The sequence below is a fragment of the Streptomyces sp. NBC_00631 genome (assembly GCF_045206895.1).
In the GTDB taxonomy this organism is placed as follows: domain Bacteria; phylum Actinomycetota; class Actinomycetes; order Streptomycetales; family Streptomycetaceae; genus Streptomyces.
This window is the reverse complement of the sequence record NZ_CP107734.1, coordinates 1,947,406-2,002,970: the sequence shown is the minus strand read 5'-3', so window position 1 is coordinate 2,002,970 and position 55,565 is coordinate 1,947,406. Positions and strand designations below refer to the sequence as shown.

The window sequence follows — 55,565 nt, the reverse complement described above, 5'->3', positions numbered from 1 at the left end:
CGCGCAGACCGCAAGCGATCGGCCGTGACGTCCACCGGTCGCGACAGCTCCGCCCCGGCCCACCGCCCCCAGCGGCCGGCTCCCAAGTCCTGAACCACCGTCAGGCATCCCCGCACCTCCGCATCGGCCCGCGCCTTCGCCGCGCCCACACGACGCCGCCCGGGCGGCAACAGCGCCCGCACCACCCACCGCTCCCGAGGGAACGACCACACCACCCTCTGCCGACCAGGCACCGCCATGCCCAGTGCCGGAACGCGGCCGAGGGCGCGCTCCAGCCGTCCCCGAGCCGCCACCTCCGCTTCCGACCGTGGGCCCCCGCCCGACGCGACAAGGCCGACCGGCAACGCCGACCGACGCCGCGAACCCGCGACGCGAACCGAGGACGGCAACCGACGACGCCAACCGGCAACGGCAACAGCAACCGACGTAGCCAGCCCCGGAACCCCACCCGACGAACCCACCCCGACAACACCAACCCGATACGTCCAGAAGGGCGCTGATCACCCATGATCCGTAGCAGAGCCTCCCGCACCGTGGTCGTCGCGACCGCCGTGGTCATCTCGCTCGCCGCCGCCGGCTGCTCCAAGAACGCGGGGGGCTCCAGCTCCGCCGGCTCGTCGAGCTCCGCCAGCTCCGGCTCGGCCCCGGTCAGCCTGGCCGGTTCGGTCACCTTCAACCAGACGAACCTCGCCAAGCTCGACGCGGCGCTGAAGTCCGCGCTGGCCGGCAAGGACCTGTCCAAGGTCGACATCGCCATGGTCGTGAACGTGGCCGCCGACTACTGGAAGGCCGGCCAGGTCGGCTTCCTCAAGGGCTGCTCCGACCTCGGCATCTCGAAGAGCAAGTGCACCTACTTCGCCCCGCCGAACGGCAAGCTGACCGAGCAGAACTCGGAGCTGGAGACCCTGCGTTCGCAGGGTGTCACCGGCTACTCGATCTCGGCGATCGACCCGACCTCGGCCGCGGGGACCATCCACACCGACGTCCAGAAGGGCATCAGCGTCCTGGCGATCGACTCGCCGCTGCCGGGCACCGACGCCGCCTCGCTCTACCTGGGCACCCCGAACTACACCGCCGGCTTCCAGGCGGGCACCGCGATGAAGCAGGTGCTCGGCGGCAAGGGCAAGGTGGCGATCCTGGTCGGCTCGCTCACCGCGTCGAACGCCACCCAGCGCATCCAGGGCTTCGAGGACGCGCTCAAGGGCACCCAGATCACGGTCGCCCAGAAGGTCAACGACAACCTCCAGGCCAGCACCGCCACCTCCGACGCGGAGACCATCCTCGCCAACAACCCCGACGTCAACGGCCTGTACGGCGTCTACTCCTACGACGGCCCCGCGCTGGCGCAGGCGGTGACCTCGGCGGGCAAGACGGCTTCGGTGCACATCGTCTCCGACGACTCCGACGCCCAGACCCTGAAGTTCATCCAGTCCGGTGTGATCTCCGGCACCGTCGTGCAGATGCCCTACCAGCAGGGCTACACCGGCGCGTACATCCTGGCCGCCGAGAAGGTGCTCGGCAAGGACAAGACGATGGCGCTCGTCAAGCCGTACCTGGAGAAGGACGGTTCGACCCTGAGCTCCGGCGTGGGCCTGGTCACCAAGTCCGACCTGAGCGCGTACCAGTCCCTCGAATCGCAGCTCGGGATCGGCTGAGCATGACGGCCACGAAGAACGCCCCGAGCCGCGCGGTCACCGCGCGGCTGCGGGGGGTGCACAAGTCCTACGGACCGGTGCGCGTCCTCGACCTGCCCGAACTCGACCTGTACGCCGGTGAAGTGGTCGGTGTGGTCGGCGAGAACGGCGCCGGGAAGTCCACGCTGATGGGCACGCTCGCCGGATCGGTCCACCGGGACGGCGGCGAGATCCTGATCGACGGCGAGCCGCTCGTCGCGGGGTCGACCGAGGCGGCCGGCCAGCTCGGTATCGCCATGGTCTCGCAGGAGTTCCCGCTGGTCGGCCAGCTCTCGGTGGCGGAGAACCTGCTGCTGGGCCGCCGCCCCCGCGAGTCCAAGCGCCGGTTCCTGGTGGACGGCGCCGCGCAGCGGGCCGAGGCGAAGGCGATGCTGGCGGAGATCGGCCTGTCCGCCGAGACGATCCCGGTGGGCCGGGAGGTACGCACCCTTCCGGTACCGACCCGGCAGATGATCGAGATCGCCAAGGCCTGGGGCCGCGAGCCCAAGCTGCTGATCCTGGACGAGCCGACCTCCTCACTCGGTCCGGTCGAGGCCGAGATGGTGCTCGGCCTGGCCCGGCAGCTGGCCGAACGCGGCGGCACGGTGCTGTTCATCGGGCACCGTCTCGACGAGGTCCGGGACATCAGCGACCGCGTCCTGGTGCTGCGCAACGGCAGACTGGTGGCCGACCTCGAACCGGCCGAGGCCACCGAGGAACGGCTGATCCGGGAGATGGTCGGCGGCGAGGTCGCCCAGGGCGAACCGAAGGCACCACCGGCGACGAGCCCCGTCCTGCTGCAGGTCGAGGGCCTGACCGCGGACGGTCTCGGACCGGTCGACCTCCAGGTGCGCGAGGGCGAGATCCTGGGCGTGGCAGGACTGATGGGTTCGGGCCGCAGCCGCCTGGTCCACACGATCGCGGGCGCGCAGCCCTCCACCGGCGGCCGGATGCGGCTGGGCGGCGAGGACTACCACCCGAAGGGCGCGGGCGACGGAGTGGCGGCCGGGATCGCGCTGATCCCCGAGGACCGCAAGGAACAGTCGCTGGTCCTCTTCGCGTCGATCCGCTCCAACGTCGTCGTCTCGGTCCTCAGGCGGATCAGCAGCCGGGGCCTGCTCGGCCCGGGCCGGGAACGCGCCGAGGCACGGAAGATCACCGAGAACGTCAACGTGCGGATGCAGTCGGTCGAGCAGCCGATCGGCTCGCTGTCCGGCGGCAACCAGCAACGCGCCATCTTCGGGCGGGCGTTCGCCGCCGAGCCGCGTCTGCTGCTGCTCGACGAGCCCACGCGCGGTGTGGACGTGGGCGCGAAGGCGGAGATCTACCAGCTGATCGACCGGGCGGCCCAGGAGGGCATGGGCGTCGTGGTCGCCTCCTCCGAGCTGGAGGAACTGCTGTGGATCTGCCACCGCATCGCGGTGATGAACCACGGAAAGGTCGCCACGGTCATCGACCGGGCCGACGCCTCCAAGGAACGGATCATGACGGCCGCGGCCGGAACAGCGCCGGGCGGCCCTGAAGAGCCCGCTCGGGAAACGCCCGATCAGGAACACCTCACGAACGGAGCCACAGCATGAGCGCGCAGAGCACGCTCGCCCCCGAGGAGGCCGCGCCGAAGCAGCGCCCGGCCGTGTCGAACCTCGCCCGCAAGCTGGCCGCCTCCCCGGAGGCCGGCGTCATCATCGCCTGTGTGCTGGTGTTCGTCGGGATCGCCGCCAACGCCGACACCTACACGGCGGTGGGCAACCTCCAGGTGATGGGCCGCGACCTGTCCCAGGTCGGCATCCTGGCGATCGGCGAGTCGCTGGTCATCCTGACCGGTGGCATCGACCTGTCGGTGGGCGCGCTGGCCGGGCTGGCGGGCATCCTGGCCGCCTGGTTCAACGTCAACGAGGGCATGCCGGCGCCCCTCGCCATCCTGTTCACCCTGGTGATCTGCGGCCTGGTCGGTCTCTGGCACGGTGTCATGGTCACCCGTCTCAACGTGCCGCCCTTCGTGATCACCCTGGTCACCTACACGGTGGCGCAGGGCACCGCGCTCGCGATCACCAGCGGTTCGCCCATCAACAACCTGGACCCGATGTTCAGCAACCTGAGCCAGTACTACATCGGCGAAGTCCCGGTCCCCGCACTGTTCTTCGTCGGCGCCGCCGCCGTCGCCTGGTTCGTGCTGGAACGCACCTACGTGGGCCGCCAGATCTACGCGGTCGGCGGCAACAAGGAGGCCGCCCGGCTCGCCGGCATCCCGACCGCCCGCCGGATCACCTCCACCTACGTCGCCAGTGCCGCCCTGGCCGGTCTGGTCGGCGTCCTGGTGATCGGCCGCATGAACGTGGCCGACCCGTCCGTCGGCGCCGGCTGGGAACTGACCGCGATCGCCGCCGCGGTGGTCGGCGGGATGTCGCTCTCCGGCGGCGAGGGCCGGATCGCCGGCATCGCGGCCGGTGCGATCCTGCTGGAGTTCATCACCAACGGCCTGCTCGCACTCAAGGTCAGCCCGTACGACCAGCAGGTGGTGCAGGGAGGGGTCCTCGGCGTCGCCATCCTGCTGGACCGGGCGCGCGCCCGCTACTTCGGCAGGAGCCGCAGCTGAGGGTCCGTCGCGACCGCTGACCACGGCGTGGGAGGCCGTGTCGGCGTCGACAAGTGATCGAACAACGGTCGGCATATCGAACACTGCTGTGTGGAGGAGACTGATGGAGAACGCCGGAGACGAGACAGCCGGGAACCCGGAACCCTGTGTCGTGGGTGTCGACTTCGGGACGCTGTCCGGGCGGGCCGTGGTGGTCCGGGTGCGTGACGGCGCGGAGTTGGGGGCGGCCGAGCACGAGTACCGGCATGCCGTCCTCGACCGGGAGCTGCCGGACGGCACCCGGTTGCCTCCGGAGTGGGCTTTGCAGGTGCCGTCGGACTACGTCGACGTCCTGCGGCACGCGGTGCCGGCGGCGCTCGCGGCCGCCGGTGTGGCGGCCGGGCAGGTGATCGGTATCGGTACGGATTTCACCGCGTGCACGGTGCTGCCGGTGCTGGCGGACGGTACGCCGTTGTGTGAACTGCCTGAGTACGCGGGCCGTCCGCACGCCTATGTCAAGTTGTGGAAGCACCATGCCGCGCAGGGCCAGGCCGACCGGATCAACGCGCTGGCCGCGGAGCGGAAGGAGCCGTGGCTGGAGCGGTACGGGGGCAAGATCTCCTCGGAGTGGGAGTTCGCCAAGGCGCTGCAGCTTCTGGAGGAGGATCCGGAGGTCTACCGGCGCATGGAGCGCTGGGTGGAGGCGGCGGACTGGATCGTGTGGCGGCTGTGCGGGACGTACGTCCGCAACGCCTGCACCGCCGGCTACAAGGGCCAGTTGCAGGACGGCGTCCATCCCTCCCCTGCGTACCTGGCCGCGCTGAACCCCGGTTTCGCCGGCTTCGTGACGGAGAAGCTGGACCAGCCGATCGGCCGGCTCGGTGACCTGGCCGGGACACTGACGGCGGAGGCGGCGGCCTGGACGGGGCTGGCGGAGGGCATCGCGGTGTGTGTGGGCAATGTCGACGCCCATGTCACGGCGCCGGCCGCGGCGGCGGTGGAGCCGGGGCAGATGGTCGCCATCATGGGCACCTCCACCTGTCATGTCATGAGCTCCGACCAGCACGGCACGGTCCCGGGCATGTGCGGGGTGGTCGACGGCGGCATCCTGCCGGGGCTGTGGGGTTACGAGGCCGGGCAGAGCGGTGTGGGGGACATCTTCGGCTGGTTCGTGCGGACCGGTTTCCCGGCGTCGTACGCCGAGCGGGCGGCGGCGGCCGGGCAGGGTCCGCACGAGTACCTGACCGCTCTCGCGGCCGGGCAGAAGGTGGGCGAGCACGGTCTGGTCGCTTTGGACTGGCACAGCGGCAACCGCTCCGTGCTGGTCGACCACGACCTCAGCGGCGTTGTGGTGGGCCAGACCCTCTCCACGCGTCCCGAGGACGTCTACCGGGCGCTGCTGGAGGCGACCGCGTTCGGTACCCGCACCATCATCGAGGCGTTCGAAGCGTCCGGGGTGCCGGTCACGGAGCTCGTCATCGCGGGCGGTCTGACCAAGAACGCGCTGCTGATGCAGATCTACGCCGACGTCACCCGCCGTCCTCTGGGCGTCATCGGCTCCGCGCAGGGTCCGGCTCTGGGTGCGGCGATGCACGCCGCGGTCGCGGCCGGGGCGTACCCGGACATCCAGGCCGCCGCCCGGTCCATGGGCAAGGCCGACCGGGGCGTCTACCAGCCCGACCCCGAGCGGGCCGCGGCCTACGACCGCCTGTATGCCGAATACCGGTTGCTGCACGACTACTTCGGCCGCGGCACCAACGACGTCATGCACCGCCTGCGCCGCATCCGTGCCGAGGCGTCGGCCTGAGCGCCCTGTCTTCCCGCCCCCAGCAGTTCCATGTGAAAGGAACCCCCGTGATGAGCGCCCCCGAAAAGCTGTCCGCCGGCCAGGAGATCTGGTTCCTCACCGGCAGTCAGGGTCTGTACGGCGACGACGTGCTGCAGCAGGTAGCCCACCAGTCCCGGACGATCGCCGAAAGACTCGACTCGGCCGAGCCGATCCCGCTGCGGATCGTCTGGAAGCCCGTCCTCACCGACGCCGAGTCGATCCGCCGGCTGTGCCAGGAAGCCACGGCCTCCGACGCCTGCGTCGGCGTGATCGTGTGGATGCACACCTTCTCCCCGGCGAAGATGTGGATAGCCGGACTGAGCGCGCTGGACCGGCCGGTGCTGCACCTGCACACCCAGTACAACCTGTCGCTGCCGTGGTCGAGCATCGACATGGACTTCATGAACCTCAACCAGGCCGCCCACGGCGACCGCGAGTTCGCCCACATCGAGTCCCGGCTCGGCATCGAACGCAAGATCGTCGCCGGGCATGCCACCGATCCGCGCGTGATCCGCAGGGTCGCCGCCTGGGCACGGGCCGCCGCCGGCCGGCACGCGGCACGCACCCTGCGCCTGGCCCGCTTCGGCGACAACATGCGCGACGTGGCCGTGACCGAGGGCGACAAGGTCGAGGCCCAGCTGCGGTTCGGCTTCTCCGTGAACACCTACGGGGTCAACGACCTGGTCGCCGTCGTCGACGCCGTCGAGGACAAGGCCGCCGCCGAACTCGCCGCCGAATACGTCGACGCCTACGACATCGTCCCGGCCCTGCGCCCGGGCGGCATCCGCCACGACTCGCTGCTCTACGCCGCCCGCCAGGAACTGGGCCTGCGCGCCTTCCTCACCGAGGGCGGCTTCACCGCCTTCACCACCAACTTCGAGGACCTCGGCGGCCTGCGCCAACTGCCCGGCCTGGCCGTCCAGCGCCTCATGGCCGACGGCTACGGCTTCGGCGGCGAGGGCGACTGGAAGACCTCCGCGCTGCTGCGCACGATGAAGGTCATGGGCGCCGGACTGTCCGGCGGCACCAGCTTCATGGAGGACTACACCTACCACCTCGGTCCCGGCGAGCCCCGGATCCTCGGCGCCCACATGCTGGAGGTCTGCCCCTCCATCGCCGCCGGCCGCCCCCGCTGCGAGATCCACCCCCTGTCCATCGGCGGCCGCGAGGACCCGGTCCGCCTCGTCTTCGACGCCGCCGAGGGCCCCGCCGTGGTCGTCGGCCTGTCCGACCTCGGCGACCGCTTCCGCCTCACCGCCAACGAGGTCGATGTCGTCGCCCTCAGCCAGCCCCTGCCCCAGCTCCCCGTGGCCCGCGCGGTGTGGAAGCCCCGCCCCTCGCTCGCGGAGTCGGCGGAGAGCTGGCTGCTGGCGGGTGCCCCGCACCACACCGTGCTCAGCTCCGCCGTCGACATCGAGACCCTCACCGACTACGCCGCGATGACCGGCGTCGAACTGCTCACGATCGACGAGAACACCACCACCGAGCAGTTCGCCAAGGAGATCCGCTGGAACGCCGCCTACCACCGCCTCGCCCAGGCCCTGTGAACGAAGGAGACACGATGCCCACAGCGATCCGGGCGGGCCTGCGCCAAGAGGTACTGGAGGCCAACCTCGCCATCCCCCAGGTCGGCCTGGCCACCCTGACCTGGGGAAACGTCAGCGGAGTCGACCGCGAGGCCGGGGTGTTCGTCATCAAGCCCTCCGGCGTCCCCTACGAGGACCTCGCCCTGGACCACCTGGTGACCGTCCGCCTCGCCGACGGCGAAGTCGTCGACGGCGACCTGCGACCCTCCACCGACACCGAGACCCACCGCTGCCTCTACCTCGCCTTCCCCTCCATCGGCGGCGTCACCCACACCCACTCCACCCATGCCGTCGCCTTCGCCCAGGCCCGCCGCGACATACCCGTCCTCGGCACCACCCACGCCGACACCTTCAACGGCCCCGTCCCCGTCACCCCCGACCTGACCGCCGAACAGTGCGCGAAGGACTACGAGTACAACACCGGCCGCGTCATCGTCGACCTGCTCGCGGAAGACGACCGGCGGGCCGTCGAGGTCCCCGCCGCCCTCGTCGCCAACCACGGCCCCTTCACCTGGGGCAGCTCGGCCCGCAAGTCCCTCGAACACGCCATCATCTGCGAGGCCGTCGCCGACATCGCCCTCCACACCCTGGCACTCTCCCCGACCGCCCCACCCCCACCGCACCTCCTGAACCGCCACTACACCCGCAAACACGGCCCCGACGCCTACTACGGCAACCCGGACGTGACACCAGCCACCAGATGACCGGCGTACTTCGCTGCCGGGCCGGTCGGGCTGTACCCGGGGGTGCGGCCCGACCCGTCTGTTCCCACCTCTTTCCCTGAGGGCCCGGGGCGCCGCGTCCGTCGAACCCCGCCGGCGGTTTCGGTCCCGTGTGGCCGGGGCACCCGTGCCACGCCCGGAACGGGCCTGTCCCGGCCTCCAGGCGTCCCCCCTGTCCGGCGGGCGCGCGATTGGACCTGCCGGTCACCGAGTGGCAGCGCCGTCGCGTGGAACTCGTACGAGCGTCCCCCCGGGGCAGCCGAGGCGGGCCAGGGAGACGGCACGTGCAGCGAGGAGGCCGAGCCATGACCGACAGCGGCGCCGACGCGACCCACGGGACGCGGCCGGACCCCAGGCACCAGAACCAGCTGTACGGTCCGCAGCCGGACGTGGCGGGCGCGGCCGGCTACCCGGACAGCCCGCCGCGCATGGGTTTCTTCACCGACACCACCGTGTGCATCGGCTGCAAGGCGTGCGAGGTGGCCTGCAAGGAGTGGAACGCGGTCCCCGAGGACGGCCTGGAACTCACCGGCATGTCCTACGACAACTCGCAGGGGCTCGGCGCCGACACCTGGCGTCATGTCGCCTTCATAGAGCAGCGCAAACCGCTGGGCGTCCAGGAACCGGGGGTCTCGCACGACGACGTCGACGTGTTCGCCGCCGCCCAGACCCTCGGCACCTCTCCCGCCTCTCCCGGACCGGGCGCCACGGCACCGGCCGCGGACACCGCACCGGCGGGCGCGCCGACCGGGGAGATCTCCCCGGTCCGACCCGACGGACGCACCGAACTGCGCTGGCTGATGGCCTCGGACGTGTGCAAGCACTGCACCCACGCGGCCTGCCTCGACGTGTGCCCCACCGGATCGCTGTTCCGCACCGAGTTCGGCACGGTCGTCGTCCAGGAGGACATCTGCAACGGCTGCGGCTACTGCGTGCCCGCCTGCCCGTACGGAGTGATCGACCAGCGCAAGGACGACGGCCGGGTCTGGAAGTGCACGCTCTGCTACGACCGCCTCGGCACCGGCATGGAACCGGCCTGCGCCAAGGCCTGCCCCACCGACTCCATCCAGTTCGGCCCGCTGGACGAACTGCGCGAGCGGGCGGCCGGCCGGGTGGCCCAGCTGCATGCCGCCGGTGTCCCCGACGCCCGCCTGTACGGCGAGGACCCCGGCGACGGGGTGGGCGGCGACGGCGCGTTCTTCCTGCTGCTGGACGAGCCCGAGGTGTACGGGCTGCCCCCGGACCCGGTCGTCACCACCCGGGACCTCCCGGACATGTGGCGGCACGCGGCGCTGGCGGCGGCCTCGCTGGCCGCGCTCGCCGTCACCAGTTTCGTGGGCACCGGCCGAAGGAGGCGGTGATGACCGGTTCCGATGTGACACGCGACGGTGTGCGAGGCACCCGGCCCGGGCGGGACGCGCCGACCGGGAAGCACGGCAGGCGCCGCCGGGGGCGCGGCGAGCGCAGCATGGTGCCCGACGCCGAGTTCTCCTCGTACTACGGCAGACCGATCCTCAACAAGCCCACCTGGAAGCCGCTCGACATCGCGGGCTACCTCTACCTGGGCGGGCTCGCCGGCGGCTCCTCGCTGCTGGCCGCGGGGGCACAGTTCACCGGACGGCCGGCGCTGGCCCGCGCCGCGAAGCTGGGCGCGACCGGCGCCATCTCCCTGTCGCTGGCGGCGCTGGTCCACGACCTGGGCCGCCCGGCCCGCTTCCTGAACATGCTGCGCGTCCTCAAGCCGACCTCGCCGATGAGCGTGGGCTCGTGGCTGCTGGCCGGATACGCCCCGCTGACCATGGCGGCGGCGGCCACCGACATGGCCGGCCGCTACCGGCTCGTCGGTACGGCCGCCACCGCGTCGGCCGCCGTCCTCGGCCCCGCGGTCGTCACCTACACCGCCGTGCTGATCTCGGACACCGCCGTGCCGTCCTGGCACGAGGGCTACCGCGAGCTGCCGTTCGTCTTCGCGGGCTCGGGCGCCACCGCCGCGGCCGGACTGGCGCTGCTGGCGGCCCCACCGGCCCAGACCGGGCCCGCCCGGCGGCTGGCGGCTCTGGGCGCCACCCTTGAGCTGGGCGCCTTCCAGCTCATGAAGCACCGGATGGGCGGCCTGCTCTCCGAGCCCTACGAACAGGGCCGGGCCCACACCCTGCTGCGCGGCTCGGAACTCCTCACGGCGGGCGGCGCGGCCCTGGCGGCCGTCGGCGGTCTCGGCATCCGATGGCCCCGCCGAACGCTCGCGGCCGTGGCGGGCGCGGCCCTGCTGACCGGCTCGGCGGCGCTGCGGTTCGGCGTCTTCCATGCCGGGGTGGCCTCCGCCGAGGACCCGAAGTACACGGTCGTACCGCAGCGGGAGCGCCTGAACAACAAGGGAGAGGACGGGACAGCGACTCGGCCATGACATCGCCGGGGCGCGCGCGGGGCGGCCGGGTACGGCACCGGCTCGCGGCGCCGTCGGCGTCCCTGGGGTGTACGGAGACCAGCCGGCCCCGCCGGCGAGCACCCCGGCCGTGCACAGGGCGTGGGCGGAGGCGGCCCGTGCGGGTTTCCAGGCGGATTTCCGTACAGTCCGCGAGCGGACACACCAGCGGCGTCGATCCGTGCCGTCGCGGTGGACGGGACCGCCATCGGAGTCCCCGACAGCCCCGCCCCACCTGCCGAGCCGGTTTCGGCCGACGCGGCGCGGGTACTCCGGGCCAGCGAGAGACCCGTACGCGGAAGGGAGACGGCGCCGATGCCCACCCGGAGTCAGGCGCTGCGCCTGACCACCGACGGGGGCGACATCCTCAACCCAGCCGCACAGCGCCGTCCCGGCCTGCCCGAGGAGGCCCGGGACGCGGTCGGCGGACGCCCCGCCGACCGCCGGGGAACGGAACGGGAGGACTGAACCATGGGCATACGCACCTGGATCGACTCCTGGCCGGTCTACCGCCAGCTCACCGGCACCGACCCGCTGGGCCGCGGCGCCGCCGCGAAGAGCGGGCACAGCGCCCGGCTGACCTCGCGCGTCGCGAGCGCGGAGCGCGTGGTGAAGTCGGTCTGCCCCTACTGCGCGGTCGGCTGCGGCCAGAACGTCTACGTGGAGAACGGCAAGGTCACCCAGATCGAGGGCGACCCCGACTCCCCGGTCTCCCGCGGCCGCCTCTGCCCCAAGGGCTCGGCCAGCCTCCAGCTGACCACCGGCGACTCCCGCGAGCACCAGGTCCTCCACCGGCGTCCGCACGCCACCACCTGGGAGCACCTGGACCTCGACACGGCGATGGACATGATCGCCGACCGGGTCATCGCGTCCCGCCGGGCCGGCTGGGAGTGGGAGGTCGACCAGACCCGCACCCGGCGCACCCTCGGCATCGCGAGCCTGGGCGGGGCGACCCTCGACAACGAGGAGAACTACCTGCTCAAGAAGTTGTACACGGCGCTCGGCGCGATCCAGATCGAGAACCAGGCGCGTGTTTGACACTCCTCCACCGTTCCCAGTCTGGGAACCTCGTTCGGACGCGGCGGCGCGACCACCTTCCAGCAGGACCTGCAGCACTCGGACTGCATCGTCATCCAGGGCTCGAACATGGCCGAGTGCCACCCGGTCGGGTTCCAGTGGGTCATGGAGGCGAAGGCCCGTGGCGCCAAGGTGATCCATGTCGACCCGCGGTTCACCCGCACCAGCGCGCTGGCCGACATCCATGTCCCGCTCCGCGCGGGCACGGACATCGCCTTCCTCGGCGGGATCATCAACCACGTCCTGGAGAACGAGAAGTACTTCCGGGACTACGTCGTCGCGTACACCAACGCGCCCGTGATCCTCGGCGAGGACTTCCGTGACACCGAGGATCTGGACGGCGTCTTCTCCGGTCTCGACCCGGACAGCCGCTCCTACGACAACAGCAGCTGGCAGTACGAGGGCATGGAGGTGCAGGCGGCCTCCGGCGAGCGGGACCAGGAGTACGAGGAGCGCACCGGCGGCGGCAGCTCGGTGAGCGAGGCCGCGCGCGGCGAGGCGCACGGCTCCGGCGGTGCCGACATCGGCGAGGGCGAGCCCGAGCGGGACGAGACACTCACCCACCCGCGCTGCGTCCTGCAGGTCCTCAAACGGCACTTCGCCCGCTACACACCGCAGACGGTCGAGCAGATCTGCGGGGTCCCGCAGGACGTCTTCCGCCAGGTGTGCGAACTGGTCACCGAGAACTCCGGGCGCGACCGCACGACGGCGTTCGCCTACGCGGTCGGCTGGACCCAGCACACGGTCGGCGTGCAGTACATCCGCGCGGCCGCCATCCTGCAGAGCCTCCTCGGCAACATCGGCCGGCCCGGCGGCGGCATCCTCGCGCTGCGCGGCCACGCCTCCATCCAGGGCTCCACCGACATCCCCACCCTGTTCAACCTGCTGCCCGGCTACATCCCCATGCCGCACGCCCACCAGAACCAGGACCTGGACGCCTTCGTCGAGGCGGAGGCCGCCCGCAAGGGCTACTGGGGCAACATGCGCTCCTACCTGGTCAGCCTGCTCAAGGCGTACTGGGGCGACGCGGCCACCCCGGAGAACGACTTCTGCTTCGACTACCTGCCACGCCTGACCGGCTCCCACTCCACCTACGAGACGACCATGGCCCAGCTGGAAGGCGTCTGCAAGGGCTACTTCCTGGTCGGTGAGAACCCCGCCGTCGGCAACGCCAACTCCAAGCTGATGCGCCTCGGCATGGCCAACCTGGACTGGCTCGTGGTCCGCGACTTCTCCCTGATCGAGTCGGCCACCTGGTGGCAGGACGGCCCCGAGATCGAGACGGGTGAACTGCGCACGGAGGACATCCGCACCGAGGTGTTCTTCCTGCCGGCCGCCGCGCACACCGAGAAGGACGGCAGCTTCACCAACACCCAGCGCCTGCTCCAGTGGCACCACCAGGCCGTCGAACCGCCGGGGGAGTGCCGCAGCGACCTGTGGTTCGCCTTCCACCTCGGCCGCATCATCCGCGAGAAGCTGGCCGGCTCCACCGACCCCATGGACCAGCCGGTGCTGGACCTGGCCTGGGACTACCCCACCAAGGGCGAACACGCCGAACCCGAGGCGGAGGCCGTCCTCGCCGAGATCAACGGCTACGACGCCCAGGGCAACCCGCTCGCCTCCTACGAGCAGCTCCACGCCGACGGCTCCACCACCTGCGGCTGCTGGATCTACTGCGGGGTCTACGCCGACGGCGTCAACCAGGCCGCCCGCCGCAAACCCGGCCAGGAACAGAACTGGGTCGCGAACGAATGGGCCTGGGCCTGGCCGGCCAACCGGCGCATCCTCTACAACCGCGCCTCCGCCGACCCGGACGGCAAGCCGTGGAGCGAACGCAAGGCCCTGGTGTGGTGGGACGAGGAACAGGCCAAGTGGGTCGGCCACGACGTCCCCGACTTCACCGAGGACAAGTCGCCGCAGCACCGTCCGCCGCCCGGCGCGACGGCGGCCGAGGCCCTCTCGGGCACCGACCCGTTCATCATGCAGGCAGACGGCAAGGCCTGGCTGTACGTGCCCTCGGGCCTCACCGACGGGCCGCTGCCCACCCACTACGAGCCGCAGGACTCGCCGTTCCCGAACCTGCTCTACGGCCGGCAGCGCAACCCGGTACGGCAGTTGATGCCCTCGAAGCCCGAGAACCGCTACCAGCCCAGTGGCACCGAGCCCGGCTCCGAGGTGTTCCCGTACGTGGCCACCACCTACCGGCTCACCGAGCACCACACCGCGGGCGGCATGTCCCGCTGGCTGCCCTACCTCGCCGAACTGCAACCCGAGTTCTTCTGCGAGGTGTCACCCGAACTCGCCGCCGAGCGCGGGCTGGAGCACACCGGCTGGGCGACGATCGTCAGCGCCCGCGGCGTGGTCGAGGCCCGGGTGCTGGTCACCGACCGGATGGCCCCGCTGACCGTGCAGGGCCGCCGTCTCCACCAGGTCGGCCTGCCCTACCACTGGGGCCCGAACGGCTACAGCACCGGCGACGCCGCCAACGAACTGGTGCACCTGTCCCTGGACCCCAACACCCACATCCAGGAGACCAAGGCCTTCGCCGTCGACATCCGCCCCGGCCGCCGCCCGCGCGGCCCGGCCTCGGTGGAGCTGGTGCGCGCCTACCGGGCGCGGGCGGGCATCGACGAGCACACCGGTACGGAGCTGTGATCACCTGAGGACGAGCGAGTGGTCACCGAGTGGCACCAGCTCCCCGATCACCGGCGCCCCCGGCACCTCTCCGGCCACCAGCAGCCCACCGGAGGTCTGGGCGTCGGCCAGCAGCAGCCGTGTGTCGGCGTCCGAGGCCCCGAAGTCGGTGTACGGCGCCACCCAGTCCAGGTTGCGCCGGGTGCCGCCGCTGACATACCCGTCCCGGACCGCCTCCCGGGCGCCGGACAGGTAGGGCACGGCAGCGGTGTCGATCACGGCGGTCACGCCGGAGGCGCGGGCCAGCTTGTGCAGATGGCCGAGCAGCCCGAAGCCGGTGACATCGGTGGCGCAGCTCGCCCCGGCGGCCAGGGCGGCGGCGGAGGCGTCCCGGTTCAGGGCCGTCATCGTGGCGATCGCCTGCTCGAACCGCTCGCCGGTCGCCTTGTGCCGGTTGTTCAGCACGCCCACGCCGAGCGGCTTGGTCAGCGACAGCGGCAGACCGGGCCGCCCGGTGTCGTTGCGCAGCAGCCGCGCGGGGTCGGCGACACCGGTGACCGCCATCCCGTACTTGGGCTCGGGATCGTCGACGCTGTGCCCGCCGCCGACATGGCAGCCGGCCTCGGTGGCCACGTCCAGCCCGCCCCGCAGCACCTCACGGGCGAGCTCGAACGGCAGCCGGTCCCGGGGCCAGCCGAGGAGGTTGACGGCGAGCAGGGGCCGGCCGCCCATCGCGTACACGTCCGACAGCGCGTTGGCGGCGGCGATGCGTCCCCAGTCGTAGGGGTCGTCGACGACAGGCGTGAAGAAGTCGGCGGTGCACACCACGGCCGTCCCCTGCTGCCCGGGCAGGGCGACCACGGCCGCGTCGTCGCCGGTGGCGAGGCCGACGAGCAGCGGGCTGTCGCCACCGGTGAGGGGAGGCGCGGCCAGCCCGCTGACGACCTCCTCCAGCTCACCGGGCGGGATCTTGCAGGCGCAGCCGCCGCCGTGGGCGAACTGTGTGAGCCGTACGGACGCCTGGTGGGTCGCTGGTGTCATACCGGTCTCCTGGGGAACTAGCGTGACGGTCGGTGGAGGCGTGTGGGTGCCTGGTGGCCCTCCCGGTCTTCAAAACCGAGGTGCCCGAGGATCTCGGGCAGGCGGGTTCGATTCCCGTCCGCCTCCGTCCCCCGCCCGCGGACGGCAGCGCCGGCGCTGGTCGTCCACGCGCTCCGTGTACCCCCGTGAGTCCAGCCACTCCAGCAGCGGTACGGCCACCCGGCGGGTGGTGTCCAGGGCCTGCCGGGCCTCGCTCAGCGTGAACGGCTGCGGCAGCCGTTCGAGTACGGCGGCGGCTCGGGCGTCCGCGCCGGGCAGCAGCACGAGCCCGTCGGCGATCCGCAGCAGCGCCCCGGCCGCCTCCGCGGCGGCCACCGCCTTCCGGGTGAGACCCAGCTCGGCGAGCCGGTCGGCGTCCGGAGCACGGAAGGGGGTTCCGGCGAGGTCCTCGCGGACGGCGTCGACGGCAGCCCGGACGGCGGGCGGGAGTGCCGGACGGAGACCGCCGGCACCGTACAGCCGGCCTTGGCGAAGGGTGAGCCGGGGAACGGTGGCGGCGAGCGCGTCGACCAGTGAGCGGTCGGGCAGGCCCAGCAGATGCCGGGCGGCCTCGGTCGGCAGCCCGGGGTCCAGGGCGTGCTCCTCGGCGTGCCGTGCCACCACGTCGACCAGCCGCCCGCCCAGCCGGGCCCAGTGGGCCGGGTCGGCGAGCCAGTCCCCGGCGACGGGCGGGCCGGGTGCCGGGACACCCATCGCGAGCAGGTCCGAGCCTCGGACCAGTCCGCGCCGGCGCAGCTCGGCCGCCCCGTCCGGAGCGCCGGTCATGCCCGCGAGCTCGGCCGCCCGGGCCCGTCCCGCACCCCGCCGGGACAGTCGCGGCGGGCGGACGTCCAGCACGGTCGCGGCACAGGGCACCCGTCGGCCGCCCGGTTCGCGCAGCACCGCGCGGTCGCCGACGCGCAACGGCAGCGCCCGGCCCAGGGCGAGCCGGGCGGTGTCCTCGCCGAGCGGCCGGACGGTCACCGGGACGGCGGCGGTGCCGATGTGCAGGGTGACACTCCGGGGCAGGTCGGCGACCGGCTCCCCGACGACCCGGACGTCCACGACGCCGGTGCGCAGCCAGCGCTCCGGCGTCAGCAGCACCGCACCGCGCCGCAGCTCCGCCGCCCCGCTGCCGTGCACGTTGACGGCCACCCGCGCCACTGCGGCGACGGCGGAGCGGTCCTCGTGCAGGGACTGCAGCCCGCGGATCCGGAGGGAGGCGGTGCCGTCACCCGTCACCAGCCGGTCCCCGACCCGCAGGGTCCCGGCCCCGAGCGTGCCGGTGACCACCGTGCCGTGACCGCGCACCGTGAACGCCCGGTCCAGCCACAGCCGTACGTCCGCGTCCTGGGGCGGCACGGGCAGAGCGGCCGCCAACTTCCGCAGCGCGGCGCGGAGTTCGTCGAGCCCCGCGCCGGTCGCCGAGCTGACCGCGACGGCGGGGACCGGTCCGAGCGAGGTGGCGGCCAGGCGTTCCGCCGCGTCGGCCAGTACCGGTGCCGGGTCCGCCAGGTCGCTGCGGGTCACCGCGAGCACGGCGTGCCGTACGCCGAGGGCGTCCAGGATCGCCAGGTGCTCCTCGGACTGGGGCTGCCAGCCCTGGTCGGCGGCCACCACGAACAGCACCGCCGGGACGGGACCCACCCCGGCGAGCATGGTCGGCACGAACCTCTCGTGGCCGGGCACGTCCACGAACGCCAGCGGCTCCGCTCCGGCGTCGAGCCGGGTCCACACGAACCCCAGGTCAAGGGTGAGCCCCCGGCGCCGCTCCTCCTCGAACCGGTCCGGTTCCATCCCGGTCAGCGCCCGCACCAGGGCGGACTTGCCGTGGTCGACATGTCCCGCCGTGGCCAGCACCCGCATGACGCTCGCCCCTATCCGCCGGCCGCCGCGCGCACCGCTTCGGCCAGGCGCGCGTCGTCCTCCGGGGGAACCGTCCGCAGGTCGAGCAGACAGCGCCCGCCTGCCAGCCGTCCGACGACCGGGATCAGCCCGGTCCGCAGGGCGGCCGCGAACGGCTCCGGCAGGGACAGGGCCGCGCTGGGCAGCGTCACCCCGGGCGCGCCGCCTCCGCCGACCGTCGCCACGCTCTCGACGGCCCGCACGTCGATACCGCCTTCGCTCGGGGAGGCGGCCGGGAAAGCGCCGAGCGCGGCGGCGAGCCGGTCGGCGCGGACGCGGAGCGCGGCGGGATCGGCGGTCAGCGCCTCGGCGGTCGGGGTGGGCGGTCCGGTGAGCGTCGCCTCCAGGGCGGCCAGGGTCAGCTTGTCGACGCGCAGGGCACGGGCGAGGGGGTGCCGGGCGAGGGTGCGGACCAGGCCGGCCTCGCCGAGCAGCAGTCCGCACTGCGGTCCGCCGAGCAGCTTGTCGCCGCTGGCCGTCACCAGGGAGGCACCGGCGCGCAGCTGGGTGGTGGCGTCCGGTTCCTCGGGCAGCAGCGGATGGGGGGCGGGCAGACCGGAGCCGATGTCGACGACGACCGGAACGCCCAGACCGGCGAGGTCACCCACGTCCGCGGCACGGGTGAAGCCGGTGATACGGAAGTTGGAGGGGTGCACCTTCAGCACGAAACCCGTCTCCGGCCCGATCGCGGCCGCGTAGTCCTCGGCCGTGGTGCGGTTGGTGGTACCGACCTCGCGCAGCCGGGCCCCCGTGGCGGCCAGCAGGTCCGGCAGGCGGAAGCCGTCGCCGATCTCCACCATCTCGCCGCGGCTGATCACGATCTCGCGGCCCGCGGCCAGCGCGGTGGCCGCCAGCACCAGTGCGGCGGCACCGTTGTTGACGACGTGCACGCCCCCGGCGTCGGGCACCCGGTCGTGCAGCGCCCGCAGCGCGGTACGCCCGCGACGGGCCCGCACCCCGGTGACCAGATCCAGCTCCACGTCGGTCGGTCCGGCGGCCTCGGCCACCGCGCGCCGGGCCGCCGCCGACAGCGGCGCCCGGCCCAGGTTGGTGTGGAGCAGGACCCCGGTGGCGTTGATCACGGCGCGCAGTCCGCAGGAGGTGTCCGGCAGCAGGGCCACCGCTTCGTCGGCCACCGCCTGCGGTGGGATCCGGCCGGTCCGCGCTCCCTCCTGCGCCTGCCGGACGGCCGCCTTGACGACGGGTGCGCCGAGCCGACCGGCCGCTTCGGCCAGCCGTGGATCACGCAGCAGGGCGTCCGTCCGCGGCACCCGGCGCCGTACGTCGGGGGCGGGTCCGGCAGGGCCGGACGCCGGCTGCGGGCCACGGTCCGTGCCCGGCTGCCCCGCTGTGCCTCTCGGATCCATGCGGCCCCTGTCCCTCCCGCCCGCGTCGGGTGCGGGCAGGCCCATCGTCTCCCGGTGCCCCGAACCGGAGGGCCGACACGCCTGTTCGGACGGGTGAACCGGGAGCCCCGTGTACATGTTCAGATGTGACCTTTATCACCCGATTCGTCCTGATTGTTCGGGTACCCGGAGAACGTCCTCGGAACAGCCCGGGGAACAGTCTCGCTTTCGAGGTGAAAGAAAAATGACCACATCTCCCAGGCCGTCCATGGAGACGCATCCGGACATCGTGGAGATGCACCTGCGTCATGAGATGGCCGAGCGTGCGACGAGCACCGCTCAGGGACAGGCCGTCGGAACGCTGGCGTTCGCCACCGGCATCTACCTGGCGGCATCCCCGTGGATCACCGGCTTCAACGGCCTGTCCACCCTCGCCGTCACCAACCTGATCGTCGGCATCGCCTACGCCCTGGCGATGAGCGGCGGTTTCGGCCGGGCCTACGAGCGGACCCACAGCATGGCATGGGGCGCCTGTCTGCTGGGTGTGTGGACGATCATCTCGCCGTGGGTGGTCGCCGGCGCCGTGAGCACGACCAAGACCATCGTCAACAACGTCATCACCGGCGTGGTGGCGCTCGTCCTGGCCCTGGCGGCCAGCGCGACCGCCCGCGCGGCGGAGGCCTCGACCCTCAGGCGAGGCATGGCGGCACGGTAGGCAGACGACGACAGCCGCTGCGCAAGGGTCGCCGCAGACGAAGAGAGGGTGTGCGACTGATTGCTCCACCCGTGGGTACCGGCCGCCCGATCGGCGGTACAGCGGCCGATCGGGGGCCTTCCCGTCCGCCATGAGCCGCAAGGATGACCGGTGACTCACGTCAGGGCGCGGATGACCCGCGAGCGTCTGGAGAAACACACCTGTGACTGTTCTCAACGATCCGGAGCACCCGGCTGCCGACTACTACGAGAGTGAAGTGCCCCTCCGTGGGCGGCAGCCGGGCAATGTCGTCGTCAAGTGGCTGACCACCACCGACCACAAGACCATCGGAACGCTGTATCTGACCACGTCGTTCGCGTTCTTCCTGATCGGCGGCGTCATGGCGCTGCTGATGCGCGCCGAGCTCGCCCGGCCAGGTCTGCAGATCCTCTCCAAGGAGCAGTACAACCAGGCCTTCACGATGCACGGCACGGTCATGCTGCTGATGTTCGCGACGCCGCTGTTCGCCGGCTTCACGAACTGGATCATGCCGCTGCAGATCGGCGCACCTGACGTCGCGTTCCCGCGGCTGAACATGTTCGCCTACTGGCTCTACCTGTTCGGCTCGACCATCGCCGTCGGCGGCTTCCTCACCCCGCAGGGCGCGGCCGACTTCGGCTGGTTCGCCTACACACCGCTCTCGGACGTCGTCCGCTCACCGGGTCTCGGCGCCGACATGTGGATCATGGGTCTGGCCTTCTCCGGCTTCGGCACCATCCTCGGCGCGGTCAACTTCATCACCACGATCATCTGCATGCGCGCGCCCGGCATGACGATGTTCCGCATGCCGATCTTCGTGTGGAACGTGCTGCTGACCGCCACCCTGGTGCTGTTCGCCTTCCCCGTCCTTGCGGCCGCGCTGTTCGCGCTGGAGGCGGACCGCAAGTTCGGCGCCCATGTGTTCGATGCCGCCAATGGTGGCGCGCTGCTCTGGCAGCACCTCTTCTGGTTCTTCGGACACCCGGAGGTGTACATCATCGCGCTGCCGTTCTTCGGCATCATCACCGAGGTCATCCCGGTCTTCTCCCGCAAGCCGATCTTCGGCTACATGGGCCTGGTCGCCGCGACGATCGCGATCGCCGGTCTGTCGGTCACGGTGTGGGCGCACCACATGTACGTCACCGGCGGCGTCCTGCTTCCCTTCTTCTCCTTCATGACCTTCCTGATCGCGGTCCCGACCGGGGTGAAGTTCTTCAACTGGATCGGCACCATGTGGAAGGGCGCGCTGTCCTTCGAGACACCGATGCTCTGGGCCACCGGCTTCCTCGTGACGTTCCTGTTCGGCGGGCTCACCGGCATCATCCTGGCGTCGCCGCCGATGGACTTCCACGTCTCCGACTCGTACTTCGTGGTGGCGCACTTCCACTACGTGGTCTTCGGTACGGTCGTCTTCGCGATGTTCGCAGGCTTCCACTTCTGGTGGCCGAAGATGACGGGCAAGATGCTCGACGAGCGGCTCGGCAAGATCACCTTCTGGACGCTGTTCGTCGGCTTCCACGGCACCTTCCTGGTGCAGCACTGGCTCGGCGCGGAGGGCATGCCGCGCCGGTACGCCGACTACCTGGCGGCCGACGGCTTCACCGCGCTGAACACGATCTCGTCGATCGCCTCGTTCCTGCTCGGCCTGTCGATGCTGCCGTTCCTCTACAACGTGTGGAAGACCGCCCGCTACGGCAAACCGGTCGGCGTCGACGACCCGTGGGGCTTCGGCCGGTCGCTGGAGTGGGCGACCTCCTGCCCGCCGCCGCGGCACAACTTCGTCACCCTGCCGCGGATCCGCAGCGAATCCCCGGCGTTCGACCTGCACCACCCGGACATCGCGATGGCCGAGGCCGAGGCCCAAAGGCTCCACACATGACCGACGCCGGACGCCGGGTGCGGGGCGGACACTCGCCGGGAGCCGACGGTGACCTCGTCAACAAGGCCGAGGGCTACCTGCTGTGGCAGGCGAGGATCAGCGAAGCCGAACAGCGGGCGCGGGAGTTCGCCGCACGTATGGACTGGCTGACCACGTCCCAGCGCGCGGAGGTCGAACGCCACCACGTCGAGGACAGCCTGCGCCGAGCGCGGCAGGACCTCGAACGGGTCGCCGCGCGGTGCCGGTCACTGCGCGGCGAGTACGAGCGGCGGTACCGCTCGCTGCGCCTGCGCTGTGCGGGATGGACGCTGGCCACCTGCGCCGGTGTGGTTCTCCTGGCGGTCGTGTCCCTGGTCCGCTGACACGAAGGCCGGCGCCGGCTCACGCGATCGCCGGCGGCGATCCGGCGTGCTCACCGTGCCGGCAGCGCACCAGACGGTCGCCGAGTCCCAGGGCGTCGGCCTCCGCGAGGAAGGCGGCCAGGGGTGACCGCATCACGGTGTGGTCGCCGCAGTGGACGGCCGGCACGGTCCGCGGGCCGAGGCGCCGGGCCAGTTCGTACATGTCGTCCCGGACGAGCACTCCCGCACAGCGACGACCGCGACCGGCGGGCAGCGCCGCCACGGTTGACCCGCGGGCGCGAGCATGTGACAGGCGGGCGATGCCGATTCCCTCCGCGTGCCGGCGGCAACGCGGTGCCCGGTGCTCGGGACAAGGCCACGGGTGACTCGGCGGTGCTGTCGACGCCGCACCTCCCAGGCCTCGGACCCGACGTCGTTCTCGTGTCTGTGCCCGCGCGCTCTCAGGCCACCCATAGGATGACCCCGATGCGCACCACCGAGCAGCCCGCCCCGCGACCGCCCTGCCGGCGCCGGCGTGCCCTGCTCGTGCTGGGACTGCTGGCCGGTCTGCTCGGCATGCACGCGCTGGCACCCGGCGGCGTGATGGCACGCCACGGCGGGCCCGAGCGGGCCCTCTCGCATGCGGCGGTCATGGTCACCGCGTACGACGGCTGCTCCGACGACGACGGCCACTGCGGCGGCCACCACGCGCAGCACGCCGACGCGACCTGCGCCTCCGGTGCGGTGAGCGGGGGACCGGCGCTGCCCGCGCTGGTCCCGGACCCGGTGCCCGTCACCGCGGCCGCCTGCGCGGTCGGCTCCCGCCCGGCCACGGCACCGGACGCCGCCCGCGCACCCCCCGATCTGGCCGAACTCCAGCTCCTGCGGATCTAGGAGGCACCCGAGCCGGCCGCGCGCGTACCGCGCAGCGGTCGTGCTCCCGCGTGCCCGCTCACAGCTATCGCAGGAGACCCAGCATGACCACCACGCGTACCCGTGCCGTCCTCGTCGCGCTCACCGCGAGCGCCGCCCTCGCCCTCACCGCGTGCGGCAGCGGCGACGACAGCGCCGGCACCACGCACGCGTCCCACTCGGCGGCGGCCGGCGCCACCGCCACCGCCTCCGCCGGGGCGCACAACGCGCAGGACGTGTCCTTCGCGCAGAGCATGATCCCGCACCACCAGCAGGCCCTGGAGATGGCCTCCCTGGCCACCGGCCGTGCCTCCTCCGCGCAGGTGAAGGACCTCGCCGCCCGGATCGAGAAGGCCCAGGACCCGGAGATCAAGACCATGACCGGCTGGCTGAAGGCCTGGGGCGAGGACGTGCCCATGGCGGGCATGGACCACAGCGGCCACAGCGGCATGGCCGGGATGATGTCCGACAAGGACATGACCATGCTCAAGCAGGCCAAGGGGACGGACTTCGACACGATGTTCCTGACCATGATGGTCCAGCACCATCAGGGCGCCGTGCAGATGGCCGGCACCGAGAAGGCCAAGGGTGCCTACGCCCCGGCCACGAGCATGGCGGGCTCCATCGTCACCGGGCAGAACGCCGAGATCAAGGAGATGAACAAGCTCCTCGGCAAGGGCTGAGCAGCAGCGGCGGCCGCGCCCACCGGCGCGGCCGCCGTCCGCTCAGACCGCCAGCACCTTCTCCAACGCCCCCAGCGCCGAGCGCAGTTCCTCCGCCGTGACGGTCAGCGGCGGGGCCAGCCGGATCGTGGAGCCGTGGGTGTCCTTGACCAGGACGCCCTCGCGCATCAGGCGTTCGCCGATCTCCCGCCCGGTGCCGATCGCCGGGTCCACGTCGACGCCCGCCCACAGTCCGCGCGAGCGGAAGCCGACCACGCCCCTGCCGACCAGCTCCGTCAGGCCGTCCCGCAGGATCACGCCCAGCTCGGCGGCGCGGCGCTGGAAGTCACCGCTCTCCAGCAGCTCGACCACCGCCGTGCCGACCGCCGCCGCGAGCGGGTTGCCGCCGAACGTCGAGCCGTGCTCGCCGGGGTGCAGTACTCCCAGCACCTCCCGGTGGGCCACGACCGCCGACACCGGCACGATCCCGCCGCCCAGCGCCTTGCCGAGCAGCAGCACGTCCGGCACCACGTTCTCGTGGTCGACGGCGAGGGTGCGGCCGGTGCGGCCGAGACCGGACTGGATCTCGTCGGCGACGAACAGGCAGCCCTTGCGCCGGGTCAGCTCGCGGACCCCGGTCAGATAGCCGTCGTCGGGGATGAGCACCCCGGCCTCGCCCTGGATCGGCTCGATCAGCACGGCCGCCGTGGTCTCGTCGACCGCATCCTCCAGCGCGGCCAGGTCGTTGTACGGCACGATCCGGAAGCCCGGCGTGAACGGGCCGAAGCCCGCGCGGGCGGTCTCGTCGGTGGAGAAGCTGACGATCGTGGTCGTACGGCCGTGGAAGTTGTCCGCGGCGACGACGATCGTGGCCCGGTCGGCGGGGACGCCCTTCACGTCGTAGGCCCACTTCCGGGCCACCTTGATGCCGGACTCGACCGCCTCGGCGCCGGTGTTCATCGGCAGCACCATGTCCAGGCCGGTCAACTCCGCGAGCCGTTCGGCGAATTCGGCGAGCCTGTCGTTGTGGAAGGCGCGCGAGGTGAGGGTGAGGCGGTCCAGCTGGCGGTGTGCGGCCTCGATCAGCGCCGGGTGGCGGTGGCCGAAGTTGAGGGCCGAGTAGCCGGCCAGCATGTCGAGGTAACGGCGGCCCTCGACGTCCTCCACCCAGGCGCCCTCGGCGCGGGCGACGACGACGGGCAGCGGGTGGTAGTTGTGCGCGAGGACCGGGCCCTCCGCCTCGATCAGCTCGGCGGAGGTGCGTGCGCGTGCGGGTGCGGTCATCAGGGGGATCTCCTGGTCCTCAGCGGATTTCCTGGGTGCAGCACTTGATGCCGCCGCCGGCCTTGTGGAACTCCGACAGGTCGACGGGGACGGGCTCGTAGCCCTGGTCGGCGAGCCGGGCGGCGAGTGTCTCGGCCCGCGGCGCGATGAAGACGTGGCGGCCGTCGGAGACCGAGTTCAGGCCCCATGCCATGGCGTCGTCACGGGTGGCGAGCACCGCGTCCGGGAACAGCCGGCGCAGCACGTCCCGGCTGCCGGGGGAGAAGGCCTCGGGGTAGTAGACGATGTTCTCCTCGTCCAGGACGAACAGCGCCGTGTCCAGGTGGTAGAAGTACGGGTCCACCAGGGTCAGGCTGATCACCGGGTGGCCGAAGAACTCCTGGGCCTCCCGGTGTGCCTCGCGGGTGGTACGGAACCCGGTGCCGGCCAGCAGGTACCGGCCCGTCCACACCAGGTCGCCCTCGCCCTCGACCACCGAGCCCGGCCGGTGCACGTCGTAGCCCGCGGTCTTGAACCAGAGGTCGTAGTGGGTCGACTCGGGCCGCCGCTCGGGCGAGTGGAAGAGCGAGCCGAAGACACGGCCGCCGACGACGACCGCCGAGTTCGCGGCGAACACCATGTCGGGCAGGCCGGGGACCGGCTCCAGCCGGTCGATGCTGTGGCCATGGGTGCGGTAGGCGCTGATCAGCGCGGTCCACTGCTCCTGGGCCAGGTCGACGTCGACCCTGGTGTCGGGGTTCATCCAGGGATTGATCGCGTACTGCACGGCGAAGTGTCTGGGTTCGCAGACGAGAAAGCGCCTGAGGCGCGGCACACGGTTCTCGGTCACAGAGGGGTTCCTCCGCTTTCCCGCGGTGTCGACTGAGGGTTGACACCAAGGTAGAAAGCGTCGGATACGGGCGACAAGAAATGAATGTTGCGCGTTTACGCAGGAACGCTGCGTCTCCGGTCGTACAAACGCAGCATCGATGCGTTTACTCGGGTACGGGGTGCGTGGCGCCGGCCTCGGGGCTCTCCGGGAGCAGATGCGACAGCACCATCACGCTGATCGTCTTCCGGATGAACGGCTCGACCCGGATCCGCTCCAGCACCTCCTCGAAGTGGTCCACGTCCCGGGCCCGCACATGCAGCAGGGCGTCCGCGCCGCCGGTCACCGTCATGGCCGCGGTGATCTCCGGATGGTTGCGGACCACCTCCGCGAGCCGCCGCGGCGGGGCCGCGCCCTCGCAGTACACCTCGACGTACGCCTCCGTGCGCCAGCCGAGAGCCGACGGCTTGACGGTGGCCGTGAACCCCGTGATCACACCGGTCTCGCGCAGCCGGTCGACCCGCCGCTTCACGGCCGTCGCGGAGAGCCCGACGGCCGCTCCGATCTCGGCGAAACTGGTCCGCGCGTTCGCCATCAACGCGGTGGTGATCTTCCGGTCGAGATCGTCGAAGGGGGCGGTGCCGCTGTTCATGTCCGCACTGTAACCACGGGCGCGGACACTTCGGGAACACCACTTCATCCGGCGCGGACGTCCACGTCCGGTACATGTCCAGCGCCGCGTTCCGCCGCCTACACTCCGTTCATGCTGCGCGCCCTCGCCGTCGACGACGAACGTCCCTCGCTGGAGGAACTCCTCTACTTACTCAACGCCGATCCGCGCATCGGCAGCGTCGAGGGCGCCGGGGACGCCACCGAGGCGCTGCGCCGCATCACCCGCGCCCTGGAGTCAGGACCGCAGGGCCCCGAGGCCATCGACGTCGTCTTCCTCGACGTCCAGATGCCCGGCCTGGACGGACTGGACCTGGCCCGGCTGCTCACCGGCTTCGCCCGCCCCCCGCTGGTCGTCTTCGTCACCGCCCACGAGGACTTCGCGGTGAGGGCCTTCGACCTCAAGGCGGTCGACTACGTCCTGAAGCCGGTACGCAAGGAACGTCTGGCGGAGGCGGTGCGCCGGGCCGCCGAACTGCGCGGCGCGGGACCGCGGATACCCGTGCACGAACCCGACCCCGACCACATACCCGTCGAACTCGGCGGCGTGACACGGTTCGTGGCGGTGGACGACATCACGCACGTCGAGGCCCAGGGCGACTACGCCCGCCTGCACACCGACCGCGGCAGCCATCTGGTCCGCATCCCGCTGTCCACCCTGGAGGACCGCTGGCGCTCCCGCGGCTTCGTCCGCATCCACCGCCGCCACCTCGTCGCCCTCCGTCACATCGGCGAACTCCGCCTGGACGCGGGCACGGTGAGCGTCCTGGTCGGCGCCGAAGAGCTCCAGGTCAGCCGCCGCCACACCCGCGAACTGCGGGACCTGCTGATGAGGAGGGCGTGACGATGCCCGCCGACCCCGCCGAGCGCCGGGTCACCGTCACCGGCCCGCCCCGCCGCAGCCGCCGCACCTTGGGCTACTACCGGCCGCGCACCGAGATCGACGAGCAGACCACCCTCGGCCACACCTACGTCCGCTCACTGATGCGCAGCCAACTGCGCGTCGCCCTCGTCGTGTTCGCCGTCCTGGTGCTGCTCGTCGGACCGCTCCCGCTGGTCTTCGCCGCCGCCCCCGAGGCGCGCCGCCTGGAGTGGCTGGTGCTCGGCTTCTGCTTGTACGCCCCGCTGATCCTGCTCGCCCGCTGGTACGTGCGCCGCGCCGAACGCAACGAGGAGGACTTCGTCCGCCTCGTCGAGGACCGATGAACTCCAGCCCCGACGAGGTCCGATGAACTCCAGCTACGCCGTCCCGGCGGTCGCCCTCGTGGTCGTCGCGACCGTCCTCGTCGGCGCCTTCGGCCTGCGCATCTCCCGGACCACCTCCGACTTCTACGTCGCCTCACGCACCGTCGGCCCCCGCCTCAACGCCGCCGCGATCAGCGGCGAGTACCTCTCCGCCGCGTCCTTCCTGGGCATCGCCGGCCTGGTCCTCGTCCAGGGCCCCGACATGCTCTGGTACCCGGTCGGCTACACCGCCGGCTACCTGGTCCTGCTCCTCTTCGTCGCCGCCCCGCTGCGCCGCTCCGGCGCCTACACCCTCCCCGACTTCGCCGAGGCACGGCTCGCCTCGCAGACGGTACGGCGGCTGGCCGGAGCGTTCGTCGTGGGCGTCGGCTGGCTCTACCTGCTGCCCCAACTCCAGGGCGCCGGACTGACGTTGACGGTCCTCACCGGCGCCCCGGACGCACTGGGCGGACTCATCGTCGCCGTCGTCGTCGTGGCCACCGTGGCCGCCGGCGGCATGCGCAGCATCACCTTCGTCCAGGCCTTCCAGTACTGGCTCAAGCTGACGGCCCTGCTCGTCCCCGCCCTCTTCCTCGTCCTCGCCTGGCAGAGCGCCGGCGCCCCCACCCACGCCTTCGACGAACCGGCCGCCTTCCGCGACCGGCGCGTCGTGGACGTCCAGGACACCCTCTCCCTCAGTCTCGACCGCCCCCTCACGGTCACCGCCACCGGCACGGTGGACGGACACCCGCTCCAGGACACCCGGGTCACCCTCCCCGAGGGCACCCACCGCATCACGGCGGGCACCCGCCTGACCTTCGCCAAAGGCACCCGCGTCCCCGCCACCGACCGGGGCACCAACGGCGGCATGTCCACCTCGCTCGCCGAGAGCCGCGAGCAACGACCGCTGTACGCCACGTACGGACTGATCCTCGCCACCTTCCTCGGCACCATGGGCCTGCCGCACGTCGTCGTCCGCTTCTACACCAGCCCGCACGGCGTCGCCGCCCGCCGCACCACCGTCGCCGTCCTGGCCCTGATCGGCCTCTTCTACCTGCTGCCGCCCGTCTACGGCGCCCTCGCCCGCCTCTACACCCCCGAACTCACCCTCACCGGCGAGACGGACGCCGCCGTCCTGCTGCTGCCCGGCCGGGTCGTCGGCGGTCTCGGCGGCGACCTGCTCGGCGCCCTGGTGGCGGGCGGCGCCTTCGCCGCGTTCCTCTCCACCGCCTCCGGCCTCACCATGGCGGTCGCCGGCGTCCTCACCCAGGACGTCCTCCCGGCGCGCGGCGTACGGCACTTCAGACTGGGGACCGTCCTCGCCATGGCCGTGCCGCTCGCCGGGAGCGCGCTGGTGGGCGGTCTGCCGGTCGCCGACGCCGTCGGACTCGCCTTCGCCGTGTCCGCCTCCTCCTTCTGCCCGCTGCTGGTCCTCGGCATCTGGTGGCGGCGGCTGACCCCGCCCGGTGCCGCCGCCGGGATGCTGACCGGGGGCGGCTCCGCGTTCTGCGCGGTGGCCGCGACGATGGCCGACCTCCCCGGCACCGGCAACCTGCACGCCCTCCTCGCCTGGCCCGCGCTCTGGTCGGTCCCGCTGGGCTTCCTCACCATGGTCCTGGTCTCCCTGGCGACCCCGGGCCGGGTACCGCCCGGCACGGCCGCGATCCTGGCCCGCTTCCACCTGCCGGAGGAACTGCGCGCGGAGGCCAAGGCGTGACCGGGTTCCTGGCAGGCCTCTGCGTGGCCGTACTCCCGCTCCTCGCCGCCGGGTTCTGGCTCGGCCGCCGCACCGCACGCCCCGAGAACCTCGGCGGCCTCGGCACCCCCGTCGAGCACGCCACCTTCGAGACCCTGCACACCGCCTCCCTCGCCGCACCCCCGCTGCGCGCGGGCCTCACCGAGGAGACCGCCCGCCGTTCGGCCCGCCGGCTGCGCACCCTGCTCGGCACCGACGCCCTCTGCCTCAGCGACCACGAGAACCTGCTGGTCTGGGACGGCGTGGGCGACCACCACCGCACCGAGATCCTGGAACGGCTCGCCGGGCCGCTGGAGTCCGGCCGCGGCGAGGCCTTCCCGCTGCACTGCGAGACCCCCGACTGCCCGGTCCGCTGGGCCGTGATCACCCCGCTCACCGTCGACGACCGCGTCCACGGCACCCTGGTCGCCTGCGCCCCGCGCGAGTCCGCCGTCCTGGTCCGGGCCGCCGGCGAGGTCGCCCGCTGGGTGAGCGTCCAGCTGGAACTGGCCGACCTGGACCGCTCCCGGACCCGTCTCATCGAGGCCGAGATCCGCGCCCTGCGCGCCCAGATCTCCCCGCACTTCATCTTCAACTCGCTCGCGGTGATCGCCTCGTTCGTCCGCACCGACCCCGAGCGCGCCCGCGAACTGCTGCTGGAGTTCGCCGACTTCACCCGCTACTCGTTCCGCCGGCACGGCGACTTCACCACCCTCGCCGACGAACTCCACGCCATCGACCACTACTTGGCACTGGTGCGGGCCCGCTTCGGCGACCGCCTCACGGTCACCCTGCAGATCGCCCCCGAGGTGCTTCCGGTCACCCTGCCCTTCCTCTGCCTCCAGCCCCTGGTCGAGAACGCCGTCAAACACGGCCTTGAGGGCAAGACCGGCACCTGCCACATCCAGATCACCGCGCAGGACGCGGGCGCCGAGGCCCTGGTCGTCATCGAGGACGACGGCGCCGGCATGGACCCGGTCCTGCTGCGCCGCATCCTCGCCGGCGAGACCAGCCCGTCCGGTGGCATCGGCCTGTCCAACGTCGACGACCGGCTCCGCCAGGTCTACGGCGACGACCACGGGCTCGTCATCGAGACCGCTCCCGGGGCGGGCATGAAGATCACAGCGAGGTTGCCGAAGTACCAGGCCGGTGTGCACTAGGCGCTCCGCTGGAAGGGCCGCCAGGTGCAGTCGTTCGGCCGCGGCGGGGTGGGGGCTGGTCGCGCCCACGCGGCGGCAGCCGCACGTTCAATACAGCCCCGCGCCCCTTTGGCGGCGCCGTACGCGAGGGCGCTGGGTCAGTTGCTCTGGGTCACCACCATCGCCAGTGTCAGCAGGCCCAGCACCACCCATCCGAACCAGAGCCAGCCGTTGCTGCCGAGCGCCACCGTGTAGGCCGTGACCACCACCAGTCCGCCGACGGTGAGCACCCCCATCGTCTTGGTGGCACCGTTCGAGCCGTTCGCAGAACCGGGCATCGCGACACCCTCCTCATGGTCCGACTCCCTCCATGGTGCCCCCGTTCGCCTTCCTGACGGTGCACACGACGAAATGAGCCCCGGTCTTCCACATCAGGTCACCGACCAAGGAGCCCGCCTTGTGGACGGCGGGATCGAATCCGTGCTGCTGCGGTGGCCCGCCCCAGCGCAGGCCTCGTCCTGCTCCTTCGCCGCCTGCGCCGGCGTCAGGCCGGCTCCCAGCCGAGTGAACCCGAGCACCTCCTGGTCGTGCGGCCCCGAGCACGGGACGAGCACGGCGGTCCGCGAGGCCGACGGCACCCGCAGACAGTCCCGCTTCTGCATGGTGCCCACGCCCGTGAAGACGGCCCGTCGTGCTGCAGCACGTCGTGCACGGTCACCATGTGCGGTGGCTCCAGTGGCCGGGCGGCGGGCCGCACGGCCGTCAGCTCGTCGCCGGCGTAGCCCGGCCACTTGTTGCTGCCGTGGCTGAAATCGACCTTGATATGCCCCGCGTCGCCCTTGAACGGCAGCAGGGGATTTCCGCACGAGCATTTCACGGTGGGCGGGCCCTGCCTGTCGGCGAGAACGGCGATTCCGGCCTGGAGCAGGAAAATGAAAGGTGTCGCGGTGCCGTCCTTGTAGTCGTGGTCATATGCCCGCGCACGGTGTGTGGAGACGCCGACCGCGACCGCTTCGACCACGGGACCGGGGTGAAAGCCCGCCCGCGTCCGCTGAGGACCAGGAGCGGAACCAGAACCACGGGCACCCACGCCTGTGCGGAAAAGCGCGAACTGTCATCACCGCTCCGCCGGCGGTTTTGGCCTGTCGCATTTTATGCTACTTAACGAAAAGCCATTCAGCCGTTGCGTGCGTTCAGTGAGGCCAAATAGGCGTTGTACGCCTCAAGCTCCTTGTCGCCGTCCCGGTCGGCGGCCCGGTCCTGGCGCCGGGCCTGGCGCTGTTCGGAGCTGTACCACTGGAACAGCAGGGCGATCAGCACCAGGACGGACGGGACCTCGCTGAAGGCCCAGGCGATTCCGCCGGCCGCGTTCTGGTCGGAGAGCGCGTCGATACCGAGCGACGCGGGCGGATTCTTGAACGTCTCGACCATCGGCTCCGACGCCATCATCAACGCGATGCCGAAGAAAGCGTGGAACGGCATGCCCGCGAACAGCTCCAGCATGCGCATGAGATACCCCGGCCGGCGCGGCCCCGGGTCGACGCCGATGATCGGCCAGAAGAAGACGACACCGACGGCGAGGAAGTGCACCATCATCGCGATGTGCCCGGCCTTCGAGCCCATCAGGAAGTCGAACAGCGGGGTGAAGTAGAGCGCGTACAGGCTCGCGATGAACAGCGGGATGGTGAAGGCGGGATGGGTGATGATCCGCATGTACCGGCTGTGCAGCAGGGCCAGCAGCAGCTCACGCGGCCCCTTCCGCCCCTTCCCGGCGACGGGCAGCGCGCGCAGCGCCAGGGTCACCGGGGCACCCAGCAGGATCAGGATGGGCGACAGCATGCTGATGATCATGTGCTGCACCATGTGCACGCTGAACATGACCATCCCGTAGTCGTTCAGCCGGGTGCACATCACGAGCATGACGGTCAGCACCCCGACGACGAACGACACGGTCCGACCCACGGACCAGGCGTCCCCGCGCCGCCGCAGCCGCACCACAGCCCACCCGTACAGCGCCAGCCCCGTGACACAGGCGACGAGAAAGAAGGGATCCGCCGACCACTCCAGTCCGCGCCCCAGCGTGAACGGCGGCAGATCCATGGTCATGCCGTGCCCGCTGTGATCCATCCGGCGGCTCCTGATTCGTGGGGGGTTGTGCGTTTACTGCCGACCCCAGAGTAGAACCGCCCCCCGACGCTTTTGCGACCGGGGCACTGGAGCGCCCCGTCAGGGGCGCGGGGCTGTGTCAAGCTGCGGCTCCGCCGCGTGGGCGCGACCAGCCACAACCCGCCCGCACCCGGCAACGAATCAGCACCCCTTACGGCGCTGCCCCTACAGCACGGTCTCCGCCTCGTCGTACCGCTCGGTCGGCACCGTCTTCAACGTCTCCACCGCCTCGGCGAGCGGCACCATCACGATGTCCGTCCCGCGCAGCGCGGTCATGTGACCGAACTCCCCCCGGTGCACGGCCTCCACCGCATGCCACCCGAACCGCGTCGCCAGCACCCGGTCGTACGCCGTAGGCGTCCCGCCCCGCTGCACGTGCCCGAGGATCACCGGCCGCGCCTCCTTGCCGAGCCGCTGCTCCAACTCGATGGAGAGCTGCCGGGCGATCCCGGCGAACCGCTCATGGCCGTAGATGTCCTTGCCGCCCTCGTCGAAGGCCATCGTGCCCGCCTTCGGCTTCGCCCCCTCCGCCGCGACGACGATCGCGAACCGCTTGCCCGCCTCGAACCGCTCGCCGACCCGGCGGGCCAACTCCTCGATCTCGAAAGGCCGTTCCGGTACGACGATGGCGTGGGCGCCGGCCGCCATGCCGGAGTGCAGGGCGATCCAGCCGGTGTGCCGCCCCATGACCTCCACGACCAGCACCCGCTGGTGGGACTCGGCGGTGGTCTTGAGCCGGTCGAGCGCCTCGGTCGCGACGCCCACGGCCGTGTCGAAGCCGAAGGTCACGTCGGTGACGGCGATGTCGTTGTCGATGGTCTTCGGCACGCCCACGATCGGCAGACCGGCGTCGGACATCAGCCGGGCCGCCTTCAGCGTGCCCTCACCGCCGATCGGGATGATCGCGTCGAGCCCGAGTTCGGCGACGTGCCCCCTGGCCCGCTCCACGCCGTCCCGCAGATGCGAGGGCTGGACCCGGGAGGAGCCGAGGATGGTGCCGCCGCGGGCCAGGATGCCGGCCACGGCGTCGAGGTCGAGCTTGAGGTAGTCGCACTCCAGGAGGCCCTTCCAGCCGTCCCGGAAGCCGATGACCTCGTCGCCGTGGTCGGCGACGGCACGGTGCACGACGGACCGGATGACGGCGTTCAGGCCGGGGCAGTCGCCGCCGGACGTGAGGACACCAATGCGCATAGCCCGAAACAACCTTCTCCACGTGGGCCGGAGACCGGACCACGCTGTCCGGCTGTCATCGGCGTCACCCTACCCGCGCGAGGGGGGCCTTCCGCACCGGGCGTCCGCCTGCTGGACGCGCCCGCACATGTGAGCGGACACCCTGTCAGGCGGGCCCCGGAACCGGCCGTTCCCGAAGGGTCAGGCAGGCTGCTGAGCGGCCGCGATGCGCTCGTCGCGGAGCGCCTCGTACCAGCGGTCGTCGATCGGCGGCAGCGCGTTCACGTCGAGCGCCAGCTTCAGCAGCAGGTCGGCGATGAGCGGGTTGCGGGCGAGGACCGGCCCGTGCATGTACGTACCGAAGACGGTTTCGTTGTACGCGCCCTCCGTGCCGTCCCCGGTGCCGTTGCCCCGGCCCAGCTGGACCCGGGCGAAGGGGCGGGCGGTGGGGCCGAGCTGGGTGACGCCCTGGTGGTTCTCGAACCCGGTGAGCGGGGGCAGCCCGAGGCGCGGGTCGATGTCGGCGAGCACGTCACCGACGCACCGCTCGCCGGTGCCGCGCACGGTCGTCACGTCGAGCAGGCCGAGGCCCGGCTCCCGCTGGCCGAGGTCGTTGATGAACTCGTGCCCGAGGATCTGGTAGCCCGCGCACACCGAGAACACGATCGCGCCGTTCTCCACCGCCCGGTACAGATGCCCGTCCCGGCGCAGCCGCTCGGCGGCGAGCCGCTGCGGACGGTCCTCGCCGCCGCCGATCAGGTAGATGTCGCCGGAGGTCGGGATCGGCTGGTCGCTGCGCACGTCCAGCCGGGCCACGTCGAGACCGCGCTGCCGGGCCCGGCGCTCCACGACGAGCGCGTTGCCCTGGTCGCCGTAGGTGCTGAGCAGGTCAGGGTAGATCCACACCAGCCGCAGTTGGTTGTCGCTCATGAGGTGATCGTTCCTTCGTGGTCAGTCAGTTGCCGACGCGGCGGCGCAGGTCCTGGAACGCGGTGTAGTTCGCGATGACCTCGATCCGGCCCGGCGGGCACATCTGGACGGCCTGGTCCAGGGTGTCGCAGACCTGGAAGTGCTGGTTCGCGACCTCCAGCCGCACCGCGAGGTCCAGCTTGCGGTCACCGAGCACGAAGATCGGGTGGCCGGTCAGGCGCGTGTAGTCCACGTCCCACAGCCATGAGGTGTCGGTGCCGTCGGCGCCGCGCGCGTTCACCGAGAGGATGACCGGCGCCGGCGGCGGGTCGATCAGCGAGAACGTCTCCAGCCAGCCGGCCGGGTTCTTGGCGAGGAGCAGCCGCAGGTCCCGTCCCTGGAACTGCACGACGTCGTACCGTCCCGCGACGGCCTGCACCTGGTACATCCGTTCCAGGGCGACCTGCGGGGGCACCCCGAAGACGGCGGCGACGGCGGCCGACGAGGCGGCGTTCGCCTTGTTGGCGCGGCCCGGCAACTGCAGGTGGATCGGCCAGGCGGACCCGTGCGGGTCGAGCACGTGGTCCCCGGAGAGCACCCAGCTCGGCGTCGGCCGCCGGAACCCGCACTCACCGCAGAACCAGTCGTCGCCGGGCCGCTGCATCACGCCACCGCAGGACGGGCAGGACCAGGCGTCGTCCTTCCACATCTGCCCGGCGGCGACCCAGATCACGTTGGGGGAGGAGGACGCGGCCCACACCACCAGCGGGTCGTCGCAGTTCGCCACGATGACGGCCTTCGACCCGGCCAGGCCCTCGCGCCAGTTCTCGGCGAGCATCCGGGTCTCGGCGGCGCGGTCGAGCTGGTCGCGGGAGAGATTGAGCAGCGCGATGCACTTCGGGTCGGTGTCCCGGGCCACCCCGGCCAGGTACTTCTCGTCGACCTCGATCACGCCGAACTTGGAGTCCGACCCGCCCGCCAGGGCGGAGGTGATACCGGCCGGCATGTTGGCGCCGAGCGCGTTGGAGACGACCGGCCCCGCGGCCTTCAGCGCCTCGGCGATGAGCCTGGTGGTCGTCGTCTTGCCGTTGGTCGCCGAGACGAGCGTGACGTCCAGGTTCTGGGCGAGCCGGGCGAGCAGGTCGGGGTCGAGTTTGAGTGCGACCCGGCCACCGATCACCGACCCGCTGCCGCGCCCCGCCGCACGGGACGCCGCCGCCACCGCCTTGCCCGCGGTCACGGCCAGCTTGGCCCGCGGCGTGAGCGGGTCCGAGTTGCCTGCCATCAGTTCTCGATCCTCCTTGCGTACGCGCCGCGCCTGAGCCATCCGGCAACGTGGTGTGAGGTCAGCCTATCGAGATCCATTCGCACACCCGAATTCCGGCCCGTGCCTGCGCGGCGGGCAGGGCCCGATCCGAACCGTACCCTTACGGCCATGCGACACGGTTCCATTCCGGGCGCCCACGGGCGGGTCCGGCCCCTCACCCTGCTCGGCGACCCCGTCCTGCACGCCCGTTGCGCGGAGGTCACCGAGTTCGGCGCCGAACTCTCCCGGCTGGTGGAGGACTTGTTCGCGACGATGTACGCGGCCGAGGGCGTGGGCCTGGCGGCCAACCAGGTGGGGGAGCCGCTGCGGGTGTTCGTGTACGACTGCCCCGACGACGAGGAGGTCCGCCACCTGGGCCACGTGGTGAACCCGCGCCTGGTGGAGGCGGACGGCGTGACGCTCCGCGGCCCGGAGGGCTGCCTGTCCCTGCCGGGCCTGGAGGCGGGCACGGAGCGGTACGACCACGCGGTGGTCGAGGGCTTCACGGTGACGGGCGACCCGATCACGATCCACGGCACGGGCTTCTTCGCGCGATGCCTGCAGCACGAGACCGACCACCTGGAGGGCCGCGTGTACGCCGACCACGTCACGGGCTGGCGCAAGCGCAGGCTGATGCGACAGGTGGACAGATCTTCTTGGCACCGGTGAGCGGTCCCACCCGCTTTCACGGGCGCGAGGCGACGTGTTTGATCTGCGGCTGCCGTCGCGTGGGCGCGACCAGCCCCCACCGGCTGAAAGTCGACGAGCGACCTTCAGAACCCCGGACCGCCGATCTTGTCCCCCGCAGCCGCCAGCCGCCCCCACAGCAGATCGGCCAAACTCCTGACCAGTTCGGCGCGAGAACAGGGCCGTTCCCCCAGCCACCAGTCCCCGGCCGCATGCATCATCCCGACGATCCCGTGCCCCCACACCCGAGCCAGCTGCTGACTCGCGGGCCCCAGATCCAGCCGGTCCTCGATGACCTGCGCCAGCTCCTCGCCCATCCGCCGCAGCAGCGGAGCCGAGTGCTTGCCGACATCGAACCCCTGGTCGGTCCCCGTGCTGCCCTCCGCGGGATGCATCAGGAACCGGTACACCTGGGGCCGCGCCTCGATCGCCGCGAGGTAGGTGTCCAGCGTCGCCTCGACCCGCTCACGGCGATCCGCGGGAGCGTCCAGCGCCGCGCGCAGCGAGTTCAGCAGCGCGTCCGTGTGCCGCTTGGCGAGCGCCGCGTAGAGTCCGTTCTTGTCGCCGAAGTGTCGGTAAAGGATCGGTTTGGTGATGCCGGCCTCCGCCGCGATGGCGTTCATGGAAGCCTGAGGGCCGTCGCGCAGCACCACCCGGTCGGCGGCCTCCAACAGCTCGCGCCGTCGGCGGTCGGCGGACCGCTGCTGTTCGGTCCGCTGCGTGGTGTCCATGTGCTCTCCCCACCCCGTGCTGTTTTCGGTGACGCCTGCGCAAACTAACACCTGACAGCCAACCGCCCTCGAACTGGCTGCCGAGGTGACCTTGGGAGTTGACTTTTCCTACTGACCAGTAACAGACTGGGTTACCGCTAGTAACATATTATGCGCCGCCGCTGGAGGAGTCATGGCCGAGTTCACCATGGAACTCAACGACGAACAGAAGGAGGTCCGCGACTGGCTGCATGGTTTCGCCGCCGACGTCATCCGCCCCGCGGCCGCCGAATGGGACGAGCGTGAGGAGACTCCCTGGCCGGTCATCCAGGAGGCCGCCAAGGTCGGCATCTACTCTCTCGACTTCTACGCCCAGCAGTACTTCGACCCCACCGGTCTCGGCATCCCCATGGCCATGGAGGAGCTGTTCTGGGGCGATGCCGGCATCGCCCTGTCCATCGTGGGCACGGGCCTCGCCGCCGTCGGCGTGCTCGCCAACGGCACCGAGGAGCAGATCGGCACCTGGATCCCCCAGATGTACGGCGACACCAACGACGTCAAGGTCGCCGCGTTCTGCTCCTCCGAGCCCGACGCCGGCTCCGACGTGGCCTCCATGCGCACCCGGGCCGTCTACGACGAGGCCAAGGACGAGTGGGTGATCAACGGCACGAAGACGTGGGCGACCAACGGCGGTATCGCCAACGTCCACGTCGTCGTCGCCGTCGTCGACCCGGAGCTCGGCTCCAAGGGCCACGCCTCGTTCATCGTCCCGCCCGGGACGCCCGGGCTGTCCCAGGGGCAGAAGTTCAAGAAGCACGGGATCCGTGCCTCGCACACGGCCGAGGTCGTCCTGGACAACGTCCGGGTGCCCGGTTCCTGCCTGCTCGGCGGCAAGGAGAAGCTGGACGAGCGGCTGGCCCGGGCCCGGGAGCGGGCGAAGTCGGGCGGCGAGCGGGTGAAGAACGCGGCGATGGCCACGTTCGAAGCCTCGCGGCCGGCCGTCGGTGCGATGGCCGTCGGTACGGCGCGTGCCGCGTACGAGGTGGCCCTCGACTACGCCATGACCCGTGAGCAGTTCGGGCGGCCGATCATCGACAACCAAGGGGTGGCCTTCCAGCTCGCGGACATGCGGACGGCCATCGACGCGGCCCGGCTGCTGGTGTGGCGGGCGTCCTGGATGGGGATCAACGGGAAGCCGTTCACCGCGGCCGAGGGGTCGATGTCGAAGCTGTTCGCCAGCGAGACGGCGAAGAAGGTCACCGCCCAGGCGATCCAGATCCTGGGCGGCAACGGGTACACGCGGGAGTATCCGGTGGAGCGGATGCACCGGGACGCCGCGATCTACACGATCTTCGAAGGCACGAGTGAGATCCAGCGGCTGGTGATCGCCCGGACGTTGTCGGGGATGCCGATCCGGTAGCGCCGATGCGCCGATGCGCCGATGGGGGTGCGGTGCGTCGCGGACTGACGGCCGTCGGTGGCTGGTCGCGCCCACGCGGCGGAGCCGCAGATCGACAACGCCCCGCGCCCCTGACGGGGCGCTCGACTCACCGGTGCTTCAAAGGTGTGAGTTGCTCGATGTCGTAGCGCCTCCGTAGTTCCTCGATCGCCTCGTGATCCGGTGGGCCGTCGGAGCCCAGGATCTCCAGCAGTTCCTCGAAGTAGCGCTCGTGATCGGGGGGCGGGGACGCCTGGAAGAACATCCTCGCCGGGGTCTCCGTCGGGTTGGCGAAGGCGTGCGGGCAGCCCGGTGGCACGACGATGACCGTGCCCGGGGTGGCCCGCACCACCCTGTTCCCCGAACTCGACTCCCACTTCTGCCAGTTGTCGGGAGTGCGGATGCGCGGCTCGAAGGCGAGGACGTCCAGCTCGCCTTCGAGGACGTAGAACAACTCCTCGCTGCGGGTGTGCACATGGGCGCCCACGTCGAAGCCCGGCGGGACCTCCACCTCGAAGGTGGAGGCCGCCCGTGAGTGCGTGCCCGTCACCTTGAAGGTGACGCGCTGGGCCGGCGTCTGGACCACGCGCCCGTGTCCCGGTGGTACGAGGAGTCCCTCGGTCGTGGTCATGGGCCACTCACCAGGTCACCGGAAGTGCCTCGGGGCCCCGGATCAACGCGCCCTTTCTGAAGGGGACCTGCTCCGGGGCCACGGCCAGCCGCAGCCCGGGCAGCCGGTCGAGGAGGGCGTCGACCAGCAGCTCCTCCTCCAGCCTGCCGAGCTGGCCGCCGGGGCAGTAGTGCGGGCCGAAGCCGAAGGCGACGTGCGGGTTGGGACTGCGGGAGAAGTCGATCGTCTCCGGGTCCGGGAAGACCTCCGGGTCGCGGTTGGCGGCCAGGTAGGAGACGTAGACGGGATCGCCCGCGCGGATCCGTACGCCCTTGATCTCGACGTCCTGGAGGGCGATCCGGGACAACCCGACCGCGCTGCGGTGCGGGATGTAGCGCAGCAGCTCGTCGATCGCCCGGGGGCGGATCGCCGGGTCGGTGCGCAGCCGGTCCAGGAGGTCGGGGCGGGTCAGCAGCAGGTAGAACATCTGCCCGCTGTTGTTGGTGACCGCCTCGCCGCCGATCTGGAGGAGGACGGCGAGACCGACGGCCTCCTCGAGCGTGACCTCGCCGCGGCCCACCGCGGCGCCGAGCAGCGAGCTCACGTCCTCGCCCGTGCTGTTCTCCCGCAGCCCGATGAGATCGGCGAAGTAGGCGCTCATCTCCCGCTTGGCCCTCTCGCTGACCTCCTTGCCGTGCGCCGAGGAGAGGATCAGCTGGGTCCAGATGTGCATGGTGTGCCGGTCGGCGGCCGGCACGCCCATCACCTCGCAGATCACCGCGATCGGGAACGGGCTCAGGACCGTCGCCGTGAGATCGGCGGGCGGCCCGTCCTGGACGAGCCCGTCGACGATCTCGTCCAGCATCAGACGGGCCTTCTCCCGGACCCGCTCCACGCCCTTGGTGGTGAGCGCGGAGGCCACCGAGCGGCGCAGCCGCGTGTGGTCGGGCGGGTCCAGGAAGCCGACCGCGCCGCGGTCCGGGATGAAGTGCGGGGCGAGCCGGGTGACCGGCTGCTCCATCACCGCCTCCCGGCTGAACCGGGGGTCGTTGGCCACCATCCGTACGTCGTCGTACCGGGTGACCAGCCACGCCCAGCCCTCGCCGTTGGGCAGCTGGATCCGGGTGACCGGACCCTCCCGCATCAGCTCGGTCAGGGTGGGGTCGAAATCCACCCCCGTCAGGTCCGGCACATTCCAGTGCCGGACCGGACAGGTGGTCTCACCGAGCGTTTCGCCGGGTGCCTCGTCGGCGGGGTCGAGCGGTTCCGTGATCGTCATCTCGGTCAAGCCGCCTCTTCGTCCGAACGCCGCCAGCGACCCAGCGACATCTCCGCGGTGATGCCGGGACCGAACCCGGCCAGCAGGCCGCGTGCCTGGTGCTCGGCACCGCCCTCGTCGAACATCCGGCGCAGCGCGTCCAGGACGACGGCGCTGGCGATGTTGCCGTACTCGGTGAGGGTGGACCGGCTGAACCGGAAGGCGTGCGGGTCGACCTGGAGGAACTTGCTCAGGTCGTCCAGGATCCGCGGCCCGCCGGCGTGGACTATGTAGAAGTCCAGGTCGGACGCGTCCCAGCCGTGCAGCCCCGCCAGGTCCTGGAGAGCCGGCGCGAGCGGCTCCATGGTCGCCGGGACCCGCTTGTCCAGCAGGAAGTGGAACCCGGTGGCCCGCACGTCGTACATGATCCACTCCTCGGTCTTGGGGATCAGGTACGAGCCGTTGCGTTCGAGTTCGACACCCGTGCCGCCCTTGCCGCGGACCACGGCGGCGGCGATGCCGTCGCCGAAGAGGCCGTTGGAGAGCAGCGAGCCGACGCCGAGGTCGGTCGGCTGGTAGCACAGCGAGCAGAACTCGCAGGCCACGATGAGGGCGTTGGCGTCCGGGTACGCCGAGCAGAAGTCGTGCGCCCGGTTGATCGCCGCTCCGCCGGCCGCGCAGCCGAGCTGCGCGATGGGGAGCTGGCGGGTGGTGGAGTCGAAGTCCATCTCGTTGATCAGCCACGCCGTGAGCGAGGGCATCATGAAGCCCGTGCACGAGACGTAGATGATCACGTCGATGTCGGTGGTGAGCAGTTCGGCGTCGTCGAGCGCTCGCTGGATGACGGCGGGGACCCGGGCCTTGGCCTCGGCCTCGTAGAGCTTGTTGCGCTCCTCGAAGCCGGGGTGCTTCAGGGTTTCCTCGATCGGCTGCACGATGTGCCGGGTGCGAACGCCCGTGTTCTCGATCAGTCTCAGCGCCAACGGCAGCTGCGGGTGGTTCTCGTGGTGGGAGCGCGCCAGTTCCAGCGTCTCCTCCATCGTGATCACGTACTCCGGGACCGACACTGAGGGTTTGCACAAAGTCGCCATGAACCGTGCCTGCTTTCAGCCTTCCGGCGGGTTTTGGCCCGACCGGTCAGAGAGGTGGTTCACCTCAGGAGGTGGTTCCCTCACGATCACCCGTGAGGGCGATGATCTCTCGCCGGACTACTCCGAACCGGTGACCCCGTGTCAGGGCCGCAGCAGCACAGAGGTATCCGGACGAGGAGGACGCGATGCTCGGCACGGCCGCGGAAATGCTGAAAAAGGCCAGGTCAGAGCTTGCCCCGGACCCGAAAGCCAATCCACTTGTCCGCCTCGTCGCCGACGGCCGGGCGAGTCTGGAGACACTCGCCGCCCTCGCGCCGGAACAACACCGGGTGATCCCCGCCGACCGGGGCGCGTTCCTGCATCTGGCGCAGCGCGCCACCGAGGAGCCGACGGCCGCCGGGTTCTTCGCCATGCCGGCCGAGGGCGAGGAACCGGCGGCAGAGCGGCTGGGCGCGTTCACCGAGGCGTGCGAAGTGGATGCCGAGCGCAGGCAGGCGTACGAGCCCTTACCGGGCTGCCAGGCGTACTCGGCGTACATCTCCTGGCTCGCCCTCAACGCCGCCCCGACCGGCGCCGTCCTGGCCGTCACGGCCAACTTCGCGACCTGGGGAACGTAGTGCGCGAGCATCGCGCCGGGGCTGCGCCGGCACTACGGCTTCACGGACGAGGCGTGCGCCTTCTTCGACTTCTTCGCAGAACCGGCTCCGGCCCTGGACGAGCAGGCGACGGCAGCGGTGCAGGCGGGACCGGCCACCGGCCGGCTGGACACCGGACCGGCGTATTCCTACGGCCGCCTGCTCCAGGCGTACGAGGCGATGTTCTGGAGCTCGCTCAGCTGATCCCGCCTGCTTCAGCGGCGCGGGGCTGTATCGATTTGCGGCTGCCGCCGCGTGGGCGCGACCAGCCACAACGCACCCGCACCCACCGAACGGCCGTCACTCCCCACTGCTGTGGGCGATACAAGCCACGTCGATCCGATCGGCGAGCTTCGCCAGCTCGATGGTCAGAGCAGCCACCGTGTCCTCGTCCAACCCACCCTCGTCGGCCTCCACCAGACGCAGCCACCGCGCCCCCAGCGTCCGCAACAACTTACTCACGTCGGCCGCGGCCACCTGCAAGGTACCGCGGTCGTCGACGATCAGAGGCAGAGTCACTTCGCGGTTCACACCCGGATCGTAGCCGCGCAACCGTCACGCACCCTGCCAAACGGTGGTGATGTTGCAGAACTCCCGGATTCCATGCCCGGACAGCTCACGGCCGTATCCGGACCGCTTCACCCCGCCGAAGGGAAACGCCGGGTGCGAGGCGGTCATGCCGTTGACGAACACGCCACCAACCTCCAGATCCCGTACGAACCGGTCCACCTCGGCGTCGTCCCGCGTCCACACGTTCGAACTCAGCCCGAAGGGCGAGTCGTTGGCGATGAGGATCGCCTCGTCCAGGTCCCCGGCCCGGTACACCGTGGCCACCGGCCCGAACGCCTCCTCGCGGTGGATGCGCATGTCGCGGTGGATCCCCGCGAGCACGGTCGGCGGGTAGTACCAGCCGGGCCCGTCCGGCCGCTGCCCGCCGCACAGCACCTCGGCACCCGACCGCTTCGCGTCCTCGACCAGCTCCTCCAGATCCTTGCGCCCCTGCTCGCTGGAGAGCGGCCCGACGTCCGTCTCCTCGTCCATCGGGTCGCCCGTCCGCAGCGCGGCCATGCCCGCCACGAACTTCTCCGTGAACGTGTCGTAGACGTCCGTGTGCACGATGAACCGCTTCGCGGCGATGCACGACTGCCCGTTGTTCTGCACCCGCGCGGTCACCGCGATCCGCGCGGCCCGGTCGATGTCCGCCGAGGGCATCACCACGTAGGGGTCGCTGCCGCCCAGTTCCAGCACCGTCTTCTTGATCATCTCGCCGGCGGTGGCTGCGACCGCGCGGCCCGCGGGCTCGCTGCCGGTGAGCGTCGCCGCCTTCACCCGCTCGTCGCGCAGGATGTCGTCGACCGCGCCGGAGCCGATCAGCAGGGTCTGGAAGCAGCCCTCGGTGAAACCGGCCCGGTGGAACAGGTCCTCCAGGTACAGGGCGGTCTGGGGGACGTTGGAGGCGTGCTTGAGCAGCCCCACGTTGCCGGCCATCAGCGCGGGCGCGGCGAAGCGGACCACCTGCCAGAGCGGGAAGTTCCACGGCATCACGGCGAGCACCGGCCCCACGGGGCGGTAGCGCACCCGCACCCGGGACGCGCCCGAGTCCTTCACGTCCGTCTCCGCGGGCTCCTCGTCGGCCAGCAGCTCCTCCGCGTGGTCGGCGTACCAGTGCATCGCCTTCGCGCACTTCGCGGCCTCCGCGCGGGCCTGCTTCAGCGGCTTGCCCATCTCGGTGGTCATGGTGCGCGCGATGTCGTCCCGCTCCGCCTCCAGCAGATCGGCGGCCCGGTGCAGCAGCCGGGCACGTTCGGCGAAGGTGCTCGTGCGGTACGTACGGAACGTGGCCTCGGCGAGTTCGAGCCGGCGTTCGATCTCGTCCTCGTCCATGGCCTCGAACGTTTCCAGCGTCTCGCCGTTCGCCGGGTTGACCGTCGCGATGGGCATGGCTGACCTCCCTGGGAGCGGGCTTGCTACGACCTTCCCGCGCGGTCCCGGGGACCGCAACGCGTAGGCGTCTCTTCAGCCCGAGTGCTCCGCCAGCCGGTCGAGAAACGCGGCCTGGGCCGTGACGATCACCTCGCGGGCCCGGTCGGGGGTCAGCCAGGCCACCCGGTCCAGCTCCGGGAACTCCTGGATCCGGCCCGACCGCAGCGGCCACTCCATCACGAAGGTGCCGGGGGAGATCGTGGCCGGGTCCAGGTCCGCCTCGATCGCCCATGCCGTGACGATCTTGCCGTTGGTCTGCCGGACCTCGCCCAGGTCGATCGCCTCGCCGTCCGGCGGCGCCAGCCCCAGCTCCTCCTGGAACTCGCGCCGGGCCGCCTCCCAGGCGGGCTCTGCGGGCTCGTACTCGCCCTTGGGGACCGTCCAGGCGCCCGCGTCCTTCTTCGCGAAGTACGGCCCGCCCATATGGCCGAGCAACACCTCAAGACCCTCGCCGGTATGCCGGAACAACAGCAGTCCCGCGCTTCGCTTCGGCTCCGTCAACGCCGTACCTCCGGGTGGGCGGCCAGCAGGGCCTCCACCGTATCGGCCTCCTCGGGCCGTTTGTCCTCGCGGTAGCGGACCACCCGGGCGAAGCGCAGGGTGACGCCGGCCGGGTAGCGGGTCGACTTCTGCAGACCGTCGTAGGCGATCTCGACGACGAGTTCGGGGCGTACGGTCACCACCCAGCCGCTGTCCGAGACCTCCAGCTCCTTGAGCCGGGCGGTCTGCCACTCCAGCATGGCGTCGGTCATGCCCTTGAACGTCTTGCCGAGCATGGCGAAGGTGCCGTCCGGGTTGCGGGCGCCGAGGTGGAGGTTGGAGAGCTTGCCGGTGCGGCGCCCGTGGCCCCATTCGGCGGCCAGGACGACCAGGTCGAGGGTGTGGACGGGCTTCACCTTGAGCCAGGAGGCGCCCCGGCGGCCGGCGCTGTAGGGGGCGGCCAGAGCCTTGACGACCACGCCCTCGTGGCCGCGGGTGAGGGTGGCGGCGAGGAACTCCTCGGCGGTCGTCGCGTCCTGTTCCCCGGCCACCAGCGCCCGGCGCACCCGCATCGGCTCGGGGACCAGGCGGGCCAGTTCCGCGTGGCGCTCGGCGAAGGGGAGGTCCAGGAGGTCGTGGTCGCCGACGGAGAGCGCGTCGAAGAAGACGGGGGAGACCGGGACCTCGCGCGCCGCCTTCACCACGTCCGTGCGGGAGCCGACCCGGCCCGCCGTCTCCTGGAACGAACGGGGGCGGCCGGCCGCGTCGAAGGAGATCACCTCGCCGTCCAGGATGAACCGGTCGCCCGCCAACTCCCGTGCGGCAGAGGTGACTTCGGGAAGCCGGTCGGTGATGTCGTCCAGGGTGCGGGTGAAGACGCGCACCGTGTCCCCGTCCCGGTGGACCTGGACCCGGATGCCGTCCAGCTTCTCCTCGACCGCGCAGACCCCCAGCTTCCCCACCGCCTCGGTCACCGAGGCGGCGGTGTGGGCCAGCATCGGCAGGACCGGGCGGCCGACGGTGAGCCGGAACCGGGCGAGGGCCGGCGGACCGTCGGCGAGCAGCGCCTCGGCCACCGCCTGGAGCGACCCCGCGAGCATCACCGCCCGCCGCACCTCCGCCGCGTCCGCGCCGGTCGCCTGGGCGAGCCCCTCGACGGCGACCGCGTCCAGGGCGCCCTGCCGGACCTCCCCGGTGATCAGGCCGAGCAGGAACCGCTGCTCGTCCGCGGTGGCCGCGCCCATCAACTCGCCCACGATCCGCACCCGTTCGGCCTGCGAACCGGCTCCGGAGACCTTGCCGAGCTCGCTCAGCCGGGCGTCCGCCTCGCGGACCGTGAGGGACGGTCCGGCGGCAGGCGGGACGGACCGGCTCAGCACCTTCCAGCCGACGCCGAGGCGGCCCTGCGGGAGCCGGCCGGCCAGATAGGGGATGACGATCGGTACGTCGTCGGGGGCCGTCTCCCGGAAGAGCTCGGCGAGCAGGGCCGTCTTGCGGGACCTGGCCGCGGTGGCGGCCACCTCCCGGGACACTTCGGCGAGCCGGGTCAGCAGCATGCAGCCATAGTGCTCCGGATACGGCCCGCCGACACCCGGGGCCGGTACCCGGGATCATGCCGGGGCGGTCGCGTACACCTGCCGGGTGTTGGGGCGCGGTGCCGGGCGGTGGTGGGCCGCCGGACCCTCGGCGAAGGCACGCAGCAGGTTCTCCGTGGTGCGGGTCACGAAGGCGCGGGTGGCCGCGTCCATGCCGTGGTGCCTGCTGCCGTCTCCGGTGGCCGCGATCAGGGCCTCCACCCACCGCATGGTGCCGGACGCGAAGACCCCGGCGCCGCCGGTCACGGTGTAGTACGCGGAGTCGCTGTGGCTGGGCCGTCCGTCGCACACCAGCGGGGAGTGGGCCGTGATCTCCAGCGGGCCGGGAGCGGTCGTGCGGGGCGGGACGCGGTCGTACTCGACTCCCACCAGATGGCCGAAGCCCTCGCCGGCGCGGACTTTGGTGCCCTCGTACAGCCAGTGGTCCGGTGCGGTGACGACATAGGGGGCGTCCACCGGGTAGCCCTCGTAGAGCACTCCGGTGAGGGAGGACTCGGGATCGGCGCCGGGGGCCGCGCGGAAGTCGGTGGTGACCAGGGCGGGCCGGGCGGGGAAGCAGGGGTCGGCGGTGTACGAGGACTTGTAGCAGACGACGGTACGGCCGGGGCCGGTCTCCGAGGCCTCCAGCCGGATCCGCCGGAAGCAGGTGTTCGCGCCGAGGAAGGCGATGTTGGTGCCGGCGTCCCGGGCGGCCGTGACATGCCGGCGCTGCTCGGGCGTCCAGTACTCGTCGTGGCCCAGGCACACGACCGCGGCGGCCCCGGCCAGCACGCCCGGGTCGGTGTGCACGTCCGCCCCGGTGGTGTAGGCGAGCGGGATGCCGAGCCGTTCGGCCAGCACGACCGCGGCCCACTCGTACACCAGGAACTTCTCCGCGCCGTTCAGGTCGTAGGGCCGGTCGAAGGTGACGGCCAGCGAGCGGCCCGCGTAACCGCCGTCGGACCCGGCGTAGAGGCTGAGCCCGCCCCACCTGTTGTACGCCTGCCAGGTCGCCGGGGCGTGCAGCAGGACGGTGCGGCCCGCGCCGTGCGTGGAGCGCACGATCAGCGGCACGTACCGCTGGTGGCCGCTCTCGGCCTCCAGGCGCAGCAGGTACGCCCCCTCCGGCCAGCCGGTGGTGTCCACGGTGAGCGTGCGCGGCCAGCCGGCGCGCACGGTGCGGGTGGCGGCGAGGATCCGGGGAGACGGCTGGGCGCGACCCGGTATGCGGGGCGAGTACCAGACCCGCCGGGCCTGTTTCCCGCCGTACCAGCCGACCCGCAGCGCCGAGATCCGGAAGGCGGCGGCCGTGGTCGACACGGACAGGCCGAACTCCTCGCCCGGTGTCACGCTCACCCGGTCGGCGTAGCCGGCGATCGCGTCGGGGGCGCCGAGGGACCCGATGCGCCAGTCCCCGGTCCCCGGACGCTCGCGCTCCGCCTCGGGCAGCCGGGAGTCCGGCGCTCCGGGCCGCCGGTCCGGGGCCGCCCGCTCGCAGGCGGCCGCTCCCAGTCCGACGCCCGCGCAGAGACCGAGGAACCGCCTGCGGGCGGTCCCGGACCCGGGCCCCGGCGATGCTTCCTGCCGCCTCCGAGCGTCCACATCGTCTCCCTGGACCCGGCTCGTGGTCACGGTCCCGGCCGCCGGGCCGGCAGCCGGGCGCGCTCCGCCGACCGTAACCTCCGCGGGCCGGCCGCGCACGGTGCGAAGCTGCCGGATTGACAAAGGGCGTTGCCGAAACTGCAATGCCTCCCATGACTACCGACGACGTTCTCGCGGGCGTGGGACCCCGGCTACGCCGGATCCGCAAGGAGCGGGAGGTCACCCTCGCCGCCCTCTCCGAGACCACCGGCATCTCGGTCAGCACCCTCTCCCGGCTGGAGTCCGGGCTGCGCAAGCCCAGCCTTGAGCTGCTGCTGCCGATCGCGCAGGCCCATCAGGTGCCCCTGGACGAACTCGTCGGCGCCCCGCCGGCCGGCGATCCCCGGGTGCGCGCCAAGCCGATGGAGCGCCACGGCCGCACCTTCCTGCCGCTCACCCGGCAGCCCGGCGGCCTGCAGGCCTTCAAGGTGCTCGAACCGAAGCGGAAACCCGAACCCGAGCCGCGTACCCATGAGGGCTATGAGTGGTTGTACGTGCTGTCCGGAAAGCTGCGGCTGGTGCTCGGTGAGTACGACGTGGTGCTGACGGCGGGAGAGGCGGCCGAGTTCGACACCCGGGTGCCGCACTGGTTCGGGTCGACGGGGGAGGGGCCGGTGGAGTTCCTCAGCCTGTTCGGGCCGCAGGGGGAGCGGATGCATGTGCGGGCGCGGCCGAAGAGGACGTGACGAATCCGGCGTTCGCCCCGGAGGCTGTTCCCTCGATGGCAAGCGACCGCTTAGTATGCGATGGACCCCGGTCAGACGACGCAGTCGACGCAGTCCCGTGGAGGCACCGCATGCAGGCATGGCAAGTGCACGAGAACGGCGAGCCGAGCGAGGTGATGCGGCTCCAGGAGGTGGAGCGGCCCACGCCCGGCGACGGCCAGGTGCTGCTCAGGGTGCGTGCCGCCAACATCAACTTCCCTGATGTGCTGATGTGCCGGGGCCATTACCAGGTGCGCCCGCCGCTGCCCTTCACCCCGGGCGTGGAGATCTGCGGCGAGACCGAGGACGGGCGCCGGGTGATCGCCAATCCGGCGCTGCCGTACGGCGGTTTCGCCGAATACGCGGTCGCGGACGCCGCCGCGCTGCTGCCCGCCCCGGACGCGCTGGACGACGCCGAGGCCGCCGCGCTGCACATCGGCTACCAGACGGGCTGGTTCGGACTGCACCGCCGGGCGGCGCTCCAGGCGGGCGAGACACTGCTCGTGCACGCCGCCGCCGGCGGGGTCGGCAGCGCGGCCGTCCAGCTCGGCAAGGCGGCCGGGGCGAGGGTGATCGGCGTGGTCGGCGGCGCCGACAAGGTGGCCGTGGCCCGCGAGCAGGGCTGTGACGTGGTCGTCGACCGGCGCGCCGACGACGTCGTCGCCGCCGTCAAGGAGGCCACCGGCGGGCGGGGCGCCGACGTGATCTACGACCCGGTCGGCGGCGACGCCTACACGCAGTCCACCAAGGTCGTCGCCTTCGAGGGCCGGATCGTGGTCGTCGGCTTCGCCAGCGGCACCATTCCCAGCCCGGCGCTCAACCACGCCCTGGTGAAGAACTACTCGATCATGGGCCTGCACTGGGGCCTGTACGCCACCAAGAACCCGAAGCTGATCCTGCACTGCCACCAGCAGCTCACCGAGCTGGCCGCCAAGGGCGCCATCAGGCCCCTGGTGAGCGAGCGGGTCCCGCTGTCCGAGGCCGCGGCGGCCGTGCAGCGGGTCGGTGACGGCGTCACCACCGGCCGGGTCACCGTCGTGCCGAAGGGAGCCGCAGCATGACCGACGCTGCCGAACTGGAGCGCCGCACAGCCGACCTGCTGGCCGCGCACTGGCCCGTCACGACCGGGAAGCTCGACTTCCTCAAGGCCCGCTTCGACGCGGGACTGGCCTGGGTGCACTACCCGGAGGGCCTCGGCGGCCTCGGTGCCCCGCGCTCTCTCCAGGTCGTGGTGGACGCGGCGCTGGAGGCCGCGGGCGCCCCCGACAACGACTCGCGCCGCAACGGCATCGGGCTCGGCATGGCCGCGCCGACCATCCTCAAGTACGGCACCGAGGAGCAGAAACAGCGCTATCTGCGGCCGCTGTGGATCGGGGAGGAGGTCTGGTGCCAGCTCTTCAGCGAGCCCGGCGCCGGCTCCGACCTGGCCGCGCTCGGCACCCGGGCCGTCCGGGAGGGCGACGAGTGGGTGGTGAACGGGCAGAAGGTGTGGACCTCCGGCGCGCACAACGCCCGCTGGGCCATCCTCATCGCCCGCACCGACCCGAACGTGCCCAAGCACGCGGGCATCACCTACTTCATCTGCGACATGACCGACCCGGGCGTGGACGTCCGGCCGCTGCGGCAGATCACCGGCGAGGCCGAGTTCAACGAGGTCTTCCTCACCGACGTCCGCATCCCCGACTCCCGCCGCCTCGGCGCCATCGGCGACGGCTGGCGGGTCGCCCAGACCACGCTGAACAACGAGCGCGTCGCCATCGGCGGCATGCGGCTGCCCCGCGAGGGCGGCATGATCGGCCCGGTCGTGAAGACCTGGCGCGAGCGCCCCGAGCTGCGCACCCACGACCTGCACCAGCGGCTGCTGAAGCTGTGGGTCGAGTCCGAGGTCGCCCGCCTCACCGCCGAACGGCTGCGCCAGCAGCTCGTCGCCGGCCAGCCCGGCCCCGAGGGCGCCGGCATGAAGCTCGCCTTCGCCCGCCTCAACCAGGAGATCAGCGGCCTGGAGGTCGAACTCCGCGGCGAGGAAGGCCTGCTGTACGACGACTGGACCATGCGCCGGCCCGAACTCGTCGACTTCGTCGGCCGTGACGCGGGTTACCGCTACCTCCGCGCCAAGGGCAACAGCATCGAGGGCGGGACCAGCGAGGTCCTGCTGAACATCGTCGCCGAGCGCGTCCTGGGCCTGCCCTCGGAGCCGCGCACCGACAAGGACGTCGCCTGGAAGGACCTGGCCCGATGACCGACCTGCTGTACTCGGAGGAGGAAGAGGCGCTGCGGTCCGCCGTGCGGGACCTGCTCACCGACCACTGTGACGCCCCCGGTGTCATCGCCCGCACCGAGTCGGACGCCCCTCACGACCTGGCGGCCTGGAAGGCGCTGGCCGACGGCATGGGCCTGGCGGGTCTGCTGGTGCCGGAGGAACTGGGCGGCCAGGGCGCCTCGCACCGCGAAGTCGCCGTCGTGCTGGAGGAGTTGGGGCGGGCAGTGGCGCCCGTGCCCTACCTGACGAGCGCGGTGGTCGCCACCGAGGCGTTGCTGGCCTGCGGCGACGAGGAACTCCTCGCGCGGCTGGCGTCGGGGCGGACGATCGGGGCGCTGGCCGTGGGGCTGCACGTCGCCCCGGGCGCCGCGTTCAAGACCGTACGGGTCGAAGGCGGGCTGCTGCACGGCGGGTTGACCGGGATCGCCGACGCGGTCGCCGCGGACGTGCTGCTGGTACCGGGGGACGACGGCGGCCTGTACGCGGTGGAGGCGGGCGTGGTTTCCGTCACCCCGCAGGTGGCCTTCGATCTCACCCGGCCACTCGCCACGGTCACCCTCGACGGGGCCGCGGGGCGTCGCGTCGGTGACGCGGAACCCGCCGTGCGGCGGGCGCTGCGGGCCGGGGCCGGGCTGCTGGCCGCCGAGCAGTTCGGTGTCGCCGAATGGGCGTTGACCGAGACCGTCCGGTACCTCAAGGAGCGCAAGCAGTTCAACCGGCCGGTCGGCGGGTTCCAGGCGCTGAAGCATCGGCTGGCGCAGTTGTGGCTGGAGGTCGTCAATCTGCGGGCCGCTGCGCGGGGCGCCGCCGACGCGTTGGCCTCCGGCGAGGATGCCGACGTGCTGGTGGCTGTCGCGCAGGCTTACGCGGGGCCGGTCGCCGTGCACGCTGCCGAGGAGGCGCTGCAGTTGCATGCGGGGATCGGGATGACCTGGGAACATCCGATCCACCTGTATCTGAAGCGGGCGAAGGCTGACGCGACTGCCTTCGGTACGGCGGGGGCGCATCGAGAAGCCCTGGCCGAACTGGTCGATCTGCAGGCGCCGTGAGGTAGCGATTTCGGGTGCGGGTGCGGGTGCGGGTGCGGCTGCGGGTGCGTGGGGGCTGGTCGCGCACAGGCGGCGGAGCCGCATGTTCGATACAGCCCCGCGCCCCTGACGGGGCGCCGCCGGTGAGGTTCGCATGAAGTGAACCGGGAGTGGCAGGCCAGCCAACTCCCTGCGTAGATACATCAATTGAGCTGTGTTCGCACGCATACTCCCTTGGGTCCCGCATGGCCCTACAAGGGAGGCAGAGCATGGCCCTCACCACCCGTCGCAGAGCCCTCACCACCCTCGGTGCCGCCGTCGCCGGTGCCGTCGTGCTGCCCGGTGCGCAGGCATGGGCGGGCGGCGGCCACCGCGGCCCGCGGCCGCTGTGGCGTGCCCACGCCCACAACGACTACGAGCACACCCACCCCCTCCACGACGCCCTCGACCACCGCTTCGGCAGCGTCGAGGCCGACATCTTCCTCGTCGGTGACCAGCTCCTCATCGGGCACACCGAGGACGACCTCGACCCGACCCGCACCCTCGAATCCCTGTACCTCGACCCACTGGCCGCGATCGTCAGGGCCAACCACGGCCAGGTGTACCGGGGTTGGCGCAGGCCGCTGCAACTGCTCATCGACATCAAGACCGAGGGCTCCTCGACCTACCTGGAGCTCGACCGGCATCTGCGGCGCTACCCGCACCTGTTCACCACCTACGCGCACGGCCGGGTGATCCCCGGTGCGGTCACCAACGTCATCTCCGGTGACCGTGCCGCGCGCACGCCGATGGAGGCGCAGACCGTGCGCCGGGCGTTCTACGACGGCAGGCTCACCGACCTCGGCACCTCGGCGCCCGCCTCCTTCGTCCCGCTGATCAGCGACAACTGGACCCTCAACTTCACCTGGCTCGGCGACGGCGACTTCCCGGAGGCCGAGCGGCAGAAGCTGCGCGGCATCATCCAGGAGGCCCACGCGGACGGGCAGAAGGTGCGGTTCTGGGCCACCCCGGACACGGCCGGACCGGCACGCGACGCGCTGTGGAGCGAGCTGCTCGCCGCCGGCGTCGACTACTTCAACACCGACGACCTCGCCGGCCTGGAGGCCTTCCTGGACGCCCACGCGGCGTCGTAACACCACTCGAACGGGGGTCGTGTCAACCGCACGGGCCAACCCTCCGCTACGCCACACTTGCGGCCGAACGCCCCGAAACGGGCGTGGCGGAGGAGGTTCGCGATGGCCGTTTCCATCTCTGTGGTGGTGCTGCTCCTGTTCCTGGCCGTGCTCTTCATGCGCCAGGGCGGGCTGAAGATCTCGCACGCCCTGGTCTGCATGGTGCTCGGCTTCTGCCTGGCCGGCACCAGCATGGCGCCGACCATCAGCGGCGGGCTCACCGCGACCGCCGACCTGGTCGGCAGTCTGAAGCCCTGAGCCGCCCGCTCAGGGTTTCCAGAACACCCCGATGCCGTTCGCCACGGCGCGCTCCGGGCTGTCGGTCGGGTGGTTGAGCACGCTCACCGTCTTCGCCCCGGCGGTGCGGGCCACCATCGTCGTGGAGCCGCCGCCGTCCAGGCTGAACGCGTCGACCGCCCCCAACCGCCGCATCTGAGCGGCGACTTCGGCGATCGTCATGCCGCTGCGGTAGGCCACCGCGCCGTCCAGCGCCAACAGCAGCAGCTCGCGTCCGCCGTTCGCGTAGCCCACGGCCGTGCGCACGGCCGTGGTGGTGTCGTTCAGCCCGGCCGGCGGCTCGCCGCCGCGCAGCACCGGGTAGCCGCCGACCGCGAACCGGTACGGGATCCTGGTGGCGGACGCCACCATGTGCTCGCGTACCGTGACCCGTTCGCCCTCGGTGAGCGCGCGCAGCCGGTCCGCGCCCGCCTCCCGGCCCAGCAGGACGGTGGTACCCGCGGCGATCGCACCGCTGCCCGGGGTCGCGGACCTGGCGACGACCTTGCCGGCGTGGATCAGTACCTCGTAGGTGTCCGTGCTGCACCCGGCGGCCCGGTCGGTGTCCGAGCCGCAGGTGGCGCGCTTGCGGGAGGCCGATCCCCAGGCGGTGGTGTAGGCGCCGACGGAACCCTGCGCCAGCGCGTACTGGTTGAGCCCGCGCAGCGAGAAGGTGGCGTCGGGCGTGCGGACCGTACCGGCGAGCGTCAGCCGGTCGAGCCGGGCCCGGCGGTCCACGCCGACGCCGAAGACGTCGGTGGTGTCGGTGCCGGGCGGCAGCGACGGGCCGAACCGCTGGGCCGTGGGCACCGCCGCCTTGAGCACCCTGCCGTGGGCGATCGCCGGGCCGACGCTCGCGCCGGTCGCCTCGACGCCCGGGTGCTGGGTCTCGGTGATGTTGAAGAAGTCGCCGTTCACGCCCGCGACCGCGCCGGCCGCGTCCGCCATCGCGGAGACCGGTGAGCGTGCGGCCACCGCACCCGGCGAGAGCAGGTCCACGCGGACGTGCGGGTCGGTCAGGTCGACGGTCAGCAGATGGGCGTGGACCGTGCCCTTGGCCGCCGGGACGTCGAACTGCCGGTAGGCGACGCCGGGCGCGATCCGGCCGGCCCCCGGCACGGCGTTGGCCGGTGCCGCCCCCGCGAGGGCCGCACCGGCCAGTAAGCCGGACGTGGTGAGGATCGTGCACAGAGTTCGGGTGGTCGCTGCAAGCCGTCTCCGACGATGCGTCACCGCACCTCCTGATGTCTCGTCAAGTTCCCCAGGACTCAGGAAGTGCAGCAGACGGGAGTGGCCGGCGGGGCGGCTAGCCGTCGACTACGCGAGAACGGGTGAGGAAACGCACCCCCTCGGGTGCCTCCAGGGAGAAACCGCTCCCCCGTCCGGGTACCACGTCCACGATCAGCCGGGTGTGGCTCCACACCTCGTACTGGCTGCGGGACATCCAGAAGGTGACCGGCCGCTCGACACCGTCCACCGCCAGCTCGGCCAGCAGCACGTCCGAGCCGCCGGTGCGGAACTCGCCGTCCGGATAGCACATGGGCGCGCTGCCGTCGCAGCAGCCACCGGACTGGTGGAACATCAGCGGCCCGTGCTCGGCGTGCAGCCGGCGCACCAGCTCGGCCGCACGCGGGGTGAGTTCGACGCGCGGTGGCGTCGCTGTCGGGTCGGCCATGGCCGTCCTCCCGGGCCGGGGCGTCGGACCCCCTCAGTCTCACGCCTCGTCACGGGCGCGTCCAGAAGCGGTCGTCGGTCTACTCGGCGCGCAGCGCGGTCGCCGTGCGGACCCGGGCCGCCCAGCCCGCCGGGAGCAGCGCCCCGAGGATCGCGATCGCCGTACCGCCGAGGGCGAGCAGCAGCAGTTCGGGCGTCCGGTAGACGTCGAGGACCACGCCGGGCAGGCGCAGTCCGGCGCTGTCTCCCATGGCCGGCATCACCGTGCGGTGCACGAGCAGGCCCAGCGGGACGCCGAGCACGCCGCCCGCGAGGCCGGGCAGGACGACCGAGGCGATCACCAGGGTCACCGTCTGCCGGGGTGTCATCCCGAGCGCCTTGTGGATGCCCAGGTCACGGATGCGTTCGTGGGTGTCGAGGACGACCCCGCCCAGCACCCCGAGTCCGGCCACCGCCACCAGGATCAGGGTGAGGGTGGCCGCCAGCGTGTCGAGGGCGACCACGCTGTCACTGCCGTTGACCGACTTGGCGGCGGTGGCCGTGAAGCCGAGCGGTTTCA

Annotated in this window: 53 protein-coding genes, 1 tRNA gene and 2 pseudogenes (1 of these 56 running past the window's edge); 30 read left to right on the top strand and 26 right to left on the bottom strand. The window is 71.7% G+C overall.

All coding sequences use genetic code 11. The annotated features are described in order from the left end of the window. The first annotated feature begins 506 nt into the window (after positions 1-506). The 10 genes from OHB00_RS09220 (at position 507) to fdh (ending at position 14,538) form a co-directional block, all read left to right on the top strand. Positions 507-1,655 carry a substrate-binding domain-containing protein gene (locus OHB00_RS09220; RefSeq protein ID WP_406433107.1) on the top strand — a complete coding sequence of 383 codons (1,149 nt, stop codon included), beginning with the start codon at positions 507-509 and terminating at the stop codon, positions 1,653-1,655. 2 nt (positions 1,656-1,657) lie between these two features. Beyond that, a complete protein-coding gene (locus tag OHB00_RS09215; protein ID WP_406433105.1) occupies positions 1,658-3,253 on the top strand; it encodes a sugar ABC transporter ATP-binding protein in 1,596 nt (531 codons plus the stop codon). Continuing rightward, positions 3,250-4,269, top strand: a complete 1,020-nt coding sequence (locus tag OHB00_RS09210) for an ABC transporter permease (RefSeq protein ID WP_406433103.1) — start codon at positions 3,250-3,252, stop codon at positions 4,267-4,269. Before OHB00_RS09215 ends, OHB00_RS09210 begins: the two co-directional genes overlap by 4 nt. A 103-nt stretch (positions 4,270-4,372) precedes the next feature. After that, a complete protein-coding gene (gene araB, locus OHB00_RS09205) occupies positions 4,373-6,055 on the top strand; it encodes a ribulokinase (RefSeq protein WP_406433101.1) in 1,683 nt (560 codons plus the stop codon). Positions 6,056-6,105: 50 nt separating this feature from the next. Next, entirely contained in the window at positions 6,106-7,623 is a 1,518-nt protein-coding gene (araA, locus tag OHB00_RS09200) for an L-arabinose isomerase (RefSeq protein WP_406433099.1), read from the top strand. 14 nt (positions 7,624-7,637) lie between these two features. Beyond that, on the top strand, positions 7,638-8,366 hold the full coding sequence (gene araD, locus OHB00_RS09195) for an L-ribulose-5-phosphate 4-epimerase AraD (RefSeq protein ID WP_406433097.1): 729 nt from the start codon (positions 7,638-7,640) through the stop codon (positions 8,364-8,366). A gap of 323 nt (positions 8,367-8,689) precedes the next feature. After that, on the top strand, positions 8,690-9,745 hold the full coding sequence (locus tag OHB00_RS09190; RefSeq protein WP_406433095.1) for a 4Fe-4S dicluster domain-containing protein: 1,056 nt from the start codon (positions 8,690-8,692) through the stop codon (positions 9,743-9,745). Then, the gene (gene nrfD / locus OHB00_RS09185) at positions 9,745-10,788 is read left to right on the top strand and encodes an NrfD/PsrC family molybdoenzyme membrane anchor subunit (RefSeq protein ID WP_406433093.1); all 1,044 of its coding nucleotides are present in this window, start codon (positions 9,745-9,747) and stop codon (positions 10,786-10,788) included. The genes OHB00_RS09190 and nrfD overlap by 1 nt, the downstream gene beginning before the upstream one ends. A 333-nt stretch (positions 10,789-11,121) precedes the next feature. Continuing rightward, positions 11,122-11,274, top strand: a complete 153-nt coding sequence (locus tag OHB00_RS09180) for a hypothetical protein (RefSeq protein ID WP_406433091.1) — start codon at positions 11,122-11,124, stop codon at positions 11,272-11,274. A gap of 3 nt (positions 11,275-11,277) precedes the next feature. Continuing rightward, entirely contained in the window at positions 11,278-14,538 is a 3,261-nt protein-coding gene (gene fdh, locus OHB00_RS09175) for a formate dehydrogenase (RefSeq protein ID WP_406433089.1), read from the top strand. Here fdh and selD read toward each other — a convergent pair whose 3' ends face one another. Beyond that, the gene (gene selD / locus OHB00_RS09170; RefSeq protein ID WP_406433087.1) at positions 14,539-15,558 is read right to left on the bottom strand and encodes a selenide, water dikinase SelD; all 1,020 of its coding nucleotides are present in this window, start codon (positions 15,556-15,558) and stop codon (positions 14,539-14,541) included. It abuts the gene before it with no gap. A 34-nt stretch (positions 15,559-15,592) separates the two neighbouring features. On the opposite strand from selD, the gene OHB00_RS09165 reads away from it, so the two are divergent. Next, positions 15,593-15,685: transfer RNA gene (locus OHB00_RS09165), tRNA-Sec, on the top strand. 35 nt (positions 15,686-15,720) lie between these two features. On the opposite strand, the pseudogene OHB00_RS09160 reads toward OHB00_RS09165, so the two are convergent. After that, positions 15,721-16,311 (bottom strand): annotated as a pseudogene (locus OHB00_RS09160) (SelB C-terminal domain-containing protein); the annotation flags it as partial. A 70-nt stretch (positions 16,312-16,381) separates the two neighbouring features. Between OHB00_RS09160 and OHB00_RS09155 the strand changes: the two are divergent. Next, positions 16,382-16,900, top strand: a complete 519-nt coding sequence (locus OHB00_RS09155) for a hypothetical protein (RefSeq protein ID WP_406433085.1) — start codon at positions 16,382-16,384, stop codon at positions 16,898-16,900. 86 nt (positions 16,901-16,986) lie between these two features. Here OHB00_RS09155 and OHB00_RS09150 read toward each other — a convergent pair. Then, positions 16,987-17,463, bottom strand: a pseudogene (locus OHB00_RS09150) (GTP-binding protein); the annotation flags it as partial. A gap of 11 nt (positions 17,464-17,474) precedes the next feature. After that, positions 17,475-18,869, bottom strand: coding sequence for an L-seryl-tRNA(Sec) selenium transferase (gene selA / locus OHB00_RS09145; protein ID WP_406433083.1), 1,395 nt, complete (start codon positions 18,867-18,869; stop codon positions 17,475-17,477). A gap of 223 nt (positions 18,870-19,092) precedes the next feature. On the opposite strand from selA, the gene OHB00_RS09140 reads away from it, so the two are divergent. The 3 genes from OHB00_RS09140 to OHB00_RS09130 all read left to right on the top strand — a co-directional run bounded on the left by OHB00_RS09140 (position 19,093) and on the right by OHB00_RS09130 (position 21,822). Next, positions 19,093-19,563: an SPW repeat protein gene (locus OHB00_RS09140; protein WP_406433081.1), complete on the top strand. Its 471-nt coding sequence runs from the start codon at positions 19,093-19,095 to the stop codon at positions 19,561-19,563. Positions 19,564-19,765: 202 nt separating this feature from the next. Then, positions 19,766-21,460, top strand: coding sequence for a cytochrome c oxidase subunit I (gene ctaD / locus OHB00_RS09135; protein ID WP_406433079.1), 1,695 nt, complete (start codon positions 19,766-19,768; stop codon positions 21,458-21,460). Further along, positions 21,457-21,822, top strand: a complete 366-nt coding sequence (locus OHB00_RS09130; protein ID WP_406433077.1) for a cytochrome C oxidase subunit I — start codon at positions 21,457-21,459, stop codon at positions 21,820-21,822. Before ctaD ends, OHB00_RS09130 begins: the two co-directional genes overlap by 4 nt. A gap of 19 nt (positions 21,823-21,841) precedes the next feature. Here the strand turns inward: OHB00_RS09130 and OHB00_RS09125 are convergent, their stop codons facing one another. Then, the gene (locus OHB00_RS09125; protein WP_406433075.1) at positions 21,842-22,042 is read right to left on the bottom strand and encodes a hypothetical protein; all 201 of its coding nucleotides are present in this window, start codon (positions 22,040-22,042) and stop codon (positions 21,842-21,844) included. Between the two features lie 245 nt (positions 22,043-22,287). On the opposite strand from OHB00_RS09125, the gene OHB00_RS09120 reads away from it, so the two are divergent. Continuing rightward, positions 22,288-22,695 carry a DUF6153 family protein gene (locus OHB00_RS09120; protein ID WP_406433073.1) on the top strand — a complete coding sequence of 136 codons (408 nt, stop codon included), beginning with the start codon at positions 22,288-22,290 and terminating at the stop codon, positions 22,693-22,695. An 83-nt stretch (positions 22,696-22,778) separates the two neighbouring features. Further along, positions 22,779-23,396 carry a DUF305 domain-containing protein gene (locus tag OHB00_RS09115; RefSeq protein ID WP_406433071.1) on the top strand — a complete coding sequence of 206 codons (618 nt, stop codon included), beginning with the start codon at positions 22,779-22,781 and terminating at the stop codon, positions 23,394-23,396. A gap of 42 nt (positions 23,397-23,438) precedes the next feature. Here OHB00_RS09115 and rocD read toward each other — a convergent pair whose 3' ends face one another. From rocD to OHB00_RS09100, 3 genes are all read right to left on the bottom strand, one after another. After that, positions 23,439-24,659, bottom strand: a complete 1,221-nt coding sequence (gene rocD, locus OHB00_RS09110) for an ornithine--oxo-acid transaminase (RefSeq protein ID WP_406433069.1) — start codon at positions 24,657-24,659, stop codon at positions 23,439-23,441. Positions 24,660-24,678: 19 nt separating this feature from the next. Further along, entirely contained in the window at positions 24,679-25,488 is an 810-nt protein-coding gene (gene ddaH / locus OHB00_RS09105; protein WP_406433067.1) for a dimethylargininase, read from the bottom strand. 145 nt (positions 25,489-25,633) lie between these two features. Further along, entirely contained in the window at positions 25,634-26,119 is a 486-nt protein-coding gene (locus tag OHB00_RS09100; RefSeq protein WP_181802789.1) for an Lrp/AsnC family transcriptional regulator, read from the bottom strand. Positions 26,120-26,230: 111 nt separating this feature from the next. On the opposite strand from OHB00_RS09100, the gene OHB00_RS09095 reads away from it, so the two are divergent. Genes OHB00_RS09095 through OHB00_RS09080 form a run of 4 tightly spaced genes read left to right on the top strand, consistent with a single transcriptional unit; the run spans position 26,231 to position 30,255 of the window. Continuing rightward, positions 26,231-26,980 carry a LytR/AlgR family response regulator transcription factor gene (locus OHB00_RS09095; protein ID WP_406433065.1) on the top strand — a complete coding sequence of 250 codons (750 nt, stop codon included), beginning with the start codon at positions 26,231-26,233 and terminating at the stop codon, positions 26,978-26,980. Positions 26,981-26,982: 2 nt separating this feature from the next. After that, positions 26,983-27,342, top strand: coding sequence for a hypothetical protein (locus OHB00_RS09090; protein WP_406433063.1), 360 nt, complete (start codon positions 26,983-26,985; stop codon positions 27,340-27,342). 22 nt (positions 27,343-27,364) lie between these two features. Continuing rightward, a complete protein-coding gene (locus tag OHB00_RS09085) occupies positions 27,365-29,077 on the top strand; it encodes a cation acetate symporter (RefSeq protein WP_406433061.1) in 1,713 nt (570 codons plus the stop codon). Further along, a complete protein-coding gene (locus OHB00_RS09080; RefSeq protein WP_406433059.1) occupies positions 29,074-30,255 on the top strand; it encodes a sensor histidine kinase in 1,182 nt (393 codons plus the stop codon). The genes OHB00_RS09085 and OHB00_RS09080 overlap by 4 nt, the downstream gene beginning before the upstream one ends. A gap of 137 nt (positions 30,256-30,392) precedes the next feature. Here the strand turns inward: OHB00_RS09080 and OHB00_RS09075 are convergent, their stop codons facing one another. The 6 genes from OHB00_RS09075 to OHB00_RS09050 all read right to left on the bottom strand — a co-directional run bounded on the left by OHB00_RS09075 (position 30,393) and on the right by OHB00_RS09050 (position 35,764). Next, complete coding sequence (locus tag OHB00_RS09075; RefSeq protein ID WP_406433057.1) at positions 30,393-30,572, bottom strand: hypothetical protein; 180 nt, start codon at positions 30,570-30,572, stop codon at positions 30,393-30,395. 206 nt (positions 30,573-30,778) lie between these two features. Beyond that, entirely contained in the window at positions 30,779-31,255 is a 477-nt protein-coding gene (locus OHB00_RS09070) for a DUF6777 domain-containing protein (RefSeq protein ID WP_406433055.1), read from the bottom strand. A 155-nt stretch (positions 31,256-31,410) separates the two neighbouring features. Further along, positions 31,411-32,361, bottom strand: a complete 951-nt coding sequence (locus tag OHB00_RS09065) for a cytochrome c oxidase assembly protein (protein WP_406433053.1) — start codon at positions 32,359-32,361, stop codon at positions 31,411-31,413. 204 nt (positions 32,362-32,565) lie between these two features. Next, positions 32,566-33,591: a 6-phosphofructokinase gene (locus tag OHB00_RS09060; RefSeq protein WP_406433051.1), complete on the bottom strand. Its 1,026-nt coding sequence runs from the start codon at positions 33,589-33,591 to the stop codon at positions 32,566-32,568. Between the two features lie 180 nt (positions 33,592-33,771). Next, positions 33,772-34,500 (bottom strand): type 1 glutamine amidotransferase, encoded by a 729-nt coding sequence (locus OHB00_RS09055; RefSeq protein WP_406433049.1) that lies wholly within the window; start codon positions 34,498-34,500, stop codon positions 33,772-33,774. 25 nt (positions 34,501-34,525) lie between these two features. Next, entirely contained in the window at positions 34,526-35,764 is a 1,239-nt protein-coding gene (locus OHB00_RS09050) for a MurT ligase domain-containing protein (protein WP_406433047.1), read from the bottom strand. Between the two features lie 150 nt (positions 35,765-35,914). Here OHB00_RS09050 and def point away from each other — a divergent pair, with 150 nt between their 5' ends. Continuing rightward, positions 35,915-36,454, top strand: a complete 540-nt coding sequence (gene def, locus OHB00_RS09045; protein WP_406433045.1) for a peptide deformylase — start codon at positions 35,915-35,917, stop codon at positions 36,452-36,454. Positions 36,455-36,558: 104 nt separating this feature from the next. Here the strand turns inward: def and OHB00_RS09040 are convergent, their stop codons facing one another. After that, a complete protein-coding gene (locus OHB00_RS09040; protein ID WP_406433043.1) occupies positions 36,559-37,203 on the bottom strand; it encodes a TetR family transcriptional regulator in 645 nt (214 codons plus the stop codon). Positions 37,204-37,375: 172 nt separating this feature from the next. Here OHB00_RS09040 and OHB00_RS09035 point away from each other — a divergent pair, with 172 nt between their 5' ends. Beyond that, on the top strand, positions 37,376-38,602 hold the full coding sequence (locus OHB00_RS09035) for an acyl-CoA dehydrogenase family protein (RefSeq protein WP_406433041.1): 1,227 nt from the start codon (positions 37,376-37,378) through the stop codon (positions 38,600-38,602). Between the two features lie 127 nt (positions 38,603-38,729). On the opposite strand, the gene OHB00_RS09030 is transcribed toward OHB00_RS09035, so the two are convergent. The 3 genes from OHB00_RS09030 to OHB00_RS09020 are packed head-to-tail and all read right to left on the bottom strand — an operon-like array spanning position 38,730 to position 41,579. Beyond that, on the bottom strand, positions 38,730-39,251 hold the full coding sequence (locus tag OHB00_RS09030) for a cupin domain-containing protein (RefSeq protein ID WP_406433039.1): 522 nt from the start codon (positions 39,249-39,251) through the stop codon (positions 38,730-38,732). Positions 39,252-39,258: 7 nt separating this feature from the next. Beyond that, entirely contained in the window at positions 39,259-40,509 is a 1,251-nt protein-coding gene (locus tag OHB00_RS09025) for a cytochrome P450 (protein ID WP_406433037.1), read from the bottom strand. Positions 40,510-40,514: 5 nt separating this feature from the next. After that, positions 40,515-41,579: a type III polyketide synthase gene (locus tag OHB00_RS09020; protein WP_406433035.1), complete on the bottom strand. Its 1,065-nt coding sequence runs from the start codon at positions 41,577-41,579 to the stop codon at positions 40,515-40,517. Positions 41,580-41,764: 185 nt separating this feature from the next. Here OHB00_RS09020 and OHB00_RS09015 point away from each other — a divergent pair, with 185 nt between their 5' ends. Next, positions 41,765-42,196, top strand: coding sequence for a hypothetical protein (locus OHB00_RS09015; protein WP_406433033.1), 432 nt, complete (start codon positions 41,765-41,767; stop codon positions 42,194-42,196). A gap of 318 nt (positions 42,197-42,514) precedes the next feature. On the opposite strand, the gene OHB00_RS09010 is transcribed toward OHB00_RS09015, so the two are convergent. The 5 genes from OHB00_RS09010 to OHB00_RS08990 all read right to left on the bottom strand — a co-directional run bounded on the left by OHB00_RS09010 (position 42,515) and on the right by OHB00_RS08990 (position 47,853). Beyond that, positions 42,515-42,745 carry a DUF6213 family protein gene (locus OHB00_RS09010; protein WP_089105419.1) on the bottom strand — a complete coding sequence of 77 codons (231 nt, stop codon included), beginning with the start codon at positions 42,743-42,745 and terminating at the stop codon, positions 42,515-42,517. 24 nt (positions 42,746-42,769) lie between these two features. After that, positions 42,770-44,155 carry an NADP-dependent succinic semialdehyde dehydrogenase gene (locus OHB00_RS09005; RefSeq protein ID WP_406433031.1) on the bottom strand — a complete coding sequence of 462 codons (1,386 nt, stop codon included), beginning with the start codon at positions 44,153-44,155 and terminating at the stop codon, positions 42,770-42,772. A 75-nt stretch (positions 44,156-44,230) separates the two neighbouring features. Continuing rightward, positions 44,231-44,698: an NUDIX domain-containing protein gene (locus OHB00_RS09000; protein WP_406433029.1), complete on the bottom strand. Its 468-nt coding sequence runs from the start codon at positions 44,696-44,698 to the stop codon at positions 44,231-44,233. After that, positions 44,695-46,233: an ATP-dependent DNA ligase gene (locus OHB00_RS08995; protein WP_406433027.1), complete on the bottom strand. Its 1,539-nt coding sequence runs from the start codon at positions 46,231-46,233 to the stop codon at positions 44,695-44,697. The genes OHB00_RS09000 and OHB00_RS08995 overlap by 4 nt, the downstream gene beginning before the upstream one ends. A gap of 54 nt (positions 46,234-46,287) precedes the next feature. Next, positions 46,288-47,853: a N,N-dimethylformamidase beta subunit family domain-containing protein gene (locus OHB00_RS08990; protein ID WP_406433025.1), complete on the bottom strand. Its 1,566-nt coding sequence runs from the start codon at positions 47,851-47,853 to the stop codon at positions 46,288-46,290. A 152-nt stretch (positions 47,854-48,005) separates the two neighbouring features. Between OHB00_RS08990 and OHB00_RS08985 the strand changes: the two genes are divergently transcribed. The 6 genes from OHB00_RS08985 (at position 48,006) to OHB00_RS08960 (ending at position 53,314) form a co-directional block, all read left to right on the top strand. Beyond that, on the top strand, positions 48,006-48,578 hold the full coding sequence (locus tag OHB00_RS08985; protein ID WP_406433023.1) for a helix-turn-helix domain-containing protein: 573 nt from the start codon (positions 48,006-48,008) through the stop codon (positions 48,576-48,578). 110 nt (positions 48,579-48,688) lie between these two features. Next, entirely contained in the window at positions 48,689-49,657 is a 969-nt protein-coding gene (locus OHB00_RS08980; protein WP_406433021.1) for an NADPH:quinone oxidoreductase family protein, read from the top strand. Continuing rightward, complete coding sequence (locus tag OHB00_RS08975; protein ID WP_406433019.1) at positions 49,654-50,835, top strand: acyl-CoA dehydrogenase family protein; 1,182 nt, start codon at positions 49,654-49,656, stop codon at positions 50,833-50,835. Before OHB00_RS08980 ends, OHB00_RS08975 begins: the two co-directional genes overlap by 4 nt. After that, the gene (locus OHB00_RS08970) at positions 50,832-51,905 is read left to right on the top strand and encodes an acyl-CoA dehydrogenase family protein (protein ID WP_406433017.1); all 1,074 of its coding nucleotides are present in this window, start codon (positions 50,832-50,834) and stop codon (positions 51,903-51,905) included. The genes OHB00_RS08975 and OHB00_RS08970 overlap by 4 nt, the downstream gene beginning before the upstream one ends. A gap of 248 nt (positions 51,906-52,153) precedes the next feature. Beyond that, a complete protein-coding gene (locus OHB00_RS08965) occupies positions 52,154-53,017 on the top strand; it encodes a phosphatidylinositol-specific phospholipase C/glycerophosphodiester phosphodiesterase family protein (protein ID WP_406433015.1) in 864 nt (287 codons plus the stop codon). Between the two features lie 102 nt (positions 53,018-53,119). Beyond that, entirely contained in the window at positions 53,120-53,314 is a 195-nt protein-coding gene (locus OHB00_RS08960; RefSeq protein WP_406433013.1) for a hypothetical protein, read from the top strand. A gap of 9 nt (positions 53,315-53,323) precedes the next feature. On the opposite strand, the gene OHB00_RS08955 is transcribed toward OHB00_RS08960, so the two are convergent. From OHB00_RS08955 to OHB00_RS08945, 3 genes are all read right to left on the bottom strand, one after another. Further along, on the bottom strand, positions 53,324-54,565 hold the full coding sequence (locus tag OHB00_RS08955; protein WP_406433011.1) for a phosphodiester glycosidase family protein: 1,242 nt from the start codon (positions 54,563-54,565) through the stop codon (positions 53,324-53,326). Between the two features lie 73 nt (positions 54,566-54,638). Next, positions 54,639-55,007, bottom strand: a complete 369-nt coding sequence (locus tag OHB00_RS08950; RefSeq protein ID WP_406433009.1) for a DUF779 domain-containing protein — start codon at positions 55,005-55,007, stop codon at positions 54,639-54,641. Positions 55,008-55,086: 79 nt separating this feature from the next. Beyond that, on the bottom strand, positions 55,087-55,565 hold the end of the coding sequence (locus tag OHB00_RS08945) for an FtsX-like permease family protein (RefSeq protein WP_406433007.1). Its footprint extends 1,864 nt past the window's final position; only the last 479 of its 2,343 coding nucleotides appear in the window; its start codon lies off the right edge, out of view — the gene reads right to left on this strand; the stop codon is at positions 55,087-55,089.

Excerpts from the sequence above, each read along its gene's own strand:
- OHB00_RS09215 (WP_406433105.1), top strand. The coding sequence starts at position 1,658 with ATGACGGCCACGAAGAACGCCCCGAGCCGCGCGGTCACCGCGCGGCTG.
- OHB00_RS08995 (WP_406433027.1), bottom strand. The coding sequence starts at position 46,233 with ATGCTGCTGACCCGGCTCGCCGAAGTGTCCCGGGAGGTGGCCGCCACC.
- rocD (WP_406433069.1), bottom strand. The coding sequence starts at position 24,659 with ATGACCGCACCCGCACGCGCACGCACCTCCGCCGAGCTGATCGAGGCG.
- OHB00_RS09210 (WP_406433103.1), top strand. The coding sequence starts at position 3,250 with ATGAGCGCGCAGAGCACGCTCGCCCCCGAGGAGGCCGCGCCGAAGCAG.
- OHB00_RS09050 (WP_406433047.1), bottom strand. The coding sequence starts at position 35,764 with ATGGCAGGCAACTCGGACCCGCTCACGCCGCGGGCCAAGCTGGCCGTG.
- OHB00_RS09100 (WP_181802789.1), bottom strand. The coding sequence starts at position 26,119 with ATGAACAGCGGCACCGCCCCCTTCGACGATCTCGACCGGAAGATCACC.
- OHB00_RS09055 (WP_406433049.1), bottom strand. The coding sequence starts at position 34,500 with ATGAGCGACAACCAACTGCGGCTGGTGTGGATCTACCCTGACCTGCTC.
- OHB00_RS08970 (WP_406433017.1), top strand. The coding sequence starts at position 50,832 with ATGACCGACCTGCTGTACTCGGAGGAGGAAGAGGCGCTGCGGTCCGCC.
- selA (WP_406433083.1), bottom strand. The coding sequence starts at position 18,869 with ATGGATCCGAGAGGCACAGCGGGGCAGCCGGGCACGGACCGTGGCCCG.
- OHB00_RS09060 (WP_406433051.1), bottom strand. The coding sequence starts at position 33,591 with ATGCGCATTGGTGTCCTCACGTCCGGCGGCGACTGCCCCGGCCTGAAC.
- OHB00_RS09220 (WP_406433107.1), top strand. The coding sequence starts at position 507 with ATGATCCGTAGCAGAGCCTCCCGCACCGTGGTCGTCGCGACCGCCGTG.
- OHB00_RS08960 (WP_406433013.1), top strand. The coding sequence starts at position 53,120 with ATGGCCGTTTCCATCTCTGTGGTGGTGCTGCTCCTGTTCCTGGCCGTG.
- def (WP_406433045.1), top strand. The coding sequence starts at position 35,915 with ATGCGACACGGTTCCATTCCGGGCGCCCACGGGCGGGTCCGGCCCCTC.
- OHB00_RS09085 (WP_406433061.1), top strand. The coding sequence starts at position 27,365 with ATGAACTCCAGCTACGCCGTCCCGGCGGTCGCCCTCGTGGTCGTCGCG.
- araD (WP_406433097.1), top strand. The coding sequence starts at position 7,638 with ATGCCCACAGCGATCCGGGCGGGCCTGCGCCAAGAGGTACTGGAGGCC.
- OHB00_RS09180 (WP_406433091.1), top strand. The coding sequence starts at position 11,122 with ATGCCCACCCGGAGTCAGGCGCTGCGCCTGACCACCGACGGGGGCGAC.
- OHB00_RS08985 (WP_406433023.1), top strand. The coding sequence starts at position 48,006 with ATGACTACCGACGACGTTCTCGCGGGCGTGGGACCCCGGCTACGCCGG.
- OHB00_RS08950 (WP_406433009.1), bottom strand. The coding sequence starts at position 55,007 with ATGGCCGACCCGACAGCGACGCCACCGCGCGTCGAACTCACCCCGCGT.
- araB (WP_406433101.1), top strand. The coding sequence starts at position 4,373 with ATGGAGAACGCCGGAGACGAGACAGCCGGGAACCCGGAACCCTGTGTC.
- nrfD (WP_406433093.1), top strand. The coding sequence starts at position 9,745 with ATGACCGGTTCCGATGTGACACGCGACGGTGTGCGAGGCACCCGGCCC.
- OHB00_RS09130 (WP_406433077.1), top strand. The coding sequence starts at position 21,457 with ATGACCGACGCCGGACGCCGGGTGCGGGGCGGACACTCGCCGGGAGCC.
- OHB00_RS09015 (WP_406433033.1), top strand. The coding sequence starts at position 41,765 with ATGCTCGGCACGGCCGCGGAAATGCTGAAAAAGGCCAGGTCAGAGCTT.
- OHB00_RS09075 (WP_406433057.1), bottom strand. The coding sequence starts at position 30,572 with ATGCCCGGTTCTGCGAACGGCTCGAACGGTGCCACCAAGACGATGGGG.
- OHB00_RS09190 (WP_406433095.1), top strand. The coding sequence starts at position 8,690 with ATGACCGACAGCGGCGCCGACGCGACCCACGGGACGCGGCCGGACCCC.
- OHB00_RS09065 (WP_406433053.1), bottom strand. The coding sequence starts at position 32,361 with ATGGATCACAGCGGGCACGGCATGACCATGGATCTGCCGCCGTTCACG.
- OHB00_RS09030 (WP_406433039.1), bottom strand. The coding sequence starts at position 39,251 with ATGACCACGACCGAGGGACTCCTCGTACCACCGGGACACGGGCGCGTG.
- OHB00_RS09095 (WP_406433065.1), top strand. The coding sequence starts at position 26,231 with ATGCTGCGCGCCCTCGCCGTCGACGACGAACGTCCCTCGCTGGAGGAA.
- OHB00_RS08975 (WP_406433019.1), top strand. The coding sequence starts at position 49,654 with ATGACCGACGCTGCCGAACTGGAGCGCCGCACAGCCGACCTGCTGGCC.
- OHB00_RS09155 (WP_406433085.1), top strand. The coding sequence starts at position 16,382 with ATGCCCGCGAGCTCGGCCGCCCGGGCCCGTCCCGCACCCCGCCGGGAC.
- OHB00_RS08980 (WP_406433021.1), top strand. The coding sequence starts at position 48,689 with ATGCAGGCATGGCAAGTGCACGAGAACGGCGAGCCGAGCGAGGTGATG.
- araA (WP_406433099.1), top strand. The coding sequence starts at position 6,106 with ATGAGCGCCCCCGAAAAGCTGTCCGCCGGCCAGGAGATCTGGTTCCTC.
- OHB00_RS09120 (WP_406433073.1), top strand. The coding sequence starts at position 22,288 with ATGCGCACCACCGAGCAGCCCGCCCCGCGACCGCCCTGCCGGCGCCGG.
- OHB00_RS09140 (WP_406433081.1), top strand. The coding sequence starts at position 19,093 with ATGACCACATCTCCCAGGCCGTCCATGGAGACGCATCCGGACATCGTG.
- OHB00_RS09115 (WP_406433071.1), top strand. The coding sequence starts at position 22,779 with ATGACCACCACGCGTACCCGTGCCGTCCTCGTCGCGCTCACCGCGAGC.
- OHB00_RS09040 (WP_406433043.1), bottom strand. The coding sequence starts at position 37,203 with ATGGACACCACGCAGCGGACCGAACAGCAGCGGTCCGCCGACCGCCGA.
- selD (WP_406433087.1), bottom strand. The coding sequence starts at position 15,558 with ATGACACCAGCGACCCACCAGGCGTCCGTACGGCTCACACAGTTCGCC.
- OHB00_RS09005 (WP_406433031.1), bottom strand. The coding sequence starts at position 44,155 with ATGCCCATCGCGACGGTCAACCCGGCGAACGGCGAGACGCTGGAAACG.
- OHB00_RS08965 (WP_406433015.1), top strand. The coding sequence starts at position 52,154 with ATGGCCCTCACCACCCGTCGCAGAGCCCTCACCACCCTCGGTGCCGCC.
- OHB00_RS09035 (WP_406433041.1), top strand. The coding sequence starts at position 37,376 with ATGGCCGAGTTCACCATGGAACTCAACGACGAACAGAAGGAGGTCCGC.
- OHB00_RS09025 (WP_406433037.1), bottom strand. The coding sequence starts at position 40,509 with ATGACGATCACGGAACCGCTCGACCCCGCCGACGAGGCACCCGGCGAA.
- OHB00_RS09090 (WP_406433063.1), top strand. The coding sequence starts at position 26,983 with ATGCCCGCCGACCCCGCCGAGCGCCGGGTCACCGTCACCGGCCCGCCC.
- OHB00_RS09020 (WP_406433035.1), bottom strand. The coding sequence starts at position 41,579 with ATGGCGACTTTGTGCAAACCCTCAGTGTCGGTCCCGGAGTACGTGATC.